Consider the following 57,671-nt stretch of genomic DNA (forward strand, 5'->3'; position numbering starts at 1 on the left):
GACGTTCACATCGAGGACAGCCATGGCTTACTTCTGCATCTCTTCGTAGTTGCGCATGACATCGTCAAGCCCACCCACGTTGAAGAATGCCTGTTCCGGAATGTGGTCGACTTCTCCGGAGCAGAGCTTCGAGAACCCTTCGATGGTGTCGGCCAGCGGAACGGTCGAACCGGGAACCTGAGTGAACTTCTCAGCGGTGTAGGTGTTCTGCGACAGGAACTGCTCGATGCGACGAGCACGGTGGACGACGAGCTTGTCCTCTTCACCGAGTTCATCAACACCGAGGATGGCGATGATGTCCTGGAGCTCCTTGTTCTTCTGCAGAATGGCCTTGACTTCGTTGGCGACACGATAGTGCTCTTCGCCGACGACCAGCGGATCGAGAATGCGCGACGTCGAGGTCAGAGGGTCAATAGCCGGGTACAGACCGCGTGAGGCGATGTCACGGCTGAGCTCGGTCGTTGCGTCCAAGTGGGCGAACGTGGTTGCCGGAGCCGGGTCCGTGTAGTCATCAGCAGGAACGTAGATCGCCTGCATCGAGGTGATCGAGTGACCACGCGTCGAGGTGATTCGTTCCTGCAGGAGGCCCATCTCGTCAGCCAGGTTGGGCTGGTAGCCCACGGCCGATGGCATGCGGCCCAGCAGGGTCGACACCTCGGAACCGGCCTGGGTGAAACGGAAGATGTTGTCGATGAACAGCAGCACGTCCTGGTTCTGCACATCGCGGAAGTATTCCGCCATGGTCAGTGCCGATAGTGCGACACGCAGACGGGTGCCTGGTGGCTCATCCATCTGGCCGAAGACTAGGGCAGTGTCCTTGAACACTCCTGCCTCGTCCATTTCCATGATGAGGTCGTTGCCCTCACGGGTGCGCTCTCCCACACCGGCGAACACGGATGTGCCGCTGTGGTTGTGCGCGATGCGGTAGATCATCTCCTGAATCAGGACTGTCTTGCCCACACCTGCGCCACCGAAGAGGCCGATCTTTCCACCCTGCACGTACGGGGTGAGCAGGTCGATGCTCTTGATGCCGACTTCGAGCATCTCAGTCTTCGACTCGAGTTCGTCGAAGGCAGGTGCGGTGCGGTGGATTGGCCAGCGCTCGCTGATCTCGAGCTGCTCGCCCTCTTCGAGGTTGAGGCAGTCACCGGTGGTGTTCCACACGTGGTTCTTGGTGATGTCCCCGACTGGCACCGTGATGGGTGCACCGGAGTCGGTGACTTCCTGTCCGCGGACCAGACCGTCGGTGGGCTGCAATGACACGGCACGGACGATGCCGTTGCCCAGGTGCAGTGCGGTCTCGAAGGTCAGCTTGCGCGTGCCCTCTGAGAGTTCCACCGAGGTGGACAGGGAGTTGTAGATCGCTGGCACGGAGTCGAGCGGAAACTCGATGTCGACAACCGGGCCAATGACTCGGGAAATCCGGCCGAGGGCTGTGCCCTGCGCCGGGGAGGTATCCGTAGCTGTGGCAGTCATGGTCTCTTTCTTCTCTGCTCTCGCCGGTCAGTCGCCGGCTGATGATGCCGCAAGGGCATCGGCCCCACCGACGATCTCGGTGAGTTCCTGGGTGATTTCCGCCTGGCGAGCCGTGTTGGCCAACCGGGTGTAGGTCTTGATGAGGTCGTCCGCGTTATCGGTCGCCGTCTTCATCGCAGCCTGACGCGAGGCCTGCTCGGATGCCGATGCACTCAGCAACGCTGCCAGGACTCGAGAGTCGATGTATCGCGGCAACAGCGAGTCCAAGACGGCCTCGGCGCTGGGTTCGAACTCATAGAGTGGGAACGCAGCCGCATCGTTCGCGGGTGCGGACTCGCCGCCGGTGGCGACTTCGTCCGCGTCAACGACCTCAAGCGGAAGCAGACGCCGGTATTCCGGATCGTGCTTGACGCTCGAGACGAACTTCGTGAAGACGATGTAGATCTCATCCACACCGTTCTCAGCGGATTCGGTATTGAAGCTCTGCAACAGGGCCTCACCGATCTCCCGGGCTTTCTCAGCCGTCGGAGTCTCGGAGATTCCAGTCCAGGCCTGAACAATCGCTCGGTCGCGGAAGGTGTAGTAGTTCTCAGCCTTCCCGCCGACGGTGAAGAGCGAAACGTCTTTGCCTTCGCTGTGCAGAAGCCGAATGAGTTCCTCGGCTTCGCGCAGCAGGTTCGCGGAGTAGGCTCCTGCGAATCCGCGATCCGGGCCCACGACGAGAACAGCAGCACGGCTGACGTTCTCAGGCTCGGATGTCAACACGTGGTCGACGTTGGACTCGCTGGCCACCGCAGAGACCGCGCGGGTCAATGCATTGGCGTAGGGGCTGGCAGCCTGCGAACGGGCAATGGCCTTCTGAATCCGTGAAGCAGCGATGAGCTCCATGGCCTTGAAGATCTTCCTCAAGGACGACGTAGAGCGGATCTTCTGTTTGAAGACCCTCTGCTGGGCTCCCATCAGTTCTTCCTTTCGCTGTTACGGATCAGGTTCAACGCTTCTGCCGAACGATCTTTTCCTGCTCGACCTCGTCCGAAGACGCAGTGGCGGTTTCTTCGCTGCCGGCCTGGGATCCGCTGGAATCGGAGGTGACGAAGTTCTTGGTGAACTCGGCCAACACGTTCTCCAGCTCAGCCGAAGTGTCATCATCGAGCTTGAGCGTCTCACGAATGGTCGTGAAGATGCCGGTCTTGCGCTCGAGGTGATCGTGAAGCTCCGATTCGAACTTCAGCACATCGGAGATCGGAATCTCGTCGAGGTAGCCGTGGGTACCGGCGAAGATCGACACGGTCTGCTTCTCAAACGACATCGGCGAGAACTGAGACTGCTTGAGCAGCTCGGTCAGACGAGCACCGCGAGCCAGGTCGCGCTTGGTCGTCTCGTCGAGGTCCGAGGCGAACATCGCGAACGCTTCGAGGGAACGATACTGAGCCAAGGAGATCTTCAGAGTACCGGAGACGCTCTTGAGCGCCTTCGTCTGAGCGGCACCGCCGACGCGGGAGACGGACACACCGACGTCGACAGCTGGACGCTGACCGGCGTTGAAGAGGTCCGATTGCAAGAAGATCTGACCGTCGGTGATCGAGATCACGTTGGTCGGAATGAAGGCGCCAACGTCGTTGGCCTTGGTCTCAATGATCGGCAAGCCGGTCATTGAACCGCCGCCGAACTCATCGGAGAGCTTCGCGCAACGCTCGAGCAGACGCGAGTGCAAGTAGAAGACGTCACCTGGGAATGCCTCACGGCCCGGCGGACGACGCAGCAGCAGAGATACCGCACGGTAGGCCTCAGCCTGCTTCGACAGATCGTCGAACACGATGAGGACGTGCTTGCCCTCGTACATCCAGTGCTGGCCGATGGCCGAACCGGAGTAGGGAGCGAGGTACTTGAAACCTGCGGAGTCAGAAGCAGGCGAGGACACGATCGTGGTGTATTCTAGTGCGCCCGCTTCTTCGAGCGAACGACGGACACCGGCGATGGTGGAGCCCTTCTGGCCGATGGCAACGTAGATGCAGCGAACCTGCTTCTTCGGATCGCCGGTCTCCCAGTTGGCCTTCTGGTTGATGATCGTGTCGATGGCCAGAGCTGTCTTACCCGTCTTGCGGTCACCGATGACGAGCTGACGCTGGCCACGACCGACAGGGATCATGGCATCGATGCTCTTGTAGCCGGTCTGCAGAGGTTCGCGAACCTCCTGGCGATCCATCACACCTGCGGCCTGGAGCTCAAGCTCACGACGACCGACGGTCTCGACATCGCCGAGTCCGTCGACCGGGTGACCCAGAGGATCGACCACGCGACCGAGGTATCCGTCACCGACTGGAATGGAGAGAACCTCACCGGTGCGGTAGACGTTCTGCTCCGCGGCGATTCCGGCGAACTCGCCGAGGATGACGACGCCGATCTCGCGCTCGTCGAGGTTCTGTGCCAAGCCCAGTGTGCCATCTTCGAACCGAAGGAGTTCGTTGGCCATTGTGCCGGGCAGGCCCGAGACGTGGGCGATTCCGTCACCTGCGGTGACAACCTTGCCGACCTCGGACTTTACCGAGCTCTCGGGGTTGTACGAGTCAACGAACTTCCCGAGAGCGTCCCGGATCTCTTCCGGGCGAATTGTCAGTTCCGCCATCTGGTTTCCCTGCTTCCTTTACTCAAAACTTGCGTCCGACGACCGATGGGCCGCCTGTGCTGCCGGACTGGCCGGCACCTCAATTTAACTTGCGAGCTTACGCTGAACTTCGGCCAGACGATCAGCCACTGTTGAGCTCATCATCTCATCGCCGACCTGAACACGGACTCCCCCGACGACTGCGGGGTCGACCTGGACGTTGAGTACAAGGTCGCGTCCATAGCTGGCGGACAGAGCGGCCGTCAGCTTCTGGGTCTGAGCTTCGCTCAACGGTTTGGCAACGGTGACTTCGGCGACTGAGCGCTGCTGTCGTGCCGCGAGGATATCGCTGTACTGATCCAGGGCCTTCGCCACGCGGAGTCCGCGCGGGAACAGAACGGCCTGCTCGATCAGCGTGATGGTGTCGGCCTGTGCCTTACCTGCCAGCAAGTCTGCGATGAGCGCACGCTTGGTCGACGCAGAGGCATCGGATTCCAAGGCGCGCGCCAGTTCATGTTCGCTTTCGCACAGACGGGCGAAGCGGAAGACTTCCTCTTCCACCTGACCGAGTTGACCGGATACCTGAGCGGCAGCAGCGATGGCTGTCACTCCGGCAACCTCAAGGCTGGTCACCAAGTCCTGAGTCCTGGCCCAGCGCTGGCTCACTGCCAGTTCACTCAGACGCAGGACCGTCTCGGTGGTCCGAGTCGAGAACAGAGTCCGCAGCAGCTGCTGCTTCTTCTCAGCCGACTCGGACGAGTCAGCCAAGGCCTTACGCAGCGTCACATTCTCAGCGAGAACAGCAACGATGGCCAGCTCACCCGCACCGATTTCACGCGCGTCGCCGCGGGAGATCTCGGCATTGGCGGTTTCAAGTACGGCCTGCAGGGACAATCTGCTCGACTGGAGCATCACGCCCCCTTGACAGGCTGTGCTGAAGACTGCGGCTCAAGATCGGAGATGAAGCGATCGACCACATTGGCAGAACGCTGGTCATCGGTGAGTGATTCGCCGACGATGCGTGATGCCAGGTCGGTGGCGAGCGTTCCGACTTCCGAGCGCAGCTGCACCATGGCGGTCTGACGCTCGGCTTCGATCTGCGTCTGAGCCTGAGCAACGATGCGCTCGGACTCTGCATGAGCCTGGGTCTTCATATTGGCGATGATCTGGGCGCCTTCTTCCTGAGCCTCGGCGCGCAGTCGTGCAGCTTCTGCACGGCCGTCGGCGAGCTGCTTCTGATACTCGGCCAGAGCCTGATCGGCTTCGGCCTGCACCTTCTCAGCCTTTTCAATTCCACCTTGAATGCGCTCTGCGCGCTCATCGAGGGTCTTATTGAAGGCCGGGAGGACGTACTTCCAGACAACCAGGAAGACGATCAGCAGACAGATGGCACTCCAGATGATGTCATACCAGGCGGGGAGAAGCGGGTTCTTCGCCGAGGCAAGAATTAGTTCCGGAGTCATCGATTAGTCCTCTTCGTGATCAGGGCAGGAAGAACGGGGTGGCGATGCCGATCAGGGCCAGTGCCTCGATCAGCGCAATGCCGAGGAACATGTTTCCGCGCAGTGCGCCGGCCATCTCAGGCTGACGTGCGGTTCCCTCGATGGTCTTGCCGATAACAATTCCGACACCGATGCCAGGGCCGATAGCGGCGAGGCCGTATCCGATCGTCGAAACGCTACCTTCAACTGCGGCGAGCATATCCATAGGATGCTTTTCCTTTCATAATGAAGCCGGGTGGTTGGCCCGACCGTGCAACTCGTGAGTTACGGTTCTGGGTGTTAAATCAGTGGTCTTCTGAAATGGCCGCGTTGATGTAGACGCAGGACAACAGAGCGAAGATGTAGGCCTGGAGGACGACGATCAGCATCTCGAGGATGAACACGAAGAATCCGCCGGCGAAGGTGACGATCGAGAAGAACTGGAAGCCGTTCGCGGCGTCGACCAGGAAGAAGGTCGTCGCGGAGAAGCAGAGCACAAGGAGGAGGTGGCCGACCATCATATTGGCGAAGAGTCGGATCGCCAGCGTGAACGGCTGGGTGATGAACTTCGTGATGAACTCGATCGGGATGAGCAGAATGTGCATCGGCCAAGGCACACCGGGCAGGATGAGCGAATCTTTGAGGTAGCCGCCGAGTCCCTTCTCAGCGATACCGGCCCAGTGGTAGGTGACATATACCGTCAGCGTGAGGACGATCGGCAGACCGATGACGCCGGTGCCGGGCATGTTGAGGAAGGGAATGAGCTTCGTGACGTTCCAGAACAGGATGCCGAAGAAGATCGCAACGATCAGCGGCATGAACTTCTTTGCACGTTCTTTGCCGAAGGTGTCCTCGGCGATGCCGACTGTGACGAATTCCATCGCCAGCTCCATAGCTGACTGGAAACGACCGGGAACGAGCTTCATGCGCTTGGCCCACACAGCAAGCAGAACAACGACTGCCACGGTGGCGATGACGCGGATGAGCATCACGCGGTTCATCTCAAAGGGCGTGCCTTCGAAGAGGAACGCAGCGGGGAAGAACTCCTCCATTGACGGACCGTGATAACCACTTTCAGCGGCTTGGATCATTGTGTTCGCAGCGTTGAGTGTTCCCACGTTTCCTTAACTCTCCCATGGTCAAAAGCCTTGATGGCCTGGCCTTTGCCACGCACGAGTTGCGTGGCTGTAGGTTCAGGAGCGACATGGAGCAACAAATGGCTCCAGCACCGCAACAACTCTACCAATTGTAGAGAGCTGCCGACAAATTCATCACCTTTGACTGTACATCTCCTGGCAGGGGCTGGCGCAAGCGCAAAGTTCGCCTATTTCGCTTCAGGATCTACGTAGGGCACACGACCTTTGACCACCGTCAGCGCCTCCACGAGCGAGGAACCGAGCACAGCAACCACAATTGTGAAGAACGCCACAGTTCCGTCTAGCCAGGTGGCGTCTTTGAGCCTCCAGATGACGATCATGAAGATGAACGCCTTGAAGAGGAAGCCCATGCCTAAGAATCCGGCGATCGCAGTCAGTCCCATGTTTCGTCCGGCATACATGATGACCAGCGTGATGATGATGAACACCGCGGCCAGACCCCCACCGACAGCGCCGCCGTTGAGTCCCTGGGCACCCGAAACTAGGTAGCCGATACCCATTCCGAGCACGGCGACAGCCACGACGAGAATGATTCCACGGACCAGCATGGTCCTCCAGACTCTCGTCCACGCTGCCTCAACGTAGGTTTCCTGACGCGGTGACTCATCGGTCATGAGATTTCCTCTCTGGCTTTCTGGCGGACCCGCAGGGGGTAGAACGTGAAGATAAGGGTGATGGCGAACAGCCCGCCGACAATACAGACCACGTAGATCCAGGGCATCAGCAGGAGCATGACGGATCCGAATGCGATGAGTGCGGTCCATGTGTAGAGGATGAGCACGGCTCGAGCATGAGAATGGCCCAGGCTGAGCATTCTGTGATGGAGGTGCTTCGCATCCGCGGAGAAGGGTGATTGGCCCGCCATGAGACGGCGGACCACCGCCAGGCCCAGGTCGAGCAGCGGCAGGAACATCACGGCGACAGGCAGGATGATGGGCAGGAAGGTCGCGAATACGCGTTCTTCTCCGAGCAGAGCCGGGTCGACCTGACCGGTGACGCGGATGGTGGATGCTGCCAGCAGCAGACCGATGAGCATTGATCCCGAATCGCCCATGAAGATCCGTGCCGGGTTGAAGTTATGCGGCAGGAAACCGACGCAGGCACCGACGAGGATTGCGGTGATCAGCGACGCGAGGTTCGCATAGGAGTCGGGAGAGGCGTCGCGGGCCAGGCCGTAGGAGTAGATGAAGAAGGCGCTGCCGCCGATGGCAACGACCCCCGCAGCCAATCCGTCAAGTCCGTCGACGAAGTTCACAGCGTTGATCGTAACCAGCACCACCAGGATGGTGATGATGATCGACATCCGCGGAGAACCGATGATGACTCCCCCGAAGGGAATCGACAGCAGAGCCACGCCATTGATGGCCATGAAACCGGCGGCCAGTGCCTGTCCGGCAAGTTTCGTGATCCAATGGAGATCCCAGATGTCATCGATGATGCCCAGCACACACAGCACTGTGGCGGCGCCGGCGATGCCGATGATCGGGGCCATGTCGACGAAGATCCGCTGCAGGAACGGTGTCTGTGAGGCAAATACGAGGCCCACGATCACCGCGCCGAACATCGCGACTCCACCCAACCTCGGCGTCGGAACGGAATGCACATCTCGTTCACGGAGGGGCGAGAATATCTGGCCTCGTTCTGCCACCCGCTTGACCATCGGGGTCAGCAGATAGGCCACGAGGGCCGAGATGATGAGGATGAAGAGGTAGGCGCGCACTCAGCCGTCCAGGTCGATGACGTCGGGGACGATTTCGTGGAGTTCATCGATGGTCACGGGGCCCTCGCGCACAACGCGGGGCACATCGGCGGTCAGGTCGACGATGGTCGAGGAGACTCCCGATGCCCGCACTCCCCCGTCGACGTAGATGTCGACATCGTCACCGAGCATCTCCATCGCTTCGTCCGCCGAGGTGGCGGCCGGCTTCCCGGATATGTTGGCACTCGACACGGCCAGTGGCCCGGTCCGAGCCAGCAATGCGAGCGCGTATTCGTCGTCGGGCATCCGCACCGCCACGGTGCCGTGGGTGTCGCCGAGGTCCCAGTCCAGTGACGGCTGGGCGTTGGCGATGATCGTCAGCGGGCCGGGCCAGAAACGAGCGGTCAGAGACAGCATCCTCTCATCGACGCCGTCGACGAGGCCGAAGACGGTTTCCGCGCGCGGGACCAGGACCGGCGGCGGCATATCGCGTCCGCGGCCCTTTGCCGCCAGGAGTGCGGAGACCGCTGAAGCGCTGAAGGCGTCTGCGGCGATCCCATACACGGTGTCCGTGGGGATGACGAGCAGATTGCCCGTTTCGCTGACCCTGGCGCATTCGTCCAGGACAAGGTCACGGATGTCGCTTTGGGTGACGTCGAATCGTCTCGACACGAATTCTCCGTTTCGAATCGTGGTGGGCAGTGTCCCGAACTGGGAGGTCCGTGGTCATAGGTCGACCTCTGTCACACGATGAGCCACCGTGTAGCGGTCGCGTCCAGTGTAGTCCGGGTAGGTGGCGGCCTGCCTGAGACTGGCCGTCTTCATGATGAGTTCGCAGGCGTGTGGGCCTTGTTCTTCGGAGTGTTCCATGATGAAGAATCCGCCGGGACGCAGCAGCTTCTCTGCCTGTCTCATGATGAGCGCTGGGATCTCCAGACCCGTGAAACCGCCGTATAGAGCGGCAGCTGGATCGTGCTCCCGAACCTCCGGGTCGCGGGGTACAGCCTCATCGGGCACATAGGGAGGGTTGGTCACGACGACATCGGCCAGGCCCCACAGGTCAGGACGGTCATCGGCGAATGTCGTTGCGTCACCAGAGATGAGTTCAACAGTGGAATCGCCGAGGTTGACCGCCGTCAGATTCTTCAGCGACCAGTTCAGGGCCTCAGTTTCACGCTCGACGCCGACGATGGACAGCTTCGGATGTTCGGTGGCCAGGGAGAGCGTGATCGCTCCCGAGCCCGAGCACAGATCAACGACGAAGGGCTCATGGGCGTTCCGCTGCCGCTCCAACTCGTCGAGAACCTCGGTGACGAGAAGCTCTGTCTCGGGGCGGGGCACGAAGACTCCAGGACCTACCTTCAGTTCGAGGTGGCGAAATGCTGCGACACCGGTGATGTGCTGAAGGGGGACGCGCTGGCGTCGCAGGTCGAGGAGTTCCACGAATATTTCGGTGACTCCAGCAGGAACGGACTCGCCGAAGAGACGTCTGCGTGCGAGGTCCGATGCCTCGATTCCCCACGCATGGGCGAGCAAGGCTGCGGAATCTAGGTCGGGATTGGGCACGTGGGCCTCGGCCAGCAGTCGCGTCGCCCCGAGCAGCACCGTCGACACGTCCTCTTCGAGACCGGGCGGGCGCGGATTCAGGTCAGTCCCCCAGCGCGTCGAGTCGAGCTGCTTTGTCAGCCTCCCGGCAGGATCCGACCACAGGATCGAGATCACCGGCGAGAACCTGGTCAAGGTTGTAGGCCTTGTAGCCTGTCCGATGGTCGGTGATCCGGTTTTCGGGGAAGTTGTAGGTGCGGATGCGTTCCGAACGGTCAACGGTGCGAACCTGGGACCGGCGGATGTCTGCAGCTTCGGCAGCCGCTTCCTCAGCCTGCTTGGCCAGGATGCGGGCGCGGAGCATGCGCAGTGCGGCTTCTTTGTTCTGCAGCTGCGACTTCTCGTTCTGGCAGCTGGCAGTGATGCCTGTGGGCACGTGGGTGATGCGCACAGCGGAGTCTGTCGTGTTCACCGACTGGCCGCCCGGCCCCGAGGATCGGTAGACGTCGATGCGCAGATCGTTGTCGTCGAGGGCGACTTCCTCCGGCTCGTCAACTTCGGGAAATATGAGCACTCCGGCGGCCGAGGTGTGGATGCGTCCTTGGGATTCGGTCACGGGCACACGTTGGACCCGGTGGACTCCACCTTCGAACTTCACCCACCCGTAGGCGCCATCGTCCTTAGCCTTCACGGCCAAGGTCACGTCCTTGTACCCGCCCAGATCAGAATGCGTAGCATCCAAGATCTGCGAGGACCATCCGCGTGAGTCGATCCAGCGCTGATACATGCGCAGGAGGTCGCCTGCGAACAGCGCGGACTCGTCGCCACCCTCACCAGCTTTGATCTCGATGATCGCATCACGTGCATCGTCGGGATCGCTGGGAACCAAGAGGTCTCTGAGTTCGGCCTCGACGTCCGAGGCTTCTTCATGCAGGCGCTTGGCCTCGGCCGCGAATTCGGCGTCGTCGGCCGCGAGTTCTTCCGCGGCGACAGCGTCGTCTTCGAGCTGATCGAATCGACGGGCGGTCACAGCCACCTTGTCGAGTTCTGCGTAGCGCCTGGTCAGCTTCTTGGCTCGGCCAGCGTCAGCGTGCACGGCAGGATCGGAGAGTTCCGACTGCAGACGTGCATGCTCGTCGAGCAGTGCGCTGACGCTGGCTTTGAGGGTGTCATCGTCTGCCATCTCAGTGGTTGTCGGTGGCAGACTTTTGCAGTGGTGTCGTCTTCTGCACCTGCATCAGGAACTCGACGTTCGAGCCGGTTTCCTTCAGCTTCGACATAAGGAGTTCGACAGCTTGCTGCTGTTCGAGTCCGGACAGCACACGACGCAGCTGCCACATGACCTTCATCTCTTCATTGGTCATCAGCATCTCTTCGCGACGGGTGCTCGACGCGTTGACGTCGACAGCCGGGAAGATGCGCTTATCAGCCAGCTGGCGCGACAGACGCAGCTCCATGTTGCCGGTGCCCTTGAACTCTTCGAAGATGACCTCGTCCATCTTGGATCCGGTCTCGACGAGGGCGGTGGCCAGAATGGTCAGCGACCCGCCGTTTTCGATGTTGCGGGCGGCACCGAAGAAACGCTTCGGCGGGTAGAGCGCGTTCGCGTCGACACCACCGGAGAGGATACGACCCGAGGCTGGCTGCGCAATGTTGTAGGCACGGCCGAGACGTGTGATGTTGTCCAGAAGCACGACGACGTCTGAACCCATTTCGACGAGACGCTTAGCGCGCTCGATGGCGAGTTCTGCGATCGTCGTGTGGTCATCTGCGGGGCGGTCGAAGGTCGAGGCGATGACTTCGCCCTGCACCGCACGCTGCATGTCCGTGACTTCCTCGGGACGCTCGTCGACGAGGACGACCATCAGGTGAACTTCCGGATTATTCTCGGTGATGGCGTTGGCCACCTGCTGCATGATCATCGTCTTGCCCGCCTTCGGGGGCGCCACGATGAGGCCGCGCTGGCCCTTGCCGATGGGCGTCACAAGGTCGATGAGCCGTGTCGAATGCTGCTTCGAGGTGGTTTCGAGGCGCATCCGCTCCTGCGGGTAGAGCGGAGTCAGTTTTGAGAATTCGACGCGGTTGCGTGCATCTTCAACGGTCAGTCCGTTGACGGAGTCCAATCGCACCAGGGCGTCGAACTTCTCACGCTTGCTGTTGCGGTCGTTCTCACGAGGCTGCCGAATGGCACCGGCGACAGCGTCGCCCTTGCGCAGTCGGTTCTTGCGGACCATCGAGGCCGAGACGTAGACGTCGTTGGGGCCGGGCAGGTAACCGGAGGTGCGCAAGAACGCGTAATTGTCGTGGACGTCGAGGATACCGCCGACGGGGATGAGCACGTCATCATTGCGAATCTCGGGCTCGTCGTTGCCACGTCCGCCGCGACGTTTGCGGTCACGGTCACGACCGCGTCCGCGACGGTTGCCGCGATCGTCGTCATCGTTGTTGTTGCGACCCCGACGATCGTTGTTGCGATCGTTGTTACGGTCATTGCCCCGGTCGTTGTCGTCGCTCTGACGGTTGCGCCCATTGCCGCGGTCATTGTTGCGGTCGTTGCCACGGTCGTTGTTGCGGTCGTTGCCGGAGTCGTTGTCGTCGTTCTGACGATTGCGCCCGTTTCCACGATCGTTGTTGCGGTCATTGCCGGAGTCGTTGCCGCGGTCGTTGTTACGCCCGTTGCTACGATCGTTGCCACGGTCGTTGTCGTCAGTCTGACGGTTGCGGCCATTGCCACGATCATTGCGATCCGAGCGCTCGGCCGAGTCATCGGCGTTGTGTCCGTTGTCGTCGTTCTGGGCGTCGCCGCCACGAGAACGTGAACGACTACGTCGCGAACGCTGCTTGTCGGGCTCACCAGCGGAATCAGACGAATTGTCGTCTGCAGCGGATGCCTCGGCGACGATGGAGGACTCAGCAGTAGACGATGCGGCGGGCGCGCCCTGCGAAACAGCGGCGTCATCGGACGTCGCAGCTGCACTGCGACGAGCGGGACGACGCTTGGCCTCGACGGGTACATCGTCGGCACCCTGGTTGTCTTCCTTTGCTGCCTTCTCGGGAGCTGCGGAAGCGGCTGGTGCGGAAGCTGCCGGTACGGTCTTCGAGGCTGCTTGAGCCTGCCCCGAACCGCCCTGGGCGCCATTGTGGTTGTTGATGGCGTCGATCAGTTCGCCTTTGCGAAGTCGACGGTACCCTTTGATCCCGAGTCCCGCTGCCATTTCCTGGAGCTGGGGCAGACGCAAAGCGGTCAGACTGCCGGTGCGTGTGGTGGAATCTTGAGTAGTGGTTTCAGACACGAAGGTCCTTCTCCCTCTTTCGGCCGTGCGGCAAGAGCCGTTTACTCACGGCGACGGAAACACCATTGACGGTGCATTGTGAAAGATAACCTGCCTAAGAATGAGCAGGAGACGTTCCAGAATTTGTGAAAAAATCAGCGGAATCGCGATGCGTATCGCAGAATCCGATCACTGACGGAACACTCATAGTTTACGTGCTCAATGGCTTTCACGCGAATCCGGTGACTAATTTTTTTCCTTGACGCGATATCCGCCGAGGTCAATGGTGGTATGTATGAGTGTCACCGCGTCGGGGACCAACTCGGGGGGAACTGCACTTGCGAGAACGAGGACGGTGGGTCCGGCGCCGGAGATCACTGCGGGCAGGCCCTCGGCGCGCAGCGCGTCGACGAGCGCCATCGACTCCGGGTATGCGTCACGGCGGAATTCCTGATGCAGACGATCGGCGGTGGCCTCGAGCAGCACCGAGTCATCGGTGACGAACCCATGGATGAGAAGTGCCGCAAGGGCAGAGCTCTCTGCGGCGACCTCATGTTCGACGGATACGGGGATCACGCTGCGAGCGATCTCCGTGTCCAGACGCATGTCGGGGACCATGACGGTCACCTCGGCGATGGTGTTGGCTGGAATCTGCCACGAACGCGCAGGCTCCGGCAATGCAATGGTCAGTCCCCCGTAGACAGCGGGGGCCGCATTGTCCGGGTGGCCCTCGAGTTCGGATGCGAGCTCGAGCACACGTTGTCGGCTCAGCTTCGCACCACCTGCGTAGGCGCCGACCTCACCGGCCAGAGCAATGGCACCCACGTTCGCAGCCGCGGAGGATCCGAGTCCGCGTGAGTGCGGTATCCGATTGACACATTCCAGGCTGAGCCGCTCCCCCAGATCTGCAGGGGCCTGCGGATACTCTGCAGAGAGCACATCAGAGATCACTCGCATGATGAGATGGGTGCGATCCGTCGGCAGCGTCTCTGCGCTCTCCCCTGTCACGCTCACGCAGATGCTGGGGTCCACGGGGTCGTCGTGGATGGTCAGAGTTAGAGTATCGAAGATCCCCAGAGCAAGGCCGAAGGCATCGTAACCAGGGCCCAGGTTCGCCGAGGTGGCCGGAACCTCGATCTGAATCCTCACACTCACCTGTCTTCGAGCCCGAGAGCCCGTGCCGCGCTGACCGCGTCGACGGAGACCCGTTTCGGCTCGATCTCGGAGCCGTCGGCTGTGTGCAGTGCCCAGCTGGGGTCCTTGAGTCCGTGACCGGTCACGGTTACCGCAATGCTCGCACCGGACGGGACCTTGCCCGCTTCGGACATCTTGAGCAGACCCGCCACTGAGGCCGCCGAACCGGGTTCGACGAAGATCCCCTCGTCCCGGGACAGGACTTTGTGTGCGCGCAGGATTTCATCGTCGGTGACGGAATCGATGACTCCGCCGGACGAGTCACGGGCCTCGATTGCCTGCTCCCAGCTGGCTGGATTGCCGATCCGGATGGCCGTGGCGATCGTATCGGGCTCGTCCACGGGGTGGCCGAGGACAATCGGGGCCGATCCTGCGGCTTGGAAGCCCCACATATGCGGCAGACGGGTCGAGGCTCCGATCTCCTGGTATTGGCGGTAGCCCTTCCAGTAGGCGGTGATGTTGCCGGCGTTGCCCACGGGCAGCACGTGGATGTCGGGAGCGTCGCCCAGGACGTCGACAACCTCGAAGGAAGCCGTCTTCTGTCCCTCGATACGATCCGGGTTGACGGAGTTCACGAGGTGGACAGGGTAGGACTCGGAGAGCTTGCGACAGAGCGTCAGGCAGTCGTCGAAGTTTCCGTCGACTTCGAGCAGCGTGGCCCCGTGGGCGATGGCCTGGCTCATCTTGCCCGGCGCGATCTTGCCGGTGGGCACGAGCACAGCACAGGTCAGTCCGGCCTTGGTGGCGTAGGCGGCTGCCGAGGCTGAGGTGTTGCCTGTCGAGGCACAGATGACGGCCTTAGCACCCTGAGCCACGGCCTTCGTGATGGCCATCGTCATACCCCGGTCCTTGAAGGACGCTGTCGGGTTGAGGCCTTCGTACTTCACCCACACATCGGCACCGGTGAGTTCGCTGAGCTTCTCCGCGTGGATGAGCGGCGTGCCGCCTTCGCCCAAGGTCACGGCCGGTGTAGTTTCGGAGATATCGAGGAGGGTGCGGTATTCCTCGACGACGCCCTGCCACTGTTTTTTGGGGAATTCGGTCATTCTCACTGTCCTTCTACGCGGATCACGGATTTGACGGCGCGCACCACGGGGAGGCCGCTGAGGCGGTCGACCGTTTCCCGGAGGGTTGCGTCGGTGTTCGAGTGGGTGGCGAGCACGAGCTTCGCGTGCTGAGTGCCTTCGTCGTCGACCTCTCCCACGGTCTGGCGCATGAGTTCGATCGACGCACCTTCGTCGGAGAAGACCTCGGAGACTGCGGCGAGAACACCAGGACGGTCGACCACGTCGAGCGTGATGTGGTACCGGGTGGTGATCGCCGATATCGGCAGGATCTTCGAGTCCTCGTGGAATGGGCGCTCATACTGTCCCCGACCACCGAGCACCTTGCGACGGGCCACGGAGACCACATCTCCGAGGACCGCAGATGCGGTCGGTTCGCCGCCGGCACCCTGTCCGTAGAACATGAGCGAACCGGCAGCCTCGGCCTCGATGAAGACGGCGTTGAAGGCACCGCGCACTGTCGCCAGGGGGTGGCTGCGTCCCAGCAGGGCCGGGTAGACGCGAGCGGACAGGCCCGGTCCGGCAGGTGATTCGCTGACTCGTTCGCACACGGCGAGGAGTTTGATGACGAAGCCCTGATCCCGGGCCGTGGCGACCATCTCGGGTGTGATGTCTTCGATGCCTTCGACGTGGACATCGTCGATCGAGACCGGAGCGTGGAAGGCCAACGACGAGAGAATGGCGGCCTTCGCGGCGGCATCATGGCCGCCGACATCGGCGGTGGGGTCCGCCTCGGCGAATCCCAGCTCCTGCGCGGTCTTCAGCGCCTCATCGAAGCCCCATCCCTCGGAGTCCATCTGGTCGAGGATGTAGTTGGTGGTGCCGTTGACGATGCCCATGATTCTGTCGATCCGGTCCCCTGCCAGCGAGTCGCCGACAGGACGGATGATCGGAATGGCACCGGCGACGGCTGCTTCGTGCTCGAGGCGCACACCGGCGGAGTCTGCCGCCGACATCAGCTCACCGTAGTTGGCAGCCAGCAGAGCCTTATTGGCTGTGACAACGGAGGACCCGTGGTCAAGGGCTGAGCGGATAAGCGTTTTGGCAGGCTCGATGCCGCCCATCAGCTCGATGACGATATCGGCGTCGGCAATGGCCGCCTCAGCATCTGTCGTCAGCAGGCTCGAATCGATTCCCGGGCGCTGCTTGGAGGTGTCACGGACGACGATTGCGCTCAGTTGCAGCGGCGCACCGATCCGTTCGGCCAACGCCTCGCTCCGATTCTGGATGCGGGCGGCGACCTCGGTGCCGACGACTCCACATCCGAGCATGGCAACTTTCAAAGCCTGCATTTGTTCACCTTTTCGCTGTCTTCAATGGCACTCATACGCGCTCTCCGGCGTTCATTCCCGGATCGCTGCGCAACATCTGAGAGTAGTCCTCGGGTGTCACAATCCACTCAACCTTATCCGTTGTCACGGCCAGGACCCCTGGTTTGGGCACGTGGTTGTAGTTGTTGGCCAGTGACCGGCAATAGGCACCGGTGTTCGGGACCGCGACGAGGTCACCGGCGGACACATCAGACCCCATGTATTCGTCTCGGACGATGATGTCACCGGATTCGCAGTGCTTGCCCACCACGCGCACGATGGCCGGTTCGGAATCGGAGTTCCGATTGGCCAAGGTACACGAATAGTCGGCATCGTAGAGAGCTGTCCGAATGTTGTCACTCATCCCCCCGTCGACGGCGACGTAGGTGCGTACGCCGTTGTCTGTGTCGACCTCTTTGACGGTGCCGACCTGGTAGAGGGTGAATACGGATGGGGAGATGATCGCGCGTCCGGGTTCGATTGAGATCCGCGGCACGTTCGTGCCCAGTCCACGACATTCCTTCGCGACCACCTCGGCGAGTTCCTGGGCCATCTTCGCCACCGGGATAGGTGTGTCCTGTGAGGTGTAGCGGACGCCGAAGCCGCCGCCCAGGTCGACATCGGGCAGATCAACGCCGTGTTCGGCCATGATCTCTGCGCGCAGCGCCAGGACGCGGGCGGCAGCGACTTGGAAGCCGGAGATGTCGAAGATCTGGGAGCCGATGTGCGAGTGCAGACCGTCGAAACGCAGATGTGAGGAGTTCGCCACCGCCGCGGCGGCCTTCGCAGCGGTCCCGGCGGAGACGGAGAGGCCGAACTTCTGGTCTTCATGAGCCGTGGCGATGAAATCGTGGGTGTGTGCCTCGACGCCCACCGTGACGCGCAGCATCACCGGAGCGGTGGTTCCCTTCGCTGCCGCGATCGACTCGAGCAGTGCGATCTCGTCGAGGCTGTCGACGAAGATCCGTCCCACACCGTAGTCGAGAGCATATTCGAGCTCGGCCGCAGATTTGTTGTTGCCGTGCAGGCCGACCCGCTCGCCTGGGACCCCTGCTGCATTGGCCACCATCATCTCCCCCAGGGAACAGGTGTCGAGGCCGAGGCCCGCTTCGTGGACCCACCCGGCGACAGCAGTGCACAGGAATGCTTTGCCCGCATAGAAGACGTCGACTCCGGCCAGGCCTTTGTCTGTGGAGAAGGCAGCCGAGTAGGCGCTGACGTAGTTCTCGGCGCGCGCTGTGAAGTCGGCGACGTCCATGACGAGGGTCGGGGTGCCGTAGCGTTCGGCGAGGTCGGTGACCGAGTGCCCGGCGATGGTGAGGACACCGGAGTCGGACTTCGTCACATTGTCTGACCACAGGCTGGGCAGGAGCGCATTCACGTCCTCTGGGTACGGCAGCCACACGGGTGCTGGGGTGGCGTGCATGGTGCCGGCGATATGGGCTGGCATTACATCCTCTCCGGGGCGCTGACGCCCAGTAGTCGAAGTCCTGTGGCCAGGACGATGATGGCGGCTCGGTCGAGGACCAGCCGGGAAGCGTGGAGTCGCGTGATCTTCTCGTCGATGCTCGGTGTCACAGAGCATGCCTGCGCCCAGTCTAGGAACAGCTGGGCTATGGCTTCGAGGAGGCAGGTGATGCGCTGTGGTTCGCCCCAGGAAGCAGCGTGGCGCGTCGTGGTGATGAAATCGGCCAGTGCTGCGGCCAGAGCGGTCTCTCGGGCATCGGTCAAGGTGTTCGCGTCGAAGTCGGAGGCATCGATTCCAGCCGCTGCCGCACGCCGTTCGACTCGACGGGCTGCGGAGTGCGCGAGCTGGACTGCGTACATAGGGTTGTCCGAGTGGGCTGTGCGCAGCACTTGGGTGTCGCCTGGCTGCGGCGGGGACGTGCTGCTGCGTGCGGCCAGGAAGCGAAGCGCGTCGGTTCCCACCGCGACCTGCAGTGCCTGCAGCTCGGAACTGGCCAAGATGCGCTGGCCGATGGCGGCTTCGATGCGCGCTGCTGCGTCACGATCAGGACCGAAGGGCTGATCGGAGTCGACGATGTCAGCGGCGGTCTGGGCGAGGCTGCTGGGACTGACCGTGATGTTGAGGAATCCAGGTCCGGCGACTTCGACGTCGGCTACTCGTATGTCCGCGCGCAGCTGAGACGCGATCTCTTCTGCCAGCAGTCTGGGATCCGTGTGCAGGCTCGCAGCACTGCGCAGTGCAATGGTCGAAACCCAGTCCCCGGGGCGTGAGGCCTGCGGCCGACGGCGCTTCTCCTGCACACGGCGGAGGGGCGGCTCCGGAACAGGGACGTTGTGGATTCCTCGTGCGGCGGCACTGCTCGCCAGTGCACGCGCCAAAGCGGTCTGCAGAAGTTCCGGGGTCACCCGATCAGATTACTCGTGTCCGGTTGTCGACGGCGAATCAGGTGTCATAGTCCTCAGCATCGTCTCAACCCGGGAGGTGGACGGATCAGATCGAGCCTGGGCGACAGGCGGAGAAGCTGACCGCGAATTTCACCGCGGTGGAGGCCAGGACCACCGCATAAGCTGGCCACATCGCATCAAAGGACTGAATCAAGAAGGCGAAGATCAGGGGGCCAGTTGCTGCCATCAGGTAGCCACCGCCCTGAACGAAGCCGGACAGCGCTGCCGAGGCCTCGGCGCTGCGAGAGCGCAGGGTGATCAGGGTCAGGGCCAGTGGGAACGTTGAGATCCCAATTCCCAACAGAATCGTCCACAACACTGGTGCGGCTTCGGGGACGAGCCAGAGACCGAGGTACCCGGCGGCCAGAGAGCCGCAGAAGACCGCGACGATCGGTGAGGCTGTGCGCATCTTCTGTGCCAGAAGCGGCAGAACGAACCCGAGGACGAGAGGTATCGCGGTCACCAGGGCGAGCATGGCTCCTGCAAATGCCGGGTCGAAACCGGAACGTGTGAGCAGGGTGGGCAGCCAGGTGAACAGGATGAAGTTGTTGAAAGAGGTCAACCCGGTCATCGTCATCAGGGCCCAGGCGCGCTTGGTCTTGACCAATCTGAGCAGCTCGCTGCCGCCGACGACTGTGGCTGTAACCTGCGATCGGGGCGAGGGCCGGAGAACGGCGATCAGGACCCAGACAGCAATCCCGGCTGCTGCGGATGCTGCCCACACGAGCAGAGACCCGCGCCATTCGAACTTCGATGCCAACGGCACGGCCACCAGTGGCGGGATGAATGTTCCCAACTGCAGCATGCCCACGTGCACAGTCGACATGAGTGCGACCCGATCGGGGAAGTAGGACTTCACGATCGGTGGCACGACCACGTTGCCGATGCCCATGCCCAGCAGCGCGAGAACGCTGAGTGCCAGGAAGAGTGCGGGAGAGTCGACGATCGCGCGCAGGCCAAGACCCGCCGTGATCATGATCATCACTGCCAGGGAGATCGTCAGTCCAGAGAAGCGGTTGTACAGCCGTGGGGTGATGAAGCCGCTGATTCCGTAGAGCAGCGGCGGCAGCATTCCGATGATGGCCAGAAAGGCGGAGCTGAGATGGATCTCGGATCCCATCGCATCCAGCAGCGGCGAAAGCCCCGTCACGCCTGGACGGAGATTGAATGCGGCGACAATGATTCCGATGCCGATCAGAATTGATGCCCACGCAGATTTCATGCTTGCATTTCTACCATCCGGTACCCCGCACCAGAATCGCCGGGGTCAGTTCTCCTGTTTAAGTCCTTCGACCGGTGACAGCCGTGCTGCCCGTCCGGCCGGTGCCAGCGCCGAGAGCAGACCGGCCAGAATCGCGACAAGAAGGATACCCAGAGTTGAGGGGATCGACCAGTCGACGATGAGCCGATTGGAATAGTCATGCGTGATCAGACTGGTGCCGACGATGCCCAGTCCCCCGCCGAGGAGGAGCCCGATGAGTGCCGCCACAGACGAGATGAGGGTGGCTTCCAGTGCGAGGATCGATCTCAGCTGGGAGATGCTCAGGCCCAGTGCCCGGAGCAGAGAGTTCTCTCGTCGACGTTCGATCACCGACAAACTCACCGTGTTCGAGACGCCGAGGAGGGCGATGAGGACGGCGACGAACAGCAGGGCCACCGCAACGATGAGGAGGACATCGATGAATTCGGAGTATTGGCCTCGGGCCACTGCCGAACCACCCACCTCGTCACTGGTCACGTCGAGTTCTTCGGCTACGTCCTGTTGGATTCGAAAGATGTCGGAGACTGAGGCATCCGGATCGACCTTGACCAGGACGGAGGTGGAGGTCGCGGACACACCCAGATCATTGCCGACATCCGGGGTGGTGAGGAAGACCAGACTCGAGTCACCGGCCTTCTCAACCGGAAGAGTCGCCTCGGTGAGCCCCTTGATGCGGATGCTCTCTGGCCCGTAGTCGTCGGGGACGAGCACTTTCCCCGGAACGGGTGGCTCGGCGCCCTCACTGAGCACAGTCTGGGCGGAATCGGGATCGATGACATAGAGCTCGGGGGGCATATCGCCGTGGTCACCGAGCACCTCCGCCCGATGGGCGATGACGACGGCTTCCACCCCTGCAATCTCACGCACACCATCGGCTTCGTCCCGATCGACGGTGGTTTCGAGCGGAACGGAGATGTCGACGGGATAGCGCTGGTCGAGTCCGAAGCTCAGCGTGGCCTTCGTCGACATTCCACCGACCACGATCGTCGCCACCAGGGTGACACCGATGATGAGTGCGGTTGCCGTAGCCGCGGTTCGGCTGCGATTGCGCAGAGTGTTCAACGTGGCGAGGCGGCCCGGGACGCCGAAGGGACTGAACGCCAGGTCGCCGATTGCTGCGAGGATCGGCGGAATGATCATCACGGAGCACAGGATCAGGCCGAAAACGAGCAGTGCGCCCCCGAGCGCCCCACCCAGGATCCACCCCGGTGATCTCCCGATGAGATAGACCGAAGCGACGAGGAGCACGATTCCGAGGCCGATGCTCGACCACCCGATGAGCTGACGCACCCGGCTGTGCCGCGAGGGCGACAGGGACTCGTCGAGGGGCTGCAGCGCCTCCAACGGCGTCACAGCGATGGCGCTGCGGGCCGGTCGGATGGTGGCAAGGACCGTGAGGAGCACACCGACGACAATGCCGATCAGCAGCGCCGAGAGAGGAACGCTGAGGCTGAGATAGTCGAATTCGTTGGGCCAGACCTGCTTCGCTCCCGCGGCGAGGCAGAAGCTGAGCCCCGTCCCGACCACCACTCCACAGATCGAGCCAAGCAGCCCGATAAAGGTTCCCTCGGTCACCACGGACCCGTAGAGCTGAACCCGTGATGCACCCAGGCAGCGCAGCAGTGCCAGTTCGCGCCTGCGACCGGCCACGATGACGGAGAAGGTGTTGGACACCACCAGTATCGCCACGATGACGGAGATGCCGGCGAAGGCCAGGAGCAGCCAGGTGACGACCTCATTGCTGCCGGAGAGCCGATCCGTCTTCACATCGATGGCATCGCCGACGCTCATCGCCTCCAGGCTTCCCTGCAGAGCTGAGTCGTCGATCGCGTCCTGAAGGTGTGCGCGGACCACGTTCGGATCAGCACCCTCGTCGAGAGCGATCTGTATCGCGACAACATCACCCTGCGAAGCGAAGTACTCCTGATAGCTCGCCGAGGTGGTTAGCCCGCGGTGCGATCCTGCAGTCGCCGGGCCGCTGTCCATAGAGGCCAGGCCGACGACGGTGAACGTCGTGTTGCTTTGATTCGGCCCCCGGTAGACGGGCATCGCCTCATCGTCAGGGCCGACGGAGAAGCGGATCTCGTCGCCGATGCCCACCCCCAGGTCATCCGCGGTCTTCTCGTCCAGGACGAGATCTGTGAGGGACTCGGGCCGGGTCCCATCGGTGAGCGCGAATGTGTCCAGGCCCGGGTCTGCGGGTGCAGGTGTCAAAGCGAACGTGCTCTCAGAGAATGTCTGCCCTCGACCGGTCGTCGTTGTTCGCGCGTTGACAGTTGCAGTGTCCACTCCCTCGACCTGTTCCAGCGGCTTGGTCAGCGGAGCGGCTTCCTGCCCGTTGACGAAGATGTCCTGGCCCGGGACGATGACGAGGTCGGCCTCGGAGAATGTGTGCGACACAGACTCCTTCAGGCTGGCCTGCAAAGACGAGCTGATAATCAGAGTAGAGGCGACGAAACCCGCGGCCAGCGCGATGCCGAGTCCCACTGCGAGGAATCGCGCCCAGTGGATACGAATCTCCGCCAGAGCGACTGCGATCACAGGTCGCTCAGTTCACCCAGCGCGGAGACCACGGACTCTTTGGAGGGCTGGTGCACTTCCCCTCCGGCACGACCGTCTTTGAGGAGCACGACTCGATCCGCGTGTGAGGCGGCTACGGGGTCGTGGGTAACCAAGATGATCGTCTGCCCGTAGCGGCTTGTTGCTCCATGCAGCAGCGCCAGCACTTCAGCACCGGCTTGTGAGTCGAGGTTGCCTGTGGGCTCGTCGGCGAAGATCACGTCAGGGCGAGTCAGCAGGGCACGAGCCACAGCAACACGCTGCTGCTGACCGCCGGAGAGTTCATGCGGGCGATGTTTGAGCCGATCCCCCAGCTCAAGGCGCTCAACGACTTCGGTCTTCCACTCGGGATCGATCCTTTTGCGTGCCAAGGCCACCGGCAGTTCTATGTTCTGCTCGGCACTGAGAGTGGGAACCAGATTGAATGCCTGGAAGATGAATCCGACGCGGTCGCGTCGCAGTTGCGTCAGTTCCTTGTCGTTGAGACCTGTGATCTCCTGACCGCCTAGGGTGATGGTGCCGGAATCCACTCTGTCGAGACCGGCGAGGACATGCATGAAGGTGGATTTTCCTGAACCCGAGGGGCCCATGATCGCACTGAACCTACCGGCTTCGAAGTTCACCGTGATGTCGTCGAGGGCTGTCACTGCGGTGTCGCCGCGTCCGAAGCTCTTGCGCACCGATTGTGCACTGAGCACGACATCAGAGCTCGTCACGTCCGCAGGAGTCGACATCATGACCTTCATCAGCTGGTTGAGATTCGTTATAGACCACCCTAATCGGTGATAGCAGAAACCGCCCACCTCAGGTGTTGAGGAGGGCGGCATGTGGTGCCCGCGACAGGATTCGAACCTACGACCTTCTGCTCCGGAGGCAGACGCTCTATCCACTGAGCTACGCGGGCAACGGATGCAATGCTATCACCGACATGTAGTGCTTCCCAAAACGAAACCGCGTGCAATCGAGACTCGATTGCACGCGGTTGAAAGCATCAGGCGCCCTTCATGTCCTTGCGCCCGGGAACATATTCCCAGTGCCAGAGTTCATAGGAGTTGCGCTTGGCCCAGTCCGGGTTCTCCCAGCCGTACTTCTCACCGTTGGCGATGAGCCACTCGGACTGCGGGCCGGTTCCTGTCTCGGTACCGCCGCCGAGGTCGAGCGCGATTCCCCAACCGTGGTTGGACGTACCCGGCCGGGCAGCGAATCCGGGCTTGCGCTCGGCAACGGAGATTTGGGATTCGAGCGAGCGATAAGAATCAGTGATGGCAAGTTCCTTGCCAGTGTCCTTCTTGTACGCAGCGTTCATCTTTGCGAACGACACGGCGGCATCGGAACGCAGCTTGTGCTTGCCCACGCCGACCTCGCACAGCCAGTCTTCGGGCAGTTCGCCGTTCGACACATGGCCCTTGGGCGCCTCGTCCTTGCAGCCGGGCAGCACCGTCTTCGTGATGGCGCGCGAGGCGGCCTCCACCTTGGTCTGCTTTGCGCTGGGCGCTCCGATGGCCATGCTCGTCTTCTCGTCGTCGGCCTTGATGTCGGCCGAAACGGATTCGGAATTGATTGCACGAGCCTGAGTATCGGCTGCAGTCTCGTCGACCTTGACTTCCTGGTTGCCGCTCATGTTGCCGGCGACCATGACGGCAGCGATTGCGGTACCCGTCACGGAGACAGTTGCCAGTGCGGAGAAAGTTGTCATGCGACGACGACGGACCGACCGCAGAAGAGAACCGTCCGATCCGCGGCTGCCCATCCGGGCGGCGACGAATGCCGAACCACCATGATCGGGACGAGCCGACGCTTCTTTGGCCATTGCGGCCCGACGCGGTGACCCTGCAGCCGCTTTGGCTTCTGCAGCCATCGCGGCGCGTCGCGGCGAGAGTGGTGTTGAAGGAGTCGGGCCCGAGTGCTGCGGCGCCGATGGCGCATGCTGCTTGGAGAAGACAGATGTCACGGGTGAAGACGTATGCTGCTTGCGCAGATCGCGGCGGCGAACCGGTTGCGCCTCTGCGGTCGAGGACTCACTCGACATATTACTCCGTACTGTTGTCCCTATTTCGGCCGTGATGATTACCGGCAAACGAAAACCTTATGTCACAACACTATAACGACCTCGTTACAGATTGTCATTTTCCGTTCATACTTGGCGTGTGACCTCGGGTTACACATGCTTTCGCCCCCACCAGGGCGGCACAGATAACGTATTTGCGGCCGCTGGTCGGGGAGATTCGTAACATATTATTATAAAGCATTAAGTTCGTGGATGACCCGCGTCACAGATCGATAGTGATCTGTGGGCGATGTCATGCTCAGTGCTGGTGTCGGCCCCGCTGCATGGCGTCCTGAACCTCACCGACAAGTTCTTCCAAGACGTCTTCGAGGAAGAGCAGACCCAGCACGTTGCCCTCTTCCGAGACGACCCTGGCCACGTGGATGCCGACCTTCTGCATCTGGGACAGTGCCTCTTCGACCTCATCACTGGCGGTCACAGTGAACAGAGGACGGAATCGCTTCGCCGGAACGGGCGCACCGTATTCGAGCGTGCTGTCGGCGTAGAGAACGTCCTTGATGTGGAGATAGTCCTGCGGGTAGCCGTCATCGTCGGTTACGAAGTACCTCGAGAACCCGGTTTTTCCAACCAGGGTGACGAGATCGTCGGGGGTCACACTCGAGACGATGGTGATCAGTTCGGACATGGGCACCATGATGTCGGCGGCTGTTTTGTCACTGAATTCCAGCGCACCCTTGAGCAACCCGGTGTCGTCGGTGAGCAGGCCTTCGCGCTTGGACTCAGCGACGATCGATTCAACCTGCTCGATCGTGAACGCTTCATTGACCTCGTCGCGAGCCTCGATTTTGAACAGATGCAGGATCGAGTTGGCCAGACCGTTCAGCGGTTTGATGACGAAGCCGAAGACTCGGGACAGGAAGACGAGCGGAGGTGCCAGCAGCATCACTGCCCGCGCCGAGCCCGCCAGCGCCATGTTCTTCGGCACCATCTCACCGATCACCACGTGCAGGTAGGTGACGACACCGAGAGACAGGATGAAGGAGATCGTCGAAGACAGTCCTGCCGGAATCCCCAGTCCCTCCAGCGGGCCGGACAGGAGGTGGTGAATGGCCGGCTCCGCAACATTGCCCAACAGCAGAGAGCAGACGGTGATTCCCAGCTGACAGATCGCGAGCATCACCGAAACATGCTCCATCGCGTACAGAGCGGTCTTCGCTGCCGCCGACCCCCCCTGTGCTCGGGGCTCGAGCTGCGATCGTTTGGCCGCGACCACGGCGAATTCGGCGGCCACGAAGAAGGCATTGCCCAGAAGCAGCACGAGGAGCCAGATGAGGCCCAACCAGTCGGTGCTCATCAGAACTCACCACCCTGTTCATAGCCGACCGCGTCGGTTGCACGAAGGAGTATGCGCAGCCTTTCGATGCGTCGACCGTGCATCCGTTCGACTCGGATCAGTGCGTCCTCAGTGCGGATCTGGTCGCCGGGCTCCGGGATCCGGCCCAGCTCTTTGAGGACGAATCCAGCCAGAGTCTCATAGTCGGAATCTTCAGGTATGTCGAGACCGATCGTCAATGAGACTTCGTCGGGGCGAAGCTGTCCCGGAACGATCCAGGTGCCATCACGGGCGGGCCGTGCCGCCACACGCATCCGGTCATGTTCGTCGGCGACTTCACCGACGAGTTCTTCCACGACGTCTTCGAGGGTCACGACACCGGCGGTGCCTCCGAACTCATCGACGACGACTGCCATCTGCAGGCCCTTGGCTCGAAGTTCCATAAGAAGCGGATCGAGCAGAAGGGTTTCGGGAATCTCGGTCACCTCGGTCATCAGTCCCCCAGCGTATGCATCGTCGCGGTTCGCCAGCGGAACAGCAAAGGCCTGCTTGACGTGAACGACGCCGAGGATATGGTCCTTGTCTTCTCCGGCGACCGGGAAACGGGAGAACCCTGTCTCTCGGGCCTGTTCGATGATCGCTCGCGCGGTCGTGTCCTTGACCACCGATGACATACGTGTGCGCGGAGTCATCACGTCCTCTGCGGTTCGCTCGGAGAAGCTCAGCGTCCGCTGGAGAAGGTCAGCCGTCTGCTCATCGAGCACTCCCTCTTCAGCGGAGTGACGCACCAAAGAGGTGAGCTCTTCGGGCGAGCGGCCAACAGAGCCCTCCTCCTGAGGCTCGATGCCGAAAGTCAGCAGGATCTTGTTGGCGGTGCCGTTGAGCACGCTGATCACAGGCTTGAAGACAAGGGAGAAGACATACTGCACCGGCGCGGCGATACGACCGGTGGCCAGGGGAACTGCAATCGCCAGATTCTTCGGCACCAGCTCACCGAAGATCATCGACAGGATCGTGGACAGAATGAGTGCGATCGTCAGCGCGATCGGAGCAGCGAGCCCTGGACTGGCACCCATCGCTTCGAACACCGGTGCCAAAAGCCTGCCCAAGGACGGCTCCATCAGGTAACCGGTCAGAAGAGTCGTGATTGTGATGCCCACCTGTGCCGCAGACAGCTGCGTGGACAGGTGGGTCATCGATCGGCGGAGGATCTTGGCTCCGACCACGCCGTCCTCCACCGCTTTATCTGCAGTGTGGCGGTCCAGCGTGAGAAGTGAGAACTCGGCAGCGACGAAGACGCCGGTGCCGCCGATCAGGAAGAGTGCTAACGCAAGGTACAGCCATTCCATCAGTGACGATCCCTGCCGTTCGCGGTCAGGAGATCACGTTGAGTGATGTGATCGAACCTCAGGGGGTGAGGGTCGTCGTCTGGGGCGCCGGCTTCCCGCCGGCCGGGACTGTCACTGTGCATGGTGAGAGCTTACCAACTCCGGGACAACGGTCGGCCTTCGTCATAACCGGCCGCGCTCTGCACTCCGACCGTGGCAAGATCCGCGAATTCCTCTAGACTCCGGGCTCCCGCATAGGTGAAGGAGCTGCGCACACCCGAAGTGATGCCATCGAGCAGGTCCTCGACTCCAGGAGATTCTGGGTCAATGTACATAGTCGACGACGAGATGCCCTCTTCGAACAGTCCTTTGCGTGCACGCAAGAATGCGGATTCAGTCCGAGTCCTGTTCGCCACGGCCCGTGCAGATGCCATGCCGAAGCTCTCCTTGTATTTGCGGCCCTCACCGTCGATCAGAAGGTCACCCGGGGATTCATGGGTGCCGGCGAACCAGGACCCAACCATGACCTGCGATGCACCAGCAGCGAGAGCCAGCGCCACATCGCGGGGATAACGCACTCCCCCGTCCGCCCATACGTGAGCACCCAGTTCCCTGGCAGCCTCGGCGCATTCGCGAACAGCCGAGAACTGCGGACGGCCGACTGCCGTCATCATGCGCGTGGTGCACATGGCACCGGGTCCGACACCGACCTTGATGATCTGGGCACCGGCCGACACGAGATCGCGAACACCGTCAGCGGTGACGACATTGCCGGCGACGATGGGCACTCCGAGATCCGCGGCCGCGATCGAGGCCAGGGTATCGAGCATCTTCACCTGATGGCCGTGTGCTGTGTCGACGACCAGCACGTCGGCTCCGGCTGCGACCAGAGCGGAGGCCCGCTCGACGGCGTTGCCGTTGACTCCGACAGCCACCGCGATCTTCAGCGAGTCCTGACTATCGAGGTTAGGGGCGTAGATCGACGAGCGCAGCAAAGACTTGGGTGTCAGGGATCCCAGCACCCTGTCGCTGTCATCGACGACAGCGGCGAATGGGGTGCGGGCCTCGTTCATGGACTCGAACAAGGACTCCAGCTGCGCGCCGTCCGACCAGTCGACATCCGAGGCTCTAATGATGTGCGGAGAGGGTTCCAACAGTGCAGACACCGCGGTGAACCGGTCGACGTCCTTGAGGCTCGACGAGTCGATCACTCCTTCGAGCTTCCCGTCATCGTCGACGACCACTCCGAAGCCGTGGGCACGTTTGGCCAATACGTGCAGTGCATTGAGCACCGTGTCCTCCGGAGAGAACCGCAGTGCAGAGTCGAAGACACGGTCGCGACTCTTCACCCACGCGATCGTGTCCTGGGCCGCGGACAGGGGGATGTCCTGCGGCAGAACCGCGAGACCACCTCGGCGTGCCATGGTCTCAGCCATTCGGCGGCCGGATACGGCAGTCATATTCGCGGCCACGATCGGGGTCGTGGAGCCCGTGGGATCGGTCGTCGACAGGTCGACATCGAACCGAGAAGTCAACGAGGACGAATTGGGAACCAGGAAGACATCTGAGTAGGTCAGATCATTATTCGGGTCATTTGAGATGAAACGCATAACACTATTGTCCCCTATGCGGACATACGCGGGTACATCGCGTTAGGCTGGTCATGTCGTTAAGCAGCAATTCTTGAATCAGGAAGTAGGCGATCAACGCCGTGTCCGTCAATACTCCGAACCGCACCGTCGACGACTTCGGGTCGAATGAGTGGTTGGTCGAGGAATTGTATGAACAGTACAAGTCCGATAAGAACTCGGTCGACCAGTCATGGTGGCCGTTCTTCGACAAGTACGAAAAGAACGGGAATGGGGTAGCAGCGAAAACTGCAGACGCCAAACCCACCGCGCAGACCGGCACCAAGCCGGCCGCGAAGTCCAATGCGAAACCAGCAGCCAAAGCGCCGACTAAGTCCGCCGACAAGTCCGCCAAGGATGCCTCGAGTGCAGACTCTGTCGCGGATGACAGTCCCCGCGGAATCTCCCCATCGTCGGCTCAGTCCGAGACGCTGAAGGCCGAGACCAAGTCTGTGCCCACAGTCGCCGTAAAGGACACCGAGCCGAAACCGGCTCCCGAGGAGACCGTGACTCCATTGCGCGGTCCCGCGAAGCTGATCGCCAAGAACATGGATGATTCGATCGAGGTTCCCACGGCCACGTCCGTCCGGGCGCTGCCTGCCAAGGCCCTCATCGACAATCGCATCGTCATCAACTCCCACCTCAAGCGGACCCGCGGTGGCAAGGTCTCCTTCACCCACCTCATCGGCTTCGCTGTCATCCGGGCTCTGCAGAACTTCCCCTCGCAGAACGTTTCCTATGATGTCCGCGACGGCAAGCCGGTCATGGTCTCCCCCGCTCACATCAACTTCGGTCTCGCAATCGATGTGCCGAAGAAGGACGGTTCGCGCACGCTTCTGGTGCCGAACGTGAAGAAGGCTGAGACCCTGACCTTCCGCCAATTCGTCGATGCCTACGACGGTCTCGTCGACAAGGCTCGGCAGGGAAAGCTCACGGCCGATGATTTCGCGGGCACATCGGTCTCGCTGACTAACCCCGGCGGAATCGGAACCGTGCACTCAGTGCCGCGTCTGACCAAGGGCCAGGGCTGCATCATCGGTGTCGGTGCTCTCGACTACCCGGCAGAGTTCCAGGGCGCCAGCCAGCACACGATCAACAAGCTGGCCGTGTCCAAAGTCCTGACGCTGACCTCCACCTACGATCACCGCGTGATCCAGGGTGCCGGATCGGGCGAGTTCCTCAAGCTCGTCCACAGCTACCTCCTCGGCGAGGACGGCTTCTACGACGACGTCTTCGAGTCACTGCGTCTGCCCTACGAGCCTGTGCGCTGGGTGCCTGATGTCTCTGCTGAAGACCAGGACGATGTCAACAAGACCGCTCGCGTCATCGAGCTCATCGACGCCTACCGCACCCGCGGGCACCTCATGGCGAACATCGATCCGCTCGTCTACCGTCAGCGTTCCCACCCGGACCTCGACATCAACCAGCACGGCCTAACCTTGTGGGATCTCGAACGCGAGTTCCCCACGGGTGGCTTCGGTGCCAAGCCGATGATGCCCTTCCGCAACATCCTCGGACTCCTGCGCGAGAGCTACTGCCGCACCATCGGCTTTGAGTACATGCACATCGCCGATCCGCTGCAGCGTCGTTGGTTCCAGGCAAAGATTGAGGTTCCGCATCAGGAGCTGACACGCTCGGAGCAGGGACACATCCTCGGCCGCCTCAACGCAGCCGAAGCTTTCGAAACCTTCCTACAGACGAAGTACATCGGGCAGAAGCGCTTCAGCCTCGAAGGCGGCGAATCAGCCATCGTCCTCCTCGACGAGGTCCTCAACCAGTCGGCGGACACCGGCATGGAACAGGTCGCCATCGGCATGGCCCACCGTGGACGTCTCAACGTGCTCACCAACATCGCAGGCAAGTCCTATGCGCAGATGTTCCGTGAGTTCGACGGAACGATGTCTCCGGACAGCGTGCAGGGATCCGGCGATGTCAAGTACCACTTGGGCACCGAGGGTTCCTTCACCTCGCCAGCGGGCAACTCCACCGATGTCTACGTCGCGGCCAATCCCAGCCACCTCGAGACCGTGGACCCGGTTCTCGAGGGCATCGTGCGCGCCAAGCAGGACTTCATCGACCAGGGAGAAGCCGGATTCACCGTGCTTCCCGTCCTCGTCCATGGCGACGCGGCATTCGCAGGTCAGGGTGTTGTCACTGAGACCCTCAACCTCTCGGAGCTGCGCGGCTACCGGACCGGTGGAACCATCCACATCATCATCAACAACCAGGTCGGCTTCACCACGCCCCCGGCCTCGGCCCGCTCGTCCTACTACTGCACCGACGTCGCGAAGTCGATCAACGCACCGATCTTCCACGTCAACGGGGATGACCCCGAAGCTGTTGTGAGGGCCGCCCGTCTCGCGTTCGAATACCGTCAGGAATTCAACCGCGACGTCGTCATCGACCTCGTCTGCTACCGCCGTCGGGGACACAACGAGGGTGACGATCCATCGATGACCCAGCCGCTGATGTATTCCCTCATCGAGAAGAAGGGTTCGGTGCGCAAGCTCTACACCGAATCGCTTGTCGGCAGGAAATGCATCACCGCCGAAGAAGCCACCGAAGCCCTCAAGGACTACCAGTCGAAACTGGAATCGGCATTTGCCGAGACCAAGGAAGCCGAGTCCGGTTCCTACGACGGAGACGCCTTCAATGCTCCGCACGTGCCCAGCGACATCGAAGCATTCAACAATGCCGAGACGGCGATCAGCTCGGAGACTCTGCAACACATCGGCGAGACATTCGCCGCTGTTCCAGAGAACTTCACCATCCACAAGAAACTGCGTGCCCTGCTCGAGAAGCGCAAGGAGATGTCGCTGTCCGGCGGCATCGACTGGGGCTTCGCCGAGCTGTTGGCCTTCGGCTCGCTGCTCATGGACGGAATTCCTGTTCGCCTCGCCGGCCAGGATTCACGTCGCGGCACCTTCGTGCAGCGCCATTCGGTGCTCATCGACGCCGTCAACGGCAATGAGTGGACTCCGCTGCAGAATCTCAGCGATGAACAGGCTCGATTCTGGGTCTATGACTCCCTGCTGAGCGAGTACGCTGCGGTCGGCTTCGAATACGGATATTCGGTCGAACGCAAGGATGCCCTGGTCGCCTGGGAAGCCCAGTTCGGTGACTTCGCGCAGGGTGCTCAGTCCGTGATCGACGAGTTCATCTCGTCCTCGGAGCAGAAGTGGCAGCAGAACTCCGGCGTCGTCATGCTCCTGCCCCACGGATATGAGGGACAGGGACCTGACCATTCCTCTGCTCGCATCGAGCGCTACCTACAGCTGTGTGCCGAATCGAACATGACCGTCGCATACCCGTCGAATGGTGCCTCGTACTTCCACCTCCTGCGCCGTCATGCGATGACGACGAACAAGCGTCCGCTCATCGTCTTCACTCCGAAGTCGATGCTGCGGCTCAAGGCCGCCGCGAACTCACCTGAGGACTTCACTTCGGGAACGTTCGAACCCGTCATCGACGATTCCATCGTCGATCCCGCGCAGGTTGAGCGCGTCGTGATGGTCTCCGGAAAGCTCTACTGGGACCTGCTGGCACAGCGTGAGAAGCGCAATGACACGACGACGGCTTTGGTCCGCGTCGAACAGCTCTACCCGCTCGACGAGGATTCCATCGCGGCTCTGCTCGACCGGTACCCTGCCGGCGCTCAGCTGGCTTGGGCCCAGGAAGAGCCGGAGAACCAGGGAGCTTGGCCGTTCATGGCGCTGAACATGCCTGAGCTCCTCGGCGATCGTGAGCTCACCGTGATCTCACGTCCTGCCTCCGCTGCGACTGCGACCGGACTCAAGCATGTCCACGAAGTCCAGCAGCAGGAACTCATCGACAGGATCTTCAGCCGGTGAGCTCAGTGACTCCAACGACCGTTGCTGTGATCGGTGGCCCTCTGGTCGCCGGTCACGGTGATGGTCGTGGCCTCGGTTGGGTCGGACGCGTCACGGCCAGGACCTTGCCGAGCCTGCCCGACCTCAGAGTCTTTCCCCTGGCCGTACCGCACGAAGACTCTGCGGATCTGCATGCCCGAACCATCTCCGAGGCGTCCCTGAGGTTCACCTCCGATGGGGACAACCGTTTGGTGCTGGCCCTGGGCTCCGGGGACCTCGATTCAGGTCGTTCCGTGGCTCGTGCTCGGCTCGATGTGGCCAATGTGCTCGATGAGGCGCTGGCGAGGAAGGTCTCAACATTCGTCATCGGGCCTCCCCCGGAGTACAACTCCGACCGGAATCGTGCGATCGCTGAGCTCAATGCGAGCTTCTCAGACGTCGCAAAGCGCCGAGGAATCGCCTATGTCGATACGTTCACGCCTCTGCTGGGCCATCCCGTGTGGCAGCGTGAGATCGCATCCTCACGAGACCATCTTCCAGCTCAGGAAGGCTACGGGCTGCTCGCTTGGTTGGTGCTGCATCGTGGCTGGTTCCCATGGCTCGGTGTCCAAGATGCCATGGGCGATTCCTGACCTGGGCCCAAACAGTCGCAAACCGCAGGAGTCCGACCGGCTATGACCTGAGCGATACTTTGCCCAGACACACCAGTCATGAAAGAATGAAGCATCTAGCGAAGGAGTGTGATTATGAGTAAGCGCAGCCGTAAGCGTCACGATCGTCGCCGTAACAAGGCGAACCACGGAAAACGTCCACTCAGCTGATTCCTTCGAATCAACCAGGACATATGAAGAGGGCGGGGAGAATAGATATTTTCCCCGCCCTCTTCATATGCCTGTTTCGTATCTCTACGCTCCGGTTCCGGGCCACACGGCCTGTTCGCTGGCGATACGCAGGCGGATCTTCTCGCGCAGCCCCATCGGTGCTTCTTCCCGACTGCAGGATCTGCGCACCAATTCCTTGAGCAGCGCCTCGATCTCGTATTCGTCATGGCACGACGGACACTGTTCGAGGTGTACCGAGATCTCGCGGATCTCCGTCGTCGTCAGCTCTCCGTCAAGATAGTGGTAGATGCGCATCAGGGATTCCGCGCGCACATTCTCACAGCATTCATCGCTCATTTCGCACCTCCTGCAGGTGAGGAGAAGCCGCGATCCGCAGCGTAGTCGGCAAGCATGTCACGCAGCTGACGGCGCCCCCGGTGCAAGCGCGACATCACGGTGCCGATGGGCGTATCCATGATCTCAGCGATCTCCTTGTACGGCAGACCTTCGACATCGGCATAGTAGACAACCATGCGGAAGTCCTCCGGAAGCTCCGACAGCGCGTCCTTGACGTCGGAGTCGGGAAGATGGTCGAGAGCTTCGAGTTCTGCGGAGCGACCACCGGAGGACGAATGACTCGCAGCCTGGGCGATCTGCCAGTCCTCGATGTCCTCGCTGCCGTGCTCCAGCGGCTGGCGCTGCTTCTTCCGGTAGTTGTTGATGAAGGTATTCGTCAGAATCCGGTACAGCCATGCCTTGAGGTTGGTTCCCGGCTTGTACTGATGGAACGCCGCATAAGCCTTCGCGTAGGCCTCTTGGACGAGGTCTTCGGCGTCGGCAGGATTTCGGGTCATTCGAAGTGCAGCTGCGTAGAGCTGATTGAGATACTCCAGAGCGTCACGCTCGAAACGGGCCGAACGCTCGGCCTTGGTTTCGGGGACATCTTTGACTGATTCGGTCATCGTAGTCAATGGTACGCCCGTTCTCTCGAGGACGGCAGTGGCGTTCACAGACTTCTCCTTCTGCCTTTCGACTCTGCACCGGGAAGGATCTCCCTCACCGGCGCGTGTTCTCCTGTTCAACACCGGGCCGAGGCCCCACTATTCCCGCACAACCGTTATGCTTGCCAGTGAGATGCCCGACACGTAGGAAGGACCATAGTGTCTCCAATCAGATTCCTCGCACGGCCCATGCTGGCCGCCGGCTACATCAGCAACGGGGTCGACCGTCTGCGCAGGCCAGAAGCAGCGGCCGCCTCGATCGGTGCGCTGCTGAACATGGCACGCAAACAGATCGACGTACCCATCGATGCTCCTACCCTGGCACGCGCCACAGGAGCGGCTCAGGTCGCTGCGGGATCACTGTTGGCTATCGGACGATTCCCTCGCGTGAGTGCCACGATCCTCGTCGGCACTTACCTCCTCGACACCGTCGGCGAGCGTATCGCTGCTGACAAGACGACATCGAAGGATGACAAGCGGGCACGCACGGAGCGCACCCTGATCCGCACCTCGATGCTCGGTGGCGCGTTGCTGGCCAGCGTCGACACGGCGGGCAAGCCAGGACTCTGGTGGCGCACACAGCATGCCGCCGAAGATCTCTGGTCGTCGGTCGAAGACACCTCGAAACAAGCAATGAGTGCACTTGGCGTTGACTGACACACCCGATCTCACCGCACCCGCCACAGGTGACTGGCTTGCGCCGGTCGCCGGTGGCGGCGTCACCGCCACTGTCAGCGTTCCCGGTTCAAAGTCGCTGACCAACCGCTATCTCATCCTCGCCGCACTGGCCGAATCGCAGTCACTCGTGCGTGGGTGGCTGCGCAGTCGTGACACTGAACTCATGGTCGATGCTCTGAAGGCGCTCGGAGCCGATATCGACAACGTCAACGGCAACCTGCACATCACCCCCATTGACTTCTCCGCACACCGTGAAGGCCCACCCGTCGCCATCGACTGCGGACTGGCGGGAACCGTGATGCGCTTCGTGCCCCCGCTCGCCGCAGCCACTGGACGTGAGATCGTCCTCGATGGCGACGAACAAGCCAGGGTCAGGCCGATGTCGGTGATCATCGATGCTCTGACCCGCCTCGGCGCCTCCATCACGGCAGAGGACAATCTCCTGCCGATGACGGTCCATGCCCAATCACAGCTGCGCGGCGGCCACCTTGAGATCGATGCCAGCGCCTCCAGCCAATTCGTCTCGGGCCTGCTCTTGACCGCGCCGGTCATGCCCCTGGGAATCGAGCTCGTCAATCGCGGCGAGGCTGTCCCCAGCCGAGCTCATGTCGATATGACCATCGAAGTCCTCGCCGATGCGGGCGTCGACGTCACCGAGCCCGAACCCGAACGCTGGATCATAGAACCGGGTCGCCCACGCGGACTCGACGTTCACGTCGAACCGGATCTGTCCAATGCGGCGGCCTTCGTCGCCGCTGCTCTGGCTACCAACGGCGATGTGACGATACTGGATTGGCCAGCTCATACGACGCAGGCCGGTGATGGGTTCAGAGCCATCACCGAAGCCTTCGGCGGCACTGTGACTCTGGATCGAAACGGCCTGCGAGTCCAAGGCCCAGAAGTCCTGCAGGCTGTTGACCTCGACCTCTCCGCCATCGGTGAACTGACACCCGTCGTCTCTGCTCTGGCGGCATTGGCAGACGGCACCTCGAATCTGACTGGGATCGGTCATCTCCGAGGGCATGAGACCGATCGGCTCTCGGCACTTCGCCGCGAGCTCGGTGCCATCGGGATCGACGTCGACGAAAAACCGACATCTCTGACGATCACGGGCGCCTCCCCGCGCCGAGGAACCTGGCATACGTACAACGACCACCGAATGGTCATGGCCGGAGCCATTCTCGGTCTGCGCGTCGACGGGCTGGTCATCGAGAATGCCGACACTGTAGCGAAGACACTGCCGGAGTTCACCCAGCTGTGGGAAGACATGTTGAGTCGGCGGTCCTGAGATGGCACGGATCTACCGTGACGAGGACTATCGCCCCCGGCCCAGCAGACGCGGTTCCAGGCCACGAACGAAGAACCGGCCGAACCACGATGCTGCGATCGAGGGACTCGTCACCGCTGTTGACCGGGGACGCTACCGCGTGGTCGTTGCCAATGACAGCGGTGACGTCCGTGATTCCCCCGGCGCTGGCGCAACCACTTCAGATGTCACGGCTGTACGAGCCTCCCACCTGCGCAAAGACGCAGTCGTGCCCGGGGACATCGTCAAACTCGTCGGCGACACTTCGGGCGGCAAGGGGTCGCTGGCGCGCCTCGTTGAGATCACTGAGCGGCGAACACTGCTGCGTCGCAGCGCTGATGACACAGACCCGACCGAGCGGGTGATCGTCGCCAATGTCGATGTCATGGGCATCGTCACCGCAACCGAGGACCCCGAACCTTCCTACGGTCTCATCGACCGGGCCCTGACTGCGGCCTTCGACGCTGGCATCACTCCCCTGCTCATCGTCACCAAGACCGATCTGAAACCGGCCGATGGCATCATGGAGCGGTTCTCGGAGACCGGAGTGGAGATCATATCCTCAGGGCTCAGCCCCGACGGCACACTGACCGATGCGAGGGTGTTCGACCGTCTGCAGGGCCAGATCAGTGTGCTCATCGGTCATTCGGGGGTCGGCAAATCGACCCTCATGAATGCTCTCGTCCCCCGCGCTGACAGGGCCACCGGCCACGTCAATGACGTCACCGGTCGGGGTCGACACACCTCGTCTTCCGCGATCTGTCTTCGTCTTGACGGTGGCGGCTGGCTCGTGGACACCCCGGGAGTCCGCAGCTTCGGTCTGGCCCACGTCGATCGCGAGACACTGATCTCAGCCTTCCCAGAACTCGTCCAAGCCACTGCCGAGTGTCCACGCGGCTGCACCCATCAGTCCGAGGCACCGGGATGCCAACTCGACTCCTGGGTCAGCGAGGGCAAGGCCGGCCCCGGCGGAGTCTCACGGTTGGAGTCGCTGCGCAGACTGCTGCCCTCGTCTGGATAAGGTGGGAGCATGAACGATCTCGACCTGGCGACCGAACTCGCCGACCTCGCGGACTCCATCAGCAACCGTCATTTCGTGGCGCAGGACTTCACCGTCGAGACCAAACCGGATCTGACACCCGTGACCGAATGCGACCGTGCCGTGGAGACCGCGATCATGGATCGTCTCGAACGCGAACGACCGGAGGACAGTGTCCTGGGCGAAGAGTTCGGATCCCACGGAACCTCGCCGAGGCGGTGGATCATCGATCCTATCGACGGCACGAAGAACTTCGTCAGGGGCGTTCCCATCTGGGCCACTCTGATTTCCCTGTACGACGGACAGACACCGATCATCGGCATGATCTCAGCTCCTGCTCTGGGGCGACGATGGTGGGCCGAAGTCGGTCACGGAGCTTTCACCTCGGCGCTGGGAGAACCTGCGAAGCCCATCCACGTCTCTGACGTCGATGCCCTCGAAGACGCCTCGATGTCGTATGCTTCCCTCTCCGGCTGGAAGGAACTCGGCGTCCTCGACGACTTCCTTGCGCTCTGCGATTCCCTGTGGCGGACCCGAGGCTTTGGAGACTTCTACTCATACATGCTTCTGGCCGAAGGCGCCGTCGACATCGCCTGCGAACCCGAGCTGGAGCTCTACGACATGGGTGCGCTGGTACCCATCGTCGTTGAAGCAGGCGGAACGTTCACGAACACGGCCGGCGAGTCCGGACCGTTCGGCGGGAATGCCCTGGCCAGCAACTCGAAACTCCACGAACGTGCCCTCGATGCGCTGGGTCGGATCGCCCCTGCCACCCCTCAATCCCACACCTGAGCGTCAGTTTTCGACGCAACCCGAACATCTTTGACGAAGAGGGAGACAGATGCCCGATGTGATGCGTGCTGATCTGTGGCATTCAATGGCCGATGCGGCCGGACTGATCAACGCCGACGGAACGATCGGCGAGACGATTTATGGACAGATGACGGCTTTCGCGGCAGAGACCGGAGCTGTGAATTTGGGGCAGGGAGCGCCTGGAACCGATGCTCCTGCCGAACTCATCGAGGCCGCGGCAGACGCCATGCGTGAGGGCTGCAACCAGTACCCGCCGGGCCAGGGCAGTCCGGCGCTGCTCGAGGCTGTGGCTCACCAACGGCAGCGGGACTTCGGCCACGAGGTCTCACCCCAGGACGTGCTCTACACTTGTGGAGCCACAGAGGGCATCACCGCCGCGATTCTGGCTCTCCTCCCCCGGGGCGGGACGGTTCTCGCATTCGAACCGTTCTATGATTCCTACCCTGCGGCAATCGCCGCCGCCGGTGGGTCGATGATCACCGTGCCGATCTTGTCAACCGCTGAGGGCGGGTTCGAGCCCGATTGGGACATCTTCGACAATGCTGTCACTGCTGCCGGCAGCCGTCCCTCGATCATTCTCATCAATACTCCCCACAATCCGACAGGTTTCATGTTCACCGAACAGGATCTGGTTCGCATCGGTGAAGCAGCAGTCGCCGCCGACGCGTGGGTCCTGACCGACGAAGTGTACGAACAGTTGGTCCTCGACAGTACGCCACATGTGGCACCGGCCGTGGCCATGAGCGACAGCTCACGAGTCGTCACAGTCTCCTCAGCGGGAAAGTCCTGGAACGCGACCGGATGGAAGATCGGGTGGGTGATTGCTGAGCCTGAGGTCAGGCAGGCCATCCAGACGGTCAAACAGTTCCTCACGTTCACAGCAAGCGGTCCCCTGCAGGTGGGCCTGGCACGGACACTGGCCGGAGGTTCGACGTTTGTGGATGAAAATCGATCTTCACTGCAGCAGCGAGCAGACGTCCTGGTTCCGGCTTGCCGTGCTATTCCAGGGGGCATTGCATCAACGCCGGCTGCTGGGTACTTCACCGTCGTCGACTTCTCCGCCCTGACTGATCTGGACGCTTTCGAGCTCAACAACCTATTGGCTCGACGGTATTCGATAGTCGGAATTCCCGTTCCAGCCCTCTGTCGGACCGGATCCCCTGCTCACACGGCGTACAGAGCATCAATCCGCTACTCATTCTGCAAGTCTGCAGCGGATGTCGATCGCGGGGCACAGCTGTTCTACGAGCTGGCTGCCGACCTGAAGCAGAATCCCAATGCGCTGCGCAGCCAGGACTGATGCCACCAGCCCTGATCTGAACACAGAACGAAGCACCAGGCTCACACAGAGCCGGCACATATAGAGGAGGGGACGAATCGCAGTTCTGCGATTCGTCCCCTCCTCTATTCACTCCTTTTCACTGTGACCGCCACAGCGCAGATGCACCTGTGGCAGCGTCAGCGTCAGACTGTTCAGGCCTTGACGAGTTCGAGTTCAAGTTCGATCTTGATCTTGTTGGAGACGAGCAGTTCTCCACCGCCGAGGACGGCATTGAACTCCATACCGAAGTCCTTACGATCGACCTGGGCCGCAGCCGAGAGGCCCGCGACCTGGTTCTCGTTGGGATCGGTGGCAACGCCGCTGAACTCGGTGGCGAAGGTGACTTCCTTCGTCACACCGCGCATCGTGAGGTCACCGATGAGTTCGAACTCTTCATTGGAAGCAGCGTTGATCCGTGTGGACTTGAAGGTCAGCTTCGGGTTGTTCTCAGCCTCGAAGAAGTCACCGCCCTTAAGGTGACCGTCGCGCTGAGGATTGCGTGTGGTGATCGATTCGACGTCGGCCTCAGCGGCAACTGTGCTGCCTTCGAGGGTCTCACCGACGTTGACGCTGCCAGCGATGTCCTCGAAGTGTCCGCGCACCTTCGAGACGCCAGCGTGGCGTGCGGTGAATGTGAACTCGGAGTGCACTGGGTCGATGTTCCAGGTTCCTGCAGTGAGTCCCTTTGGAAGAGCAGTCATGATTTCTCCTGTTGGTTGAAATTTGAAGTACAAGAATGATTTTAGTTTTTATTTCAACTACATGCAACTCAATAGACGCACTCAATTCCAGAATGGGGCGCCAGTTGAACGGCAAGCAGACATGTGTTGGACGTCACTCATAAACGGTTTGGCCCGCAGGAGACCACTCGTGTAAAGTAGAAAACACGACGCGGGGTGGAGCAGTTCGGTAGCTCGCCGGGCTCATAACCCGGAGGTCGCAAGTTCAAATCTTGCCCCCGCCACGTTGCGAATGTGTCGCGAAATCGTTCACTCGGTTTCGCGGCACATTCTTTGTCTCTGGCTCCCCGCATCCCCATGATTGGGGGTCATAGGCCAAAATGTGTGTATGGGTAGAGTGTGTCCGGCAGGCTAGCCCTGATGGTCTCACCGTGATCGCCCGTCCCACACTTTCTGGATCCCGTTACCGTCCTTGACGCTGAACGACGTCCCATACAAAGACTTTGTCTCCCGGCGACTGGCATCAGCCTCCGCGGCTGTGCGCCGAGGCTTCTTCGTCCTCGCAGCCGACGTGACGAAGTCCCACGGATCCCTCGCAGCTTCTGTCTGCAGATACAACAGCCAGTCGACTCCCCGCCCGGCATGATCGGCCGTTAGACCCTTGCAGAGTCGTAGGAACTCCTTGACGGCCCCGTTCGACCCGCCCTCTAACGGGTTCGTCGTCCGCGCGACCTTGACGCCCGCCTTCGCCAGGCCCAACCAGGTGAAAAGCTGGTCGTCACGGATCAGTCCGGCCAGGAGTCTCCACGCCCGCCTGGTCCGTAGGTGTGTGTACCACCAGGTCTGGCCCGGTCTGACGTACGAGGGTCGAGGCGTGCCGGCGTGGGCACGAGTACGGTGTTTGAGGAGGTGAATCGCCATCGCCCTGAGGATAATAGAGGCAGGGAGATTGGAAGAAGGAGATCCTCTCATACCAATGAAATACACCGACGAACCCAAAGCTCGTGCCGTCGAACTCGTCATCCATACTCAAGCCGATCCTGAGACCGCGAATGGGGCAATCACCCGCGTCGCGAACGAACTCAGCCTGAGCAAGGAGACCCTGTGAGTCTGGGTGCGCAAGAACAAGGACTCCGGCAAAGCCACGCCGGCGGAATCGGTCGACCTTGATGCCGAGAACCGTCGACTGCGCGCCGAGTTGACCGAAGCGAAACGGGCAAACCAAATACTGCGCCGGGCGTCGGCTTTCTTCGCGGCGGAGCTCGACCGCCCATCCAAGAGGGGGCACCTCCCGCTTGCGGGGGAATCGTCGGCTTCATCGACAACAACTGCGACGAGTTCGGAGTCGAGCCAATCGTGCGCGCCCTTTCAGGGACTGCTGCACGGATTGCTGTGAGCTCGTATTACGCGCTTAAGAAGCGCCTACCCTCAGCCCGTCCCCGTCAGGACCGGGAACTCATGGTCATCATCCAAGACATCTATGAGGCGAACTATTCCTGTTACGGGGCGCGGAAGATGTGGAAGGCGATCAATCGTGAGCATACCGGCCGGTTCGGTCCGGTGGCCCGGTGCACCAGCAAGAGGTTGATGCACAGGCTGGGCATCGATGGGGTTCGTACGAGACGGAAGCAGCCGACGACCGCTCCGGCCAGGGCCGAAGAATGCCCGGACGATCTCGTCATGAAGTCAACCAAACCTTCAGCAGCCCCCTTCTCCCCCGATCCCCCGGCCCTGTCCAAAACAACATCCTGCGGTGGCGACTCGGCCGTGTTGCCGGGGGAGACGTAGTGTCATCTGCATGCCGATTATGCTTCTGACTTGCGAGGACGTAGTATTTACCAAGTAAACAAACGCCGCGGGGTGGAGCAGTTCGGTAGCTCGCCGGGCTCATAACCCGGAGGTCGCAAGTTCAAATCTTGCCCCCGCCACGAAAGTCGTAGAGCCCCCATCCATTGGATGGGGGCTCTACGCATTCACCTGACCCGCGCTCCCCCGTACACATCTACTGACCTATAGCCCCCCATCGTCCGCGCCAGATCTTCAACCGCAGGTCTAGGGTGGAAGAGATACCAACGGTCACGCTCAACTTAGATGAGGGATGCAGATCATGGGAGCACAGGCGCTTATGAACACAGGGCGATTCCTACTCTATATCGGTTCAGGAGGCAACGGCTGTAACTCCACCACATTTGCAATCAGGCGGTACGGCAATGCGCAGCCCGATTGATTCTGCGAGTGCGAAGCGGCCGAGCCTCCAAGACGCAGTTCGGAGGGCTGTGAGATCTGTGCCTGCCGGATACGTGGCAATGTACGGAGACATCGCGACCATAATCAACGTCGGCCTCCGCCAGGCAGGACGCCTCGTGGGTCAGATCGCTGATGCTGCGCCGTGGTGGCGGATCATCTATGCCGACGGCACACCCAGCACCTGTCACAGTCGCTTGGCCACAGGCCTGCTGCGTCAGGAGGGAAACGAAATCCTCGGACAGCGTGTGAATTTGGCCCTCCACCGTATCAACCGTGACTAAGTGTGAACTGTGACCACGTGCCACCTGTGACTGAGTGACACCAGCGCCCAAGAGTCACCGTTAGCAAGGTTACGCTTACCTTATGCATATTACTTCCCGCGGAACCTGCGCAGTGGCCGCAACCGCTTTGTCCGTCCTCCTGCTCACCAGCGCCTGCACATCCGGCACAGAAGCTGACAGGGGTGAGGACACTGGAAAAAAGGATGTTGCTACCGGTGGTAAAGCCTTCGCAAAAGCCGATGAAGAGACCGCTGAGCTGGGAAGTGATGCTGAGCCCGGGGCATTTCCCCGCACGGTGAAACATGCCAACGGCACCACCGAGATTGAGGAAGCGCCCAAACGGGTCGTCGTGCTCGACACCGGTGAACTCGACGATGTCCTCGCCCTGGGCATCACTCCCGTCGGTATGGTCACCACCGAGGGAGCTCACCCGGTGCCCTCCTACCTGGACGATCAGGTCAAAAACGTCGACACGGTGGGCACGATCAACGAACTCGATCTCGAGGCGATTGCCGAGCTTGAGCCGGATCTCATTCTGGGCAGCCAACTGCGTGCCGACACGCTCCACGACGAACTCGAATCAATCGCACCCACGGTGTTCTCGATTCGGCCGGGGTTCCCGTGGAAGGAGAACTTCATGCTCGTCGGCGAGGCGCTGGGCATGGAGAATGAAGCCACAGACGTGCTCAATGAATATGCGAAGGCCACCGACGAACTCGACGAGACGGTCGAGGGCGAGCCGACTATCTCACTCGTGCGATTCATGCCCGACAGGTTGCGGCTCTACGGCAACAAGTCCCTCATCGGCGTCATCCTCGACGATGCCGGGCTCGCCCGTCCTGAAGCACAGGACGTTGCTGAGCTCGCGGTCGAGATCTCTCCGGAGAATCTGGACCAGGCTGGTGGAGACTACGTCTTCTACACCAGTTATGGCGACCCTGAGGCCACCGGTGAGACCGCAGCAGTCTCCGGCAGCCAATGGTCGGGGATAAAGGCAGTAGAGGACGACAGAGCCTTCCGAGTCGAAGACGACGTCTGGTTCCTCGGGTTGGGGCCAATCGGGGCGAAACAGATCGTCGATGACCTCGATGGATACCTGACAGACTGACCCGACTAAGCCGTCGCCTCCCTGAAAGGGGCGGCCCGCATGTCGGCCCCGGCACATGAGTCAGGCCCCTGGGATCCGAACGGATCCCAGGGGCCTGACTCATTCAACGTCGACCGGCGCGGGTGTCAGTTGTCCCCGCCCTTATCGGCAGGGGCACTGGCCGGAGCTGACGCTCCGTCCTTCGAACCATCCTCGGCGAGAGAAGGATCGGCTGCTACCGCATCTTCAATCGCATTCTTCAGACGATCCTGCGCCTTTCCATACTTCTCGAAGTCACCCTCCTTGAGGGCTGCGTCGGAATCCTCCATAGCCTTCTTAGCCTTCTCAAGCGCATCGTTGAGATTCTTGTCATCAGGCTTGGAGCCGGAATCGTCGTCGCTCTTGGACCCGCCCGACTTGCCTGCTGCACCGCTGTCCTCGGTACCCGCGTCGCCGGCCTTGGCACCTGAGTCGCCGCCGAAGACCTGGTCGAGGGCTTCGTCCAGGGTCGGAGCGAATCCGATGTCCTCGCCGAATGCCACCAGTACGTGCTGGAGCAGTGGGTAGGACGTGTCGCCTGCGGACCGTACGTAGACGGGCTGCACGTAGAGCAGACCGCCGCCGACGGGCAATGTGAGCAGGTTGCCGTTCTGGACTTCAGACTCACCCTGACGAAGCAGGTTCAGGCTGCGCTGAACATCCGGGGCAGTATTGAAGTTGTTCTGAGCCTGACCTGGTCCGGGCACCGTCGTGTTACGCGGCAGCTGCAGAAGCCTGAGCTTGCCGTATCCTTCTGCAACCTCTCCCTTGGAACCGCCGGCATCGGCATCTGCTGACAGGAAGCCGGTCAAGTTGTTCCGTGCCTGCCCCTCAGAGGAGCGTGCAGGAATATAGGAGCTCGTCAGAGAGAACGACGGGGACTTCTGGCCCGGCATCTGCAGGGTCATGTAGAACGGAGGCTGAGTCAGACCGCTGTTGGCCTTCTTCGTCGGATCCGTCGGCAGCGTCCAGAAGTCCTGGCCGGTGTAGAACTCGCTGGCCGAAGTCACGTGGTACTTCGTGAGCAGATCACGCTGCACTTTGAACAGGTCTTCCGGATATCGCACGTGGTTCATCAGGTCGCCCGACATCTCGGACGAGGGTTTGATGAGATCCGGGAAGATCTTCATCCACGTCTTGAGAACAGGATCCTTCTTGTCCCACTGGAACATGTCGACCTTGCCGTCATAGGCATCGACAGTGATCTTCACCGAGTTCCGAATGTAGTTGACCTCTTCATCCGGAAGTGTCGCCACGGAGTTGGGCGCAGTTGCCGTCACCGAATCCTCGGTGGCCTCCTGCAGCGGCTGAGGCGTCGAATACGGGTAGTCCTTTGCTGTTGTGTAGCCGTCAAGGATCCACTTGATCTTGCCGTCGACGATAGCCGGGTACGGGTCTCCATCGATCTTGAGGAACGGTGCCAGCTTCTGCACGCGTTCACGCGGATGGCGTTCGTAGAGGATCTGGGACTTCTCGTTGACCGCGTCGGAGAGCAGGATCTGCTCGTCCTGATATTTCAGAGCGTAGGCGAGACGGTTGAAGAGTCCACCCACGGATGGCCCGCCGTCACCGGTGAACGTGTTGTTCACCTGGCCCGAACCACTATCCTCATCGGACGGGTAGTCCAGCTCTCGAGGAGTTGTGTCCTTCTCGCCGCCGACGATCGAGTAGTCCGGTGAATCCTCACCGAAGTACACGCGCGGTTCGTATTTCGGGAACTCTCCCTTGGGCGGAATGTCGGATTCCATGAACACCGGTTCACCATCGGGGTTACGCTGATTGCCGTTGGCGGCGACAACACCGAACCCGTGCGTGTAGACGATTGCACGGTTGTACCAGCTCTGGTTGTTCACCGAGTCCGGAGCCAATTCACGCACCGCGATCACGGTGTCGCGCTTCTCACCGTCGATGTTGTAGCGATCGACGTCGAGCTGTTCGGGGAAGGAGTAGTAGGGCCTGACCTGCTGGAGCTGGCGGAACGTGTCCGATACCAAGTTGGGGTCGAGGAGACGAATCGATGCAGCAGTCTCAGCGTCTTCGCGCAATGCACCTTTCTCACCACTGGTGCTCGGTTCGTAGGGAGTGACATCCACGTCATCGAAGTCGAAGGCGTCACGGGTCGCATCGATGTTGTGCTGAATGTATTCAGATTCCAGGCTCTGCTGGGACGGAGCGACTTGGAACTGCTGAACCATCGCGGGATAGGCGATGATCGAAATGCCACCGAGGACGATGAGTGTGGCGGTCGCAATGAGCGAGATCCGCCAGTTTCCCTTCCACGCCGTATAGACGAACAGCAACGCCACAAGCACCGCTGCGATCGCGACTATGGCCATGGCCGGAAGTGCCGCCCTGTCATCGGTGAAGGTCACTCCGGGAACAATGCCACCCGTCGAAGTCAGTCGTTCGTACCGGGCAAGCCAGAGACGGCCTGCCTGAACGAGGACCAGGGCGGCAACGGTGATTCCCAGCTGCCACTGGGCGGTCTTCGTCAGGATGACGCCCTTCTGCTCTCCCGGGCGGATACCGCCGAAGAGATAATGTCCGACGAGTGCAGCGATGAGCGACAGCAGCACCGCCATCCCCACCTGGTCCCCGATCAATCGCAGGCCGGGCAGGACGAAGACGAAGAACGACTTGTCCATCCCGAACTGGGCATCCTGCGAGCCGAACGAGGTCGAATTCATCCACTGCAAGACGGTGTTCCAGTGCGCCGAGGCGGTGATTCCGCTGAGCAGGCCGACGACCGCTGGGATCGCGAAGGTCGCGACCTTCCGAAGCGGCTCGATTGCTTCACGGTACCGATCGAGGTTCTCCTGGCGCGGGGTTGTCGGCGCATACACCGGGCGATTGCTGAAGGCCAGATGCAGGCTCAGCCACACCGGGACCGCCATGATGACGAATCCGGCGAGGAAGGTGAGTCCGCGGGTGAACCACATGGTGCGGAAAACCTGTGAAGCATCGATCTGCTTGAACCACAGAACTTCGGTGTACACCTGTGTGAACGCGATGAAAGCGACGAGCAGAATCGCCACTGACACAAGAGTGAGCAGCAGAGGCGAACGTCTGGGCCGGTTCGTCGGCATTCGTGCGGAGGTGGGTGAGGACGGAGAGCTCACTACTGCCCTTTCTCGTTGTTGTCGGCGCCGCTGGCCGGACACTTCTTCAGATCTGAAGTGTCTCCAGCTGCGTAATGTTCCACGGCGTTCTGCGCATCATCGAGATTATCGATTCGCGCCACCGTGATTTTGGATTGATCGGCAGCCTCGATGACTTCTGCGCAGTTGTCTGCGGGGGAAAGGAAGAGTTTCGCCCCCTGCTCAGTCGAGGCCGCTACCTTCTGTCGGGCACCACCGATGGGGCCCACTTTTCCTGCAGGATCGATCTCGCCGGTTCCTGCCACATGCTTACCACCGGTCATCGCCCCGGGTGTGAGTTCGTCGATGATCGCCAATGCGAACATGGTGCCGGCAGATGGGCCGCCGATACCCTCAACATTGAATGCCACGTCTACGGGGAATTTGAAGTCCTGTTTCATACTGATGCCGATGGCTTTGCGACCATCGATCGGCTCAGGTTTCAGCGCGACGTCGATCTTCTTACCCCCGCGTTCGACGACGAGGTCAACCGAGTCAGAGGACTGTACCGTCTCGCTCATGATCTGTGCGGCTGCAGGGTCGGAACCCAACTTTTTGCCGTTGACGGACATGATCCGATCGTCCTTGCGCAGTTTCGCCTCGGCGGGAGAGTCGGGAACTACGTCGCCGACGAGAAGATGAACCTCGTACGGCTTGTCCAGCTGTCCCATTGCGGCCGCAACGGCCACATCCTGACTGGATGACATCTCCACCGCGTTGGTGGCCGCCACGTCTTCCCTCGTCGTGTCGAGTGGGTAGTAGGCCTCGGTGGGGATGACTGTTTCCTTGCCGTGGAGCAGAGCGCCGAGGGCCTGCGAAGCATAGGTGTCACGACCCGGGCCGCCGCTAACAGCCACCGTGAGCATGTCGATGCGACCATCGGTCGGGTAGGTTTTGGCGCCGGTGACGTGGATCATGGGTTTGCCCTGATAGTCACCGAGGGTGTTGAAGACCGGGCCGGGCAGCTGCAACATGTATGGCACCGGCAGCAGAACTGCCAGAGCGATGAGGAGATAGGTCATGACCCCTGAAGTCGTGGTCAGACGTGGGGCGCGTCGGCGAGCGTTGCCACGCGTCGGTGCTTCGGGCACCGGCACGGCCCGAGGAGTATTAGCTGTCATGTGTTCCTTTCGCTGCACCGCCCGACCAGTCTAGTTGAAACCTGACCGTGAGTTTCACAGACTCCTTTCGCCCGGTGCGAACATCCTCCGAAACCTCCCGGAATTGGGAAGCTTCCCACATCCGGAACCGTTAACGTATAGGACAAACCGATTCTTGGGGGCATTGAGAAAATGAGCGATGACAATAACAACGAACAGAATCCGTTCGAGCAGATCTTCGGAATGCTCTTCGGAGCCAACGGTCCCGGGGCCGGTCAGGGCGAAGACAAGGACGGCAACGCCGGTCCGCAGGGCTTCCAGATCGATCCCGCGATGATGTCGACGATCATGAATCAGATGCAAGGTCTCTTCGGGCAGGGCGCCGACTCTCAGGCGCAGGCGACGCAGATCGCGAAGAAGGCGATCCCGACTCCTGACCCCGCTGTGGGCGAGGAATCTGCTAAGGCAACCACAGACGCCTTCCGACTTGCCGAACTCTGGCTCGCCGAAGCCACCGAGTTCTCCGTGGCCAACCGAGCAGCCCGCACACTCACCCGCGAGGACTGGGTCAGCGAGACCATGCCCGGGTGGCAGAAATTCGTGCTCCCGATCAAGGAGAACATGTCCACTGCCCTGACAGGGGCACTGGAGACTCAGATGCCGGCAGAGATGAAGGGAATCCTCGCAGGTGCCTCTTCGATGTTCGGCTCGATGAGCGATTCGATGTTCGCAATGCAGATCGGTCAGGCCGTGGGCGCGTTGTCGGAGAGCGTGCTGACCGGCACCGAGGTGGGACTGCCCCTATTGCCGCAGGACAGTGCAGTGCTCGTGGAGACCAACGTGGAGAAGTTCGCGTCTGAGATCGACGTTGACGCTTCGGAAGTCCGGATCTACCTGGCCGCCCAAGAGCTCGCACATCTTGCACTGTTCGAACGGGCCCCGTGGCTCAGTGCACAGGTAGAAGCTGCGTTGACACGCTATGCGCAGGGTCTGAAGGTCGATACCTCACAGATCGAGGACATGGCCTCACAGATCGATCCATCCAACATCTCCGACCTCAGTGACAATATCCGCCAGGGACTGTTCAATCCCCCGACGACCGAGGATCAGAAGAAGGCACTGACGAATCTGGAGAACCTCCTCGCGGTCATCGCGGGATGGGTCGACGTCGTCGTCTACTCCGCATGTGCTCATCTTCCGGGACGCGACCAGATCCGTGAGGCTCTGCGCCGCCGTCGAGCCACCGCGGGCCCTGCTGAGAAGACGTTCTCAACCTTGGTCGGCCTGCAATTCAATCCACGGCGTCTGCGTGATGCTGCGGCGCTGTTCGGATACCTCGAGACGCAGGGAGGCACAGAGGCCAGAGACAAGGTGTTCTCACACCCCGACCTTCTGCCCACAACACAGGATCTCGACGATCCGTTGGGATACTCCGAACGTCGAAATGCCGAATGGACCAGCGAATCAACTCTTGACGAGGCCTTGAACCGTATTCTCGCCGAAGGTATTGAAGGTACCGAAACCAGCGGGGACTCGGAACCGCAGAACAACGCCGGATCCGACGCTAGTTCCGACTCCGACACCAGCTCGAGCTCCGACACCGACGATGGGTCAGACGAGGGTGATGAGACTGGCGGCCGCAGCGAGAGCTGAATGATCCATCTCGAGACCGCCCGTGCCGAGGTCGGCGCCACGTCGGCACCGTCTGATTTCACGCTCGATTTCGAGCGCCTCTTCACCGCCGTCGGCGCCTCAGCGCTGCAACGCGAGGCTGGTGCTGAGCATGTCACTGCCAGTTGCCTCGTCTTCGACCCGGACACGGAGTCCGTGCTCCTCAACCACCACCGCAAGGCCGGTCTCTGGGGTCAGTTCGGGGGTCACCTCGAGGCCGAAGACGACAGTCTGCGTTCTGCGGCCCGCAGAGAGGCCATGGAGGAGAGCGGACTGAGTCGGCTGACCTGGTTCTCCCCCGCCCCGATCGATCTCCATGTGCATGATCTCTCGGCCTCCTTCGGTGCGTGCGAACGTCACTTCGACGTGGTGTTCGCCGCTATCGCGTCTGTGGACCAGGTTCCAGTCGTCTCCGACGAGTCTCTGGCAGTGAAGTGGTTCCCTCTCACTGCCCTGCCGACCGCGTTGATGCCCGACCTCATTGTGCGACTGCCGGAACTCTATCGGGCAGGTGTGGAAGCACGACAGGTCAGCGACCGCCGCCACGACTGAATTGCTCTCCTGCACTGAAGCCCTCTAGATAGAGCTTCGCCTCTGCCTGACGGGGGTGCCTGTCCGCCAACTCATGGAATGCCTTGTTGTGCGGTCCGACCTGCAGATGAGCTAGCTCATGGACGATGACGGTCTCCAGCACCCAACGAGGCACGGCCTGCAGACGGTGGGAGACCCTGATGTCTCCTGACGAGGTCGTCGTCGATGCCCACCGACTGATGTTCTGATTTGTCACCCACCTGATCGACTGCGGACGCAGACGCCCATCGAAATAGCGGGCGTTCATCTCATCTGCCACAGCGACGAGGTCCGACGCCGAAGAATGGTCCCTGGCCGCGAGGCGATTGAACAGATCGGTCAACGAGCGAATGTTGTGTTCCACGCTGTATCGCACAGGCGTGCTGAGAACGTAGGTATCGACTTCCTTCGAAACCGAAATGGTCTTCTTGCGGCGCGCGGAGCGACGCACTTCGATCTCCCCACGGGCGATAGCCCGCAGCACATCTTCTTCGGTCCATCTGTGTAGAGTTGCCACAGACCCATCATAGGAAATTCGTCAGCCGTCGAATCACCTGTCTCTACTTGTGAGTTTCCTGAGTATCGTCATTTCGACAGCCCCGTGGGGCTGTCCCCAGGCCGAATCATCCATGGAGACCGCTGTATGCGGAAGTGACCTACGGTTTCGCTCTCCCCGGAGTCCCAAATTCAATCATTCAAGGCACCTTTTCTCCACAACTCAGGGCGACATATCCACAGGTTATCCACACTCTGTTGACTGGTCTGTGGATGAACCGACATTGACGGGGCGGCAAATGCAGAATAGGTTCTATGATTGACCCCGGAAAACCCGGAGATGCGTGCGGAAGGGGAAGCTGCACGAGTCTCCGCGAGCGCCTGGGGCACAAAGCGGTTGAGGGCACGTCGGGATGCATTTTCCGGCTTGCCCTCGACTGTTTTCCACAGGGTTTTCCACAGTTCCATCTCGTCCATGGCGGATGCTCTCCACCTTCACTACTGTGGAAGTCCGAAGGGTTCGAGGTGAGGTGGAGACATGTTCCGGATTTTTCCCAGTGTGCCGATCACGTGGCGGTCGCCATCGTGTGTGCAGTTCGGCGTCGATGATCCTGTCCTCATCGACGGTCTCCTGCCCGCAGATGTCACCCTCGTCGAGGAACTCCGAATGGGTGTCGGTTCGGCCCAGTACTATTCGCGGGCACAGGATCTCGGTGCCGACCTGGGCCGGGCGAGTTCGTTGATCACCTTGCTCGACGAAGCAGGAGTGCTGGTTCCCGACGATTCCGATGCCGTGCTGGTGACGAAGAGTTCGCCGCTGTTGGCGACTGCACAGATCTTCGCCCTATCCCCCGATCGTGTGTCGAGGCTCCTCGGCGAATCGCCGATCGTGGTGCTGGGCCCGCTGCGAGCAGTCACCGAGCAGTATCTCTCAGCCTCCGGATTCGCCATCGCAGAGCAGCGCCGCGTCGAGGAGCTCGATCTGCTGTCCTCACCGCTGGTGATCACGACGTCCTACCTCGTCCCGGATATACACGTCGCAACTTGGCTCACAGATCACGAAGTTCCCTATTGCCAGGTGGTGATCGGGGAGTATTCTCTCGAGGTCACTGGCCTCATCCGTCCGGGAACGACACCGTGCGCCGTCTGTGCGTGCCTGCGGAAGAAGGACGCCGATGATTCCTGGTTGGACCAGTATTCCCACGTTCGAGCACTCCCCGACAGAGAAAGTCTCAGCGATCCCCTGTCACGTGTGCTCGGCGCACTCAACGTCGTCCAGGTCCTCAGACGATCGCTGTTGCAGCCCGATACAGAACCGGTGAATAGAAACGTCTCACTGGCCACAGGGATCGGCACGGACGAGAGTCTGGCTTTCCATCCCCGCTGCCAATGTCGAGTATCTGTACCGCACTTCGACCTAATCGACGAGCAGGCTCAATAGTCCTGACCCGTAGAGTTCGAGTTTGGTGGCTCCGACACCTGGGATCTTCGCCAATGCAGTCATGTCCTGGGGCCTGATCTCTGCAATCGCAGAGATGGATGTGTCGGTGAGAACGAGGTAGGGAGGCAGACCCTGTTCCAAACCGACGCGTGCCCGCCACCGGCGCAGTCGGTCAAGGAGTTCGAGGTCGATGTCGGGTGGGCAGTCGGCACACCGTGACAGGGCCCGGTCGACTTGGGAGACGAGCACCTTGCCGCATGATCGACAACGGTTCATCGCCACCGTGGTCGAAGTGCGACGGCCGTGACCTGCAGATGGATCAATGCGACCGAGCTCGCTGAGGAATCGGGACGGCTTACGCGGTCGCTGCCTGGAATCATGGCGTGACTGTGACCAGCTCAAGCTGAGATCTCTGCCCGCACGGGTCAGCGCCACATAGAATAGGCGACGCTCCTCAGCGACCGTTCGCGGCGTCTGGGCGTAGCTGATGGGCAACAGGCCCTCACTGAGTCCGACGAGGTGCACACTGTCCCATTCGAGGCCCTTTGCGGCGTGGAACGAGGCCAGGGTGACGCCTTCGATATCGGGAGCGAATTGGTGTTCGGCGCGATCGCTGAGATCAGCGAGAAAAGTTTCTAGAGGCACCGGCAGTTCAGATCCTGCTTGGAGCGTCCCCGCCAGATCAACCAGAGCCTTCAGTGATTCCCATTTCTGTCGACTTGCACCTGCTGCAGGCGGTTTGGTCGAGTATCCCAGGGACACCAGCACCTCGGCGACGACCTCAGGCAGGGATCTGCCACTTGAGGTGGCACGGGCCGCCTTGAGCATAAGAATGGCTTCTTTGACTTCCTTACGCGCGAAGTACCGTTCTCCTCCGCGCAGAACATACGGGATTCCGGCTGCGGCCAGAGCCTGCTCGTAGGCGGGACTCTGACCATTCGTGCGGAACAGAACTGCGATGTTGCGCGGACGACGACCGGCATTAACCTCGGCGGAGATGGCCTTGACGACCCCAACGGCTTCAGCATCATCGGTCGGGTACTCAGTCATGACCGGCGCTTGGCCTTCAGGGTTGTCGGTGCGCAAGGTCAATGCGGTCCGCGATGTGTGGCGAAGCAGGTTATTCGCCGTGGACACAATCGCCTTCGATGACCGATAGTTGCGAACCAGTTGGATCGTCGTCGACGTGGGCAATGAGGCATCGAGTGTCCCCAGCAGTGAAGAATCTGCTCCGGCGAACGAATAGATCGTCTGGGCCGGGTCACCGACGACGCAGAGGTTGTCCCGTGGCCCCAGCCAGCGCGAGAGGACATCGTATTGGAGGGGCGAAACGTCCTGAAACTCATCGACGACGAAGTGTCGGTACTGATCGCGAATGTCTGCTGCGATTGCGGGATACTCGGCGAGGACTCCGTCCAGAACAAGCAGAACGTCTTCGAAGTCCATGAGACGCCCGCGTGTCTTCGCTTCACTGTACGCCTCGAAGATGCGCACCATGTCCTCAACACTCAATGTGCCGGGAAGATCGCGCGTAGCGGCGTGGGTGGCATAGTCGTCGACCCCGAGGAGCGACGCGGCAGCGAATTCGAGTTCGGAGGCCACGTCCCGATTCAATTCCCGGCTGGTCTCGATGCCCATTCCCTGCAGCACTGACCCCAGGATTCCGGCTTTGTTGTCAATGATTCGGGGGAAGTCACCTGTTGCGAAGCGATCCCAGAAGAAGCGCAGCTGGCGCAGAGCAGCGGAGTGAAAGGTCCGGGCCTGGACCGCGGGTACACCGAGGTCACGCAGGCGCGAGCGCATCTCCCCTGCGGCCTTGGCCGTAAAGGTCAGGGCCAGAACATGGTTAGGAGGGAACACCTCGGTGGCGATGCCGTAGGCGATACGATGGGTCATCGCACGGGTCTTGCCTGTCCCGGCGCCTGCCAGAACGATCACCGGTGTAGAGAATTGGGTGGCGACCTCCTTCTGCTCGTCGTCGAGGGCATCGAGCAGTGCTACGGCCTGAGCATTCAAATGTTGTCCAACCAGCTGTAAAGGACCTGCCCGGCGATCGATACGAGTCCGGGGGCACGGACCGTGCCGCTTTCGATGGCTGCGTGCAGCTCTTCCCGGGTGAACCATGTCAGTGTGGCGATCTCTGCCTCATCGGCAGCGAATTCGAGGCTTGGGGCTTCAGCTGAGAAGCCGAGCATCAGTGAACACGGAAACGGCCAGGGTTGGGATCCGAGGTACTGCGGATTCCTCACTTCGACATGAGCTTCTTCGAACACTTCGCGAATGACAGCGCGTTCAAGGGTCTCACCGGGTTCGACGAAACCAGCCAGCAGGGAGAAGCGGTCGGCCTCCCAGGCCGCGTTGTTGCCCAGCAGCACTCTTTCGACCCCGTCCTCATCTGTGTTGATGATGAGGACGATGACGGCTGGGTCAGTGCGGGGGAAATGTTCGCTGTCATTCTCGGGGTCCGATCTCACCCAGCCTCCCATGGTTGGTCGGGTGGGCAGTCCGGTGCGGGGCGAGAACTGGTGGGCTCTGTGCCAATTGCCCAGGCTCACGATCTCACAAGCCAGGGACACCTGCACGTCGTCGAGCGATTCTGCCAATTGGCGCAGGGGCAACCAGACCGGCTCGGCGCTGTCGATGCCCTCTCCCGGTGCGGTCAGCAGGTCTGTGGCGTCGCGTGCCCGCCACGTCGCCAGCGACGTATCGAGTTGACTGCGGCCGGAATCATCGAGAGAGACTCCGATGTACTGGTGTCCTTCACCATCGCGACCGAGATAGATCTCGGTTTGGCCTCCCGGCACCAAATCTGGATCACTGATGAACAGACCCCCCGACGCCACGAGGAGTGAACCACGATGTTCGAACACGGGTTTTGCTCCGCTGGCCCACAGTTTTTCCAGGTCACCGTCTTGGCCACGAGAAAGATGGTCGCGATCGATTCCATGACGGGCCAGACTGATCGGTTTCACGGGTGGCAGTGGCTTCATGTCCTCCACGATAACTCAGGGTCCTGACGCGAGAAGTGTGGGTGCTGACACGCTCAACGGCCAAATCTTCTGTCTCCGGCCGTGCCAGACGGTAGATTGGGGAGGGTGAATACCAAGGCGCTCAAGTTGGCAGCTGTCGCGGCAACGATGCTCGACGACTTTTCCCCGACGGAATGGGTCCCCCTACCGTCGTTGGGACTGGGAATCAGAGTTCTGCTCGACGATGGTCAGCAGCAGTTGGTGGCGACAGCACAGACAAGCCTCGATCGGTCAGCAGACACCGGTTCGGCTGCCGAAGCAGCTCGAATCTACGACATGATGTATCCGCATGCCGGATTCGTCTGGCCTCATCTGCGCGCCATCACCGAGGTTGAGCCTGCATACTTCGACACGTCTGCACCGATCACTGTGACCCTGATCGACCCCCTGCCTGGTGCCCCTGTGGGTGATCAGGCCATTGCAGACGTCGCTCGAGCTAGTTCCTTGGCACAGGCTCTGGCCACCGTACATTCGGCAGCACCAGAATCGATTTCCGAGGCGGGTTTCCCCGTCGAGGACCCCTCACGGTTCCAGTTTCAGATCCTCGAGAGGCTCGACCAGGCCGCGGCCACAGGTCGGGTGCCAGCTGATCTGCTCCAGCATTGGGAAGAGGAGTTTGAGAAGGTCTCTCTCTGGCGCTTCCTCGCCACCCCCATCCACGGTGCGATCGACGAAACCAGTGTCTACACCGATCAGGAACGCGTACTCGCGCTGTCGGGAATCGAGCGTATGCGGGTCTCAGACCCTGCCATCGATTTGGCTGCAGCCTCGGCGCTGATCGATCCTGCTGCTGTTCCGTCCTTCTTCAGCGAGTACAGAAACTCCCGACCACGGGCCGACGAACATGTCATCACCCGTGCCGAGCTGTTGGCCGAATTCGCCGTTCTCGACTGGTTGCTCGAAGCAGTAGATTCCGGCGATGAGGAGGCAATTCAGGACGCAGGTGAACTTCTGTCCTCGTTCAACGATGTCCTGTTCGCCAAAGACGATGCCCAGCCTGCTGCCACTCCCCCGGAACCAGCAGCCGCAGACACGGTCCACGACCCAGTTCACACGGAGGCTGTGCCGCCCGAAGAGCCCGAGTCGGAGACTGAAGACATCATCGACAAGGATGCCGCATCGGACGACGGTGAACCGACCGGGGGAATTCCTCGCCCCTCAAACTGAGCTGTTCCTGCCTCACGTGCTGTCGTTGGCCTCCAACCACGCAATGATGTCGGCTTCCTCCGGCAGCTGGGTGAACCTCACGATGTCGTCGCTGCCGACGAAGTAGAAGGTCCCCGTCACCTCGGTGATCTCGGGATGGACCCGCTGAATGGCGAACCGGTAGAGAGCCAGTTGCCATTTCATGACCTCCAGAGTCTGCTCGTCCGGCTGTTTGGACGTCTTCCAATCAACGACCTCAGCGTGATCGCCTGTGATGAAGACCGCGTCGATCTTGCCAGGGACTCTGAACCGGCCGAGGACGAGTTCGAATGACATCTCGATGTGATCGGCATGCCTGCTCGCGAATTCGGAGCCGATGAATGTCTGCTGCAGACGTTCGATCGTCGCTTTGTCGATGGCCTGGACCTGTTGTTCGTCGTCGATGTCGATGCTCGCCTGTCCGAAATGCTGCTCGACCCAGGAGTGGAAGGTGGTTCCGATCTCTGCGGCTCGGCTCGGGGGATTCGGGATCGGGCGCAATGTCTGAGTGATGAATTGTTGGGGGTCTCTGCGCCACGAGACGAGTGCTGTCGCCGAGAGTCGATCC

Annotated in this window: 54 protein-coding genes and 3 tRNA genes (2 of these 57 cut by a window edge); 19 read left to right on the plus strand and 38 right to left on the minus strand. The window is 61.2% G+C overall.

Annotated elements, in window-relative coordinates; all coding sequences use genetic code 11:
* From INT29_RS02405 to INT29_RS02535, 27 genes are all read right to left on the minus strand, one after another.
* Positions 1 to 24 carry the start of a F0F1 ATP synthase subunit epsilon gene (locus tag INT29_RS02405; RefSeq protein WP_101572403.1) on the minus strand. It extends 237 nt beyond the left edge of the window, so only the first 24 of its 261 coding nucleotides appear in the window; its start codon is at positions 22 to 24; the stop codon falls past the left edge of the window.
* Between the two features lie 3 nt (positions 25 to 27).
* Positions 28 to 1,476, minus strand: coding sequence for a F0F1 ATP synthase subunit beta (atpD, locus tag INT29_RS02410; protein ID WP_101572405.1), 1,449 nt, complete (start codon positions 1,474 to 1,476; stop codon positions 28 to 30).
* A gap of 27 nt (positions 1,477 to 1,503) precedes the next feature.
* Positions 1,504 to 2,436: a F0F1 ATP synthase subunit gamma gene (locus INT29_RS02415; RefSeq protein WP_101572407.1), complete on the minus strand. Its 933-nt coding sequence runs from the start codon at positions 2,434 to 2,436 to the stop codon at positions 1,504 to 1,506.
* A 31-nt stretch (positions 2,437 to 2,467) separates the two neighbouring features.
* Positions 2,468 to 4,102 carry a F0F1 ATP synthase subunit alpha gene (gene atpA / locus INT29_RS02420; protein WP_193070642.1) on the minus strand — a complete coding sequence of 545 codons (1,635 nt, stop codon included), beginning with the start codon at positions 4,100 to 4,102 and terminating at the stop codon, positions 2,468 to 2,470.
* An 84-nt stretch (positions 4,103 to 4,186) separates the two neighbouring features.
* Complete coding sequence (locus INT29_RS02425; protein WP_101572605.1) at positions 4,187 to 4,993, minus strand: F0F1 ATP synthase subunit delta; 807 nt, start codon at positions 4,991 to 4,993, stop codon at positions 4,187 to 4,189.
* Positions 4,993 to 5,544 (minus strand): F0F1 ATP synthase subunit B, encoded by a 552-nt coding sequence (locus INT29_RS02430; protein ID WP_193070643.1) that lies wholly within the window; start codon positions 5,542 to 5,544, stop codon positions 4,993 to 4,995. The genes INT29_RS02425 and INT29_RS02430 overlap by 1 nt, the downstream gene beginning before the upstream one ends.
* 19 nt (positions 5,545 to 5,563) lie before the next feature.
* Entirely contained in the window at positions 5,564 to 5,788 is a 225-nt protein-coding gene (gene atpE / locus INT29_RS02435) for a F0F1 ATP synthase subunit C (RefSeq protein ID WP_101572413.1), read from the minus strand.
* 79 nt (positions 5,789 to 5,867) lie between these two features.
* The gene (gene atpB / locus INT29_RS02440; RefSeq protein WP_319020823.1) at positions 5,868 to 6,680 is read right to left on the minus strand and encodes a F0F1 ATP synthase subunit A; all 813 of its coding nucleotides are present in this window, start codon (positions 6,678 to 6,680) and stop codon (positions 5,868 to 5,870) included.
* A gap of 206 nt (positions 6,681 to 6,886) precedes the next feature.
* Entirely contained in the window at positions 6,887 to 7,333 is a 447-nt protein-coding gene (locus INT29_RS02445) for a hypothetical protein (protein WP_101572415.1), read from the minus strand.
* Positions 7,330 to 8,439 (minus strand): MraY family glycosyltransferase, encoded by a 1,110-nt coding sequence (locus INT29_RS02450; RefSeq protein WP_101572417.1) that lies wholly within the window; start codon positions 8,437 to 8,439, stop codon positions 7,330 to 7,332. Before INT29_RS02450 ends, INT29_RS02445 begins: the two co-directional genes overlap by 4 nt.
* Entirely contained in the window at positions 8,440 to 9,090 is a 651-nt protein-coding gene (locus INT29_RS02455; RefSeq protein WP_101572419.1) for an L-threonylcarbamoyladenylate synthase, read from the minus strand.
* Between the two features lie 54 nt (positions 9,091 to 9,144).
* Positions 9,145 to 10,158 carry a peptide chain release factor N(5)-glutamine methyltransferase gene (gene prmC, locus INT29_RS02460; protein ID WP_226841562.1) on the minus strand — a complete coding sequence of 338 codons (1,014 nt, stop codon included), beginning with the start codon at positions 10,156 to 10,158 and terminating at the stop codon, positions 9,145 to 9,147.
* Positions 10,067 to 11,146, minus strand: a complete 1,080-nt coding sequence (gene prfA / locus INT29_RS02465) for a peptide chain release factor 1 (protein ID WP_101572421.1) — start codon at positions 11,144 to 11,146, stop codon at positions 10,067 to 10,069. Before prfA ends, prmC begins: the two co-directional genes overlap by 92 nt.
* A 1-nt stretch (position 11,147) precedes the next feature.
* Positions 11,148 to 13,256 carry a transcription termination factor Rho gene (gene rho / locus INT29_RS02470; protein ID WP_101572423.1) on the minus strand — a complete coding sequence of 703 codons (2,109 nt, stop codon included), beginning with the start codon at positions 13,254 to 13,256 and terminating at the stop codon, positions 11,148 to 11,150.
* Between the two features lie 225 nt (positions 13,257 to 13,481).
* Entirely contained in the window at positions 13,482 to 14,384 is a 903-nt protein-coding gene (thrB, locus tag INT29_RS02475) for a homoserine kinase (protein WP_193070644.1), read from the minus strand.
* A 2-nt stretch (positions 14,385 to 14,386) separates the two neighbouring features.
* Positions 14,387 to 15,475, minus strand: a complete 1,089-nt coding sequence (gene thrC / locus INT29_RS02480; protein ID WP_101572428.1) for a threonine synthase — start codon at positions 15,473 to 15,475, stop codon at positions 14,387 to 14,389.
* A 2-nt stretch (positions 15,476 to 15,477) separates the two neighbouring features.
* A complete protein-coding gene (locus INT29_RS02485) occupies positions 15,478 to 16,785 on the minus strand; it encodes a homoserine dehydrogenase (protein ID WP_101572430.1) in 1,308 nt (435 codons plus the stop codon).
* 31 nt (positions 16,786 to 16,816) lie between these two features.
* The gene (gene lysA, locus INT29_RS02490; RefSeq protein ID WP_101572432.1) at positions 16,817 to 18,253 is read right to left on the minus strand and encodes a diaminopimelate decarboxylase; all 1,437 of its coding nucleotides are present in this window, start codon (positions 18,251 to 18,253) and stop codon (positions 16,817 to 16,819) included.
* Positions 18,253 to 19,176 carry a DALR anticodon-binding domain-containing protein gene (locus tag INT29_RS02495; protein WP_101572434.1) on the minus strand — a complete coding sequence of 308 codons (924 nt, stop codon included), beginning with the start codon at positions 19,174 to 19,176 and terminating at the stop codon, positions 18,253 to 18,255. The genes lysA and INT29_RS02495 overlap by 1 nt, the downstream gene beginning before the upstream one ends.
* Before the next feature lie 85 nt (positions 19,177 to 19,261).
* Positions 19,262 to 20,437: a CynX/NimT family MFS transporter gene (locus tag INT29_RS02500; protein WP_101572435.1), complete on the minus strand. Its 1,176-nt coding sequence runs from the start codon at positions 20,435 to 20,437 to the stop codon at positions 19,262 to 19,264.
* Positions 20,438 to 20,482: 45 nt separating this feature from the next.
* Positions 20,483 to 23,017, minus strand: a complete 2,535-nt coding sequence (locus INT29_RS02505; protein ID WP_101572437.1) for an ABC transporter permease — start codon at positions 23,015 to 23,017, stop codon at positions 20,483 to 20,485.
* A complete protein-coding gene (locus INT29_RS02510) occupies positions 23,014 to 23,772 on the minus strand; it encodes an ABC transporter ATP-binding protein (protein ID WP_193070645.1) in 759 nt (252 codons plus the stop codon). Before INT29_RS02510 ends, INT29_RS02505 begins: the two co-directional genes overlap by 4 nt.
* Before the next feature lie 91 nt (positions 23,773 to 23,863).
* Positions 23,864 to 23,939 (minus strand) — tRNA-Arg (locus INT29_RS02515).
* 87 nt (positions 23,940 to 24,026) lie between these two features.
* Positions 24,027 to 25,064 carry a D-alanyl-D-alanine carboxypeptidase family protein gene (locus INT29_RS02520; RefSeq protein WP_101572440.1) on the minus strand — a complete coding sequence of 346 codons (1,038 nt, stop codon included), beginning with the start codon at positions 25,062 to 25,064 and terminating at the stop codon, positions 24,027 to 24,029.
* A gap of 277 nt (positions 25,065 to 25,341) precedes the next feature.
* Positions 25,342 to 26,397 (minus strand): hemolysin family protein, encoded by a 1,056-nt coding sequence (locus INT29_RS02525; RefSeq protein ID WP_101572442.1) that lies wholly within the window; start codon positions 26,395 to 26,397, stop codon positions 25,342 to 25,344.
* Positions 26,397 to 27,725, minus strand: coding sequence for a hemolysin family protein (locus INT29_RS02530; protein WP_101572444.1), 1,329 nt, complete (start codon positions 27,723 to 27,725; stop codon positions 26,397 to 26,399). Before INT29_RS02530 ends, INT29_RS02525 begins: the two co-directional genes overlap by 1 nt.
* Before the next feature lie 131 nt (positions 27,726 to 27,856).
* Positions 27,857 to 29,314: a GuaB1 family IMP dehydrogenase-related protein gene (locus INT29_RS02535; protein WP_101572445.1), complete on the minus strand. Its 1,458-nt coding sequence runs from the start codon at positions 29,312 to 29,314 to the stop codon at positions 27,857 to 27,859.
* Between the two features lie 101 nt (positions 29,315 to 29,415).
* Between INT29_RS02535 and INT29_RS02540 the strand changes: the two genes are divergently transcribed.
* The 3 genes from INT29_RS02540 to INT29_RS20730 all read left to right on the plus strand — a co-directional run bounded on the left by INT29_RS02540 (position 29,416) and on the right by INT29_RS20730 (position 33,983).
* Positions 29,416 to 33,183: a multifunctional oxoglutarate decarboxylase/oxoglutarate dehydrogenase thiamine pyrophosphate-binding subunit/dihydrolipoyllysine-residue succinyltransferase subunit gene (locus tag INT29_RS02540; protein WP_101572447.1), complete on the plus strand. Its 3,768-nt coding sequence runs from the start codon at positions 29,416 to 29,418 to the stop codon at positions 33,181 to 33,183.
* Positions 33,180 to 33,794 (plus strand): GDSL-type esterase/lipase family protein, encoded by a 615-nt coding sequence (locus tag INT29_RS02545; RefSeq protein WP_101572449.1) that lies wholly within the window; start codon positions 33,180 to 33,182, stop codon positions 33,792 to 33,794. Before INT29_RS02540 ends, INT29_RS02545 begins: the two co-directional genes overlap by 4 nt.
* Before the next feature lie 114 nt (positions 33,795 to 33,908).
* Positions 33,909 to 33,983, plus strand: a complete 75-nt coding sequence (locus INT29_RS20730; RefSeq protein WP_374701025.1) for a 50S ribosomal protein bL37 — start codon at positions 33,909 to 33,911, stop codon at positions 33,981 to 33,983.
* A gap of 84 nt (positions 33,984 to 34,067) precedes the next feature.
* Here the strand turns inward: INT29_RS20730 and rsrA are convergent, their stop codons facing one another.
* Both rsrA and INT29_RS02555 read right to left on the minus strand, forming a co-directional pair.
* Positions 34,068 to 34,340 carry a mycothiol system anti-sigma-R factor gene (gene rsrA, locus INT29_RS02550; protein WP_101572451.1) on the minus strand — a complete coding sequence of 91 codons (273 nt, stop codon included), beginning with the start codon at positions 34,338 to 34,340 and terminating at the stop codon, positions 34,068 to 34,070.
* Entirely contained in the window at positions 34,337 to 34,993 is a 657-nt protein-coding gene (locus INT29_RS02555) for a sigma-70 family RNA polymerase sigma factor (protein WP_374701024.1), read from the minus strand. The genes rsrA and INT29_RS02555 overlap by 4 nt, the downstream gene beginning before the upstream one ends.
* A gap of 150 nt (positions 34,994 to 35,143) precedes the next feature.
* On the opposite strand from INT29_RS02555, the gene INT29_RS02560 reads away from it, so the two are divergent.
* Genes INT29_RS02560 through INT29_RS02580 form a run of 5 tightly spaced genes read left to right on the plus strand, consistent with a single transcriptional unit; the run spans position 35,144 to position 40,120 of the window.
* Entirely contained in the window at positions 35,144 to 35,641 is a 498-nt protein-coding gene (locus INT29_RS02560) for a DoxX family protein (protein ID WP_101572455.1), read from the plus strand.
* Positions 35,634 to 36,950, plus strand: coding sequence for a 3-phosphoshikimate 1-carboxyvinyltransferase (gene aroA, locus INT29_RS02565; RefSeq protein ID WP_193070646.1), 1,317 nt, complete (start codon positions 35,634 to 35,636; stop codon positions 36,948 to 36,950). Before INT29_RS02560 ends, aroA begins: the two co-directional genes overlap by 8 nt.
* Position 36,951: 1 nt before the next feature.
* Positions 36,952 to 37,989, plus strand: coding sequence for a ribosome small subunit-dependent GTPase A (rsgA, locus tag INT29_RS02570; RefSeq protein ID WP_193070647.1), 1,038 nt, complete (start codon positions 36,952 to 36,954; stop codon positions 37,987 to 37,989).
* Between the two features lie 9 nt (positions 37,990 to 37,998).
* Positions 37,999 to 38,799 carry a histidinol-phosphatase gene (gene hisN, locus INT29_RS02575; RefSeq protein ID WP_101572461.1) on the plus strand — a complete coding sequence of 267 codons (801 nt, stop codon included), beginning with the start codon at positions 37,999 to 38,001 and terminating at the stop codon, positions 38,797 to 38,799.
* 49 nt (positions 38,800 to 38,848) lie between these two features.
* Complete coding sequence (locus INT29_RS02580) at positions 38,849 to 40,120, plus strand: aminotransferase class I/II-fold pyridoxal phosphate-dependent enzyme (RefSeq protein WP_193070648.1); 1,272 nt, start codon at positions 38,849 to 38,851, stop codon at positions 40,118 to 40,120.
* A gap of 173 nt (positions 40,121 to 40,293) precedes the next feature.
* Here the strand turns inward: INT29_RS02580 and INT29_RS02585 are convergent, their stop codons facing one another.
* Positions 40,294 to 40,842 (minus strand): YceI family protein, encoded by a 549-nt coding sequence (locus tag INT29_RS02585; RefSeq protein WP_101572465.1) that lies wholly within the window; start codon positions 40,840 to 40,842, stop codon positions 40,294 to 40,296.
* A gap of 189 nt (positions 40,843 to 41,031) precedes the next feature.
* Between INT29_RS02585 and INT29_RS02590 the strand changes: the two genes are divergently transcribed.
* A tRNA-Met gene (locus INT29_RS02590) sits at positions 41,032 to 41,105 on the plus strand.
* A gap of 142 nt (positions 41,106 to 41,247) precedes the next feature.
* Here the strand turns inward: INT29_RS02590 and INT29_RS02595 are convergent.
* Positions 41,248 to 41,742 carry a hypothetical protein gene (locus INT29_RS02595; RefSeq protein ID WP_193070649.1) on the minus strand — a complete coding sequence of 165 codons (495 nt, stop codon included), beginning with the start codon at positions 41,740 to 41,742 and terminating at the stop codon, positions 41,248 to 41,250.
* A gap of 55 nt (positions 41,743 to 41,797) precedes the next feature.
* On the opposite strand from INT29_RS02595, the gene INT29_RS20360 reads away from it, so the two are divergent.
* The 6 genes from INT29_RS20360 to INT29_RS02620 all read left to right on the plus strand — a co-directional run bounded on the left by INT29_RS20360 (position 41,798) and on the right by INT29_RS02620 (position 44,457).
* On the plus strand, positions 41,798 to 41,929 hold the full coding sequence (locus tag INT29_RS20360) for a hypothetical protein (protein WP_257930165.1): 132 nt from the start codon (positions 41,798 to 41,800) through the stop codon (positions 41,927 to 41,929).
* A 6-nt stretch (positions 41,930 to 41,935) separates the two neighbouring features.
* On the plus strand, positions 41,936 to 42,217 hold the full coding sequence (locus INT29_RS02600) for a hypothetical protein (RefSeq protein ID WP_180958979.1): 282 nt from the start codon (positions 41,936 to 41,938) through the stop codon (positions 42,215 to 42,217).
* Positions 42,214 to 42,609, plus strand: a complete 396-nt coding sequence (locus INT29_RS02605; protein WP_145997431.1) for an IS3 family transposase — start codon at positions 42,214 to 42,216, stop codon at positions 42,607 to 42,609. The genes INT29_RS02600 and INT29_RS02605 overlap by 4 nt, the downstream gene beginning before the upstream one ends.
* 66 nt (positions 42,610 to 42,675) lie before the next feature.
* Positions 42,676 to 42,749: transfer RNA gene (locus tag INT29_RS02610), tRNA-Met, on the plus strand.
* A gap of 282 nt (positions 42,750 to 43,031) precedes the next feature.
* The gene (locus INT29_RS02615) at positions 43,032 to 43,349 is read left to right on the plus strand and encodes an MGMT family protein (RefSeq protein ID WP_101572471.1); all 318 of its coding nucleotides are present in this window, start codon (positions 43,032 to 43,034) and stop codon (positions 43,347 to 43,349) included.
* Positions 43,350 to 43,431: 82 nt separating this feature from the next.
* Entirely contained in the window at positions 43,432 to 44,457 is a 1,026-nt protein-coding gene (locus INT29_RS02620; protein ID WP_101572473.1) for an ABC transporter substrate-binding protein, read from the plus strand.
* 125 nt (positions 44,458 to 44,582) lie between these two features.
* Here the strand turns inward: INT29_RS02620 and INT29_RS02625 are convergent, their stop codons facing one another.
* Both INT29_RS02625 and INT29_RS02630 read right to left on the minus strand, forming a co-directional pair.
* Positions 44,583 to 47,561 (minus strand): UPF0182 family protein, encoded by a 2,979-nt coding sequence (locus INT29_RS02625; RefSeq protein WP_226831113.1) that lies wholly within the window; start codon positions 47,559 to 47,561, stop codon positions 44,583 to 44,585.
* 32 nt (positions 47,562 to 47,593) lie between these two features.
* Positions 47,594 to 48,733, minus strand: a complete 1,140-nt coding sequence (locus tag INT29_RS02630) for a PDZ domain-containing protein (protein WP_101572477.1) — start codon at positions 48,731 to 48,733, stop codon at positions 47,594 to 47,596.
* A 171-nt stretch (positions 48,734 to 48,904) separates the two neighbouring features.
* Here INT29_RS02630 and INT29_RS02635 point away from each other — a divergent pair, with 171 nt between their 5' ends.
* Positions 48,905 to 50,365 carry a zinc-dependent metalloprotease gene (locus INT29_RS02635; RefSeq protein WP_101572479.1) on the plus strand — a complete coding sequence of 487 codons (1,461 nt, stop codon included), beginning with the start codon at positions 48,905 to 48,907 and terminating at the stop codon, positions 50,363 to 50,365.
* Complete coding sequence (locus INT29_RS02640; RefSeq protein WP_101572481.1) at positions 50,366 to 50,935, plus strand: NUDIX hydrolase; 570 nt, start codon at positions 50,366 to 50,368, stop codon at positions 50,933 to 50,935.
* On the opposite strand, the gene INT29_RS02645 is transcribed toward INT29_RS02640, so the two are convergent.
* Together INT29_RS02645 and INT29_RS02650 are read right to left on the minus strand one after the other, a co-directional pair.
* Positions 50,913 to 51,470, minus strand: coding sequence for a M48 family metallopeptidase (locus INT29_RS02645; protein ID WP_101572484.1), 558 nt, complete (start codon positions 51,468 to 51,470; stop codon positions 50,913 to 50,915). The two genes, INT29_RS02640 and INT29_RS02645, sit on opposite strands and share 23 nt — an antisense overlap.
* 170 nt (positions 51,471 to 51,640) lie before the next feature.
* Positions 51,641 to 51,925: a hypothetical protein gene (locus tag INT29_RS02650; protein ID WP_193070650.1), complete on the minus strand. Its 285-nt coding sequence runs from the start codon at positions 51,923 to 51,925 to the stop codon at positions 51,641 to 51,643.
* Between the two features lie 61 nt (positions 51,926 to 51,986).
* Here INT29_RS02650 and INT29_RS02655 point away from each other — a divergent pair, with 61 nt between their 5' ends.
* Positions 51,987 to 52,889 (plus strand): hypothetical protein, encoded by a 903-nt coding sequence (locus tag INT29_RS02655; protein ID WP_193070651.1) that lies wholly within the window; start codon positions 51,987 to 51,989, stop codon positions 52,887 to 52,889.
* Here INT29_RS02655 and INT29_RS02660 read toward each other — a convergent pair.
* The gene (locus INT29_RS02660) at positions 52,866 to 54,905 is read right to left on the minus strand and encodes an ATP-dependent DNA helicase UvrD2 (protein ID WP_193070652.1); all 2,040 of its coding nucleotides are present in this window, start codon (positions 54,903 to 54,905) and stop codon (positions 52,866 to 52,868) included. The two genes, INT29_RS02655 and INT29_RS02660, sit on opposite strands and share 24 nt — an antisense overlap.
* A complete protein-coding gene (gene nudC, locus INT29_RS02665; RefSeq protein WP_193070653.1) occupies positions 54,902 to 55,879 on the minus strand; it encodes an NAD(+) diphosphatase in 978 nt (325 codons plus the stop codon). Before nudC ends, INT29_RS02660 begins: the two co-directional genes overlap by 4 nt.
* Positions 55,880 to 55,984: 105 nt before the next feature.
* On the opposite strand from nudC, the gene INT29_RS02670 reads away from it, so the two are divergent.
* Positions 55,985 to 57,085, plus strand: coding sequence for an aminoglycoside phosphotransferase (locus INT29_RS02670; RefSeq protein ID WP_193070654.1), 1,101 nt, complete (start codon positions 55,985 to 55,987; stop codon positions 57,083 to 57,085).
* A 12-nt stretch (positions 57,086 to 57,097) separates the two neighbouring features.
* Here INT29_RS02670 and INT29_RS02675 read toward each other — a convergent pair whose 3' ends face one another.
* Positions 57,098 to 57,671, minus strand: partial view of an ATP-dependent helicase gene (locus INT29_RS02675; protein ID WP_193070655.1) — the final stretch only. The gene runs 2,612 nt beyond the window's last position; only the last 574 of its 3,186 coding nucleotides appear in the window; its start codon lies off the right edge, out of view; the stop codon is at positions 57,098 to 57,100.

Source organism: Brevibacterium sp. FME37 (assembly GCF_014897485.1).
Lineage (GTDB): Bacteria > Actinomycetota > Actinomycetes > Actinomycetales > Brevibacteriaceae > Brevibacterium.

Coding starts and splice junctions, on each gene's coding strand:
- atpD (WP_101572405.1), bottom strand. CDS start 1,476: ATGACTGCCACAGCTACGGATACCTCCCCGGCGCAGGGCACAGCCCTC.
- INT29_RS02415 (WP_101572407.1), bottom strand. CDS start 2,436: ATGGGAGCCCAGCAGAGGGTCTTCAAACAGAAGATCCGCTCTACGTCG.
- atpA (WP_193070642.1), bottom strand. CDS start 4,102: ATGGCGGAACTGACAATTCGCCCGGAAGAGATCCGGGACGCTCTCGGG.
- INT29_RS02425 (WP_101572605.1), bottom strand. CDS start 4,993: ATGCTCCAGTCGAGCAGATTGTCCCTGCAGGCCGTACTTGAAACCGCC.
- INT29_RS02430 (WP_193070643.1), bottom strand. CDS start 5,544: ATGACTCCGGAACTAATTCTTGCCTCGGCGAAGAACCCGCTTCTCCCC.
- atpE (WP_101572413.1), bottom strand. CDS start 5,788: ATGGATATGCTCGCCGCAGTTGAAGGTAGCGTTTCGACGATCGGATAC.
- INT29_RS02445 (WP_101572415.1), bottom strand. CDS start 7,333: ATGACCGATGAGTCACCGCGTCAGGAAACCTACGTTGAGGCAGCGTGG.
- prfA (WP_101572421.1), bottom strand. CDS start 11,146: ATGGCAGACGATGACACCCTCAAAGCCAGCGTCAGCGCACTGCTCGAC.
- thrC (WP_101572428.1), bottom strand. CDS start 15,475: ATGACCGAATTCCCCAAAAAACAGTGGCAGGGCGTCGTCGAGGAATAC.
- INT29_RS02485 (WP_101572430.1), bottom strand. CDS start 16,785: ATGCAGGCTTTGAAAGTTGCCATGCTCGGATGTGGAGTCGTCGGCACC.
- lysA (WP_101572432.1), bottom strand. CDS start 18,253: ATGCCAGCCCATATCGCCGGCACCATGCACGCCACCCCAGCACCCGTG.
- INT29_RS02500 (WP_101572435.1), bottom strand. CDS start 20,437: ATGAAATCTGCGTGGGCATCAATTCTGATCGGCATCGGAATCATTGTC.
- INT29_RS02510 (WP_193070645.1), bottom strand. CDS start 23,772: ATGATGTCGACTCCTGCGGACGTGACGAGCTCTGATGTCGTGCTCAGT.
- INT29_RS02520 (WP_101572440.1), bottom strand. CDS start 25,064: ATGTCGAGTGAGTCCTCGACCGCAGAGGCGCAACCGGTTCGCCGCCGC.
- INT29_RS02525 (WP_101572442.1), bottom strand. CDS start 26,397: ATGAGCACCGACTGGTTGGGCCTCATCTGGCTCCTCGTGCTGCTTCTG.
- INT29_RS02530 (WP_101572444.1), bottom strand. CDS start 27,725: ATGGAATGGCTGTACCTTGCGTTAGCACTCTTCCTGATCGGCGGCACC.
- INT29_RS02535 (WP_101572445.1), bottom strand. CDS start 29,314: ATGCGTTTCATCTCAAATGACCCGAATAATGATCTGACCTACTCAGAT.
- rsrA (WP_101572451.1), bottom strand. CDS start 34,340: ATGAGCGATGAATGCTGTGAGAATGTGCGCGCGGAATCCCTGATGCGC.
- rsgA (WP_193070647.1), top strand. CDS start 36,952: ATGGCACGGATCTACCGTGACGAGGACTATCGCCCCCGGCCCAGCAGA.
- hisN (WP_101572461.1), top strand. CDS start 37,999: ATGAACGATCTCGACCTGGCGACCGAACTCGCCGACCTCGCGGACTCC.
- INT29_RS02580 (WP_193070648.1), top strand. CDS start 38,849: ATGCCCGATGTGATGCGTGCTGATCTGTGGCATTCAATGGCCGATGCG.
- INT29_RS02585 (WP_101572465.1), bottom strand. CDS start 40,842: ATGACTGCTCTTCCAAAGGGACTCACTGCAGGAACCTGGAACATCGAC.
- INT29_RS02595 (WP_193070649.1), bottom strand. CDS start 41,742: ATGGCGATTCACCTCCTCAAACACCGTACTCGTGCCCACGCCGGCACG.
- INT29_RS20360 (WP_257930165.1), top strand. CDS start 41,798: ATGAAATACACCGACGAACCCAAAGCTCGTGCCGTCGAACTCGTCATC.
- INT29_RS02615 (WP_101572471.1), top strand. CDS start 43,032: ATGCGCAGCCCGATTGATTCTGCGAGTGCGAAGCGGCCGAGCCTCCAA.
- INT29_RS02620 (WP_101572473.1), top strand. CDS start 43,432: ATGCATATTACTTCCCGCGGAACCTGCGCAGTGGCCGCAACCGCTTTG.
- INT29_RS02625 (WP_226831113.1), bottom strand. CDS start 47,561: ATGCCGACGAACCGGCCCAGACGTTCGCCTCTGCTGCTCACTCTTGTG.
- INT29_RS02630 (WP_101572477.1), bottom strand. CDS start 48,733: ATGACAGCTAATACTCCTCGGGCCGTGCCGGTGCCCGAAGCACCGACG.
- INT29_RS02635 (WP_101572479.1), top strand. CDS start 48,905: ATGAGCGATGACAATAACAACGAACAGAATCCGTTCGAGCAGATCTTC.
- INT29_RS02640 (WP_101572481.1), top strand. CDS start 50,366: ATGATCCATCTCGAGACCGCCCGTGCCGAGGTCGGCGCCACGTCGGCA.
- INT29_RS02650 (WP_193070650.1), bottom strand. CDS start 51,925: ATGGACGAGATGGAACTGTGGAAAACCCTGTGGAAAACAGTCGAGGGC.
- INT29_RS02655 (WP_193070651.1), top strand. CDS start 51,987: ATGTTCCGGATTTTTCCCAGTGTGCCGATCACGTGGCGGTCGCCATCG.
- nudC (WP_193070653.1), bottom strand. CDS start 55,879: ATGAAGCCACTGCCACCCGTGAAACCGATCAGTCTGGCCCGTCATGGA.